At 42.3% G+C, this 40,857-nt stretch carries 32 protein-coding genes and 3 pseudogenes (1 of these 35 running past the window's edge); 28 read left to right on the forward strand and 7 right to left on the reverse strand.

Annotation, left to right across the window (positions count from 1 at the left end):
- A protein-coding gene (gene murT, locus BS63_RS0100830; RefSeq protein WP_021673752.1) for a lipid II isoglutaminyl synthase subunit MurT crosses the window boundary here: on the reverse strand, positions 1-737 show its 5' portion. The gene continues 607 nt to the left of window position 1, outside the view; 737 of the gene's 1,344 nt are visible here — the first part of the coding sequence; the start codon lies at positions 735-737; the stop codon falls past the left edge of the window.
- A 322-nt stretch (positions 738-1,059) separates the two neighbouring features.
- The gene (locus tag BS63_RS0100835) at positions 1,060-1,293 is read right to left on the reverse strand and encodes a GlsB/YeaQ/YmgE family stress response membrane protein (RefSeq protein ID WP_002960163.1); all 234 of its coding nucleotides are present in this window, start codon (positions 1,291-1,293) and stop codon (positions 1,060-1,062) included.
- 585 nt (positions 1,294-1,878) lie between these two features.
- Between BS63_RS0100835 and cdaA the strand changes: the two genes are divergently transcribed.
- The 7 genes and pseudogenes from cdaA to BS63_RS0100870 all read left to right on the forward strand — a co-directional run bounded on the left by cdaA (position 1,879) and on the right by BS63_RS0100870 (position 8,211).
- Complete coding sequence (gene cdaA / locus BS63_RS0100840; protein ID WP_002960164.1) at positions 1,879-2,736, forward strand: diadenylate cyclase CdaA; 858 nt, start codon at positions 1,879-1,881, stop codon at positions 2,734-2,736.
- Positions 2,726-3,715: a CdaR family protein gene (locus BS63_RS0100845; RefSeq protein ID WP_019770698.1), complete on the forward strand. Its 990-nt coding sequence runs from the start codon at positions 2,726-2,728 to the stop codon at positions 3,713-3,715. Before cdaA ends, BS63_RS0100845 begins: the two co-directional genes overlap by 11 nt.
- Before the next feature lie 52 nt (positions 3,716-3,767).
- Positions 3,768-5,120 (forward strand): phosphoglucosamine mutase, encoded by a 1,353-nt coding sequence (glmM, locus tag BS63_RS0100850; RefSeq protein WP_002960166.1) that lies wholly within the window; start codon positions 3,768-3,770, stop codon positions 5,118-5,120.
- Between the two features lie 92 nt (positions 5,121-5,212).
- Positions 5,213-5,943, forward strand: a pseudogene (locus BS63_RS1000000111230) (pseudouridine synthase).
- A gap of 51 nt (positions 5,944-5,994) precedes the next feature.
- Complete coding sequence (locus tag BS63_RS1000000111570; protein WP_019768965.1) at positions 5,995-6,120, forward strand: DUF4044 domain-containing protein; 126 nt, start codon at positions 5,995-5,997, stop codon at positions 6,118-6,120.
- 57 nt (positions 6,121-6,177) lie between these two features.
- Complete coding sequence (obgE, locus tag BS63_RS0100865) at positions 6,178-7,491, forward strand: GTPase ObgE (protein ID WP_028798380.1); 1,314 nt, start codon at positions 6,178-6,180, stop codon at positions 7,489-7,491.
- Between the two features lie 531 nt (positions 7,492-8,022).
- A complete protein-coding gene (locus tag BS63_RS0100870; RefSeq protein ID WP_002961509.1) occupies positions 8,023-8,211 on the forward strand; it encodes a hypothetical protein in 189 nt (62 codons plus the stop codon).
- A 130-nt stretch (positions 8,212-8,341) separates the two neighbouring features.
- On the opposite strand, the gene BS63_RS0100875 is transcribed toward BS63_RS0100870, so the two are convergent.
- The 3 genes from BS63_RS0100875 to BS63_RS0100885 all read right to left on the reverse strand — a co-directional run bounded on the left by BS63_RS0100875 (position 8,342) and on the right by BS63_RS0100885 (position 13,146).
- Positions 8,342-9,847, reverse strand: coding sequence for an ATP-binding cassette domain-containing protein (locus BS63_RS0100875; RefSeq protein WP_002961506.1), 1,506 nt, complete (start codon positions 9,845-9,847; stop codon positions 8,342-8,344).
- Between the two features lie 366 nt (positions 9,848-10,213).
- Positions 10,214-10,954 (reverse strand): amino acid ABC transporter ATP-binding protein, encoded by a 741-nt coding sequence (locus BS63_RS0100880; protein ID WP_002961504.1) that lies wholly within the window; start codon positions 10,952-10,954, stop codon positions 10,214-10,216.
- Positions 10,954-13,146, reverse strand: coding sequence for an ABC transporter substrate-binding protein/permease (locus BS63_RS0100885; protein ID WP_028798381.1), 2,193 nt, complete (start codon positions 13,144-13,146; stop codon positions 10,954-10,956). The genes BS63_RS0100880 and BS63_RS0100885 overlap by 1 nt, the downstream gene beginning before the upstream one ends.
- A gap of 369 nt (positions 13,147-13,515) precedes the next feature.
- Here BS63_RS0100885 and BS63_RS0100890 point away from each other — a divergent pair, with 369 nt between their 5' ends.
- The 6 genes and pseudogenes from BS63_RS0100890 to rpsU all read left to right on the forward strand — a co-directional run bounded on the left by BS63_RS0100890 (position 13,516) and on the right by rpsU (position 19,617).
- Entirely contained in the window at positions 13,516-14,262 is a 747-nt protein-coding gene (locus BS63_RS0100890; protein WP_002961501.1) for a CPBP family intramembrane glutamic endopeptidase, read from the forward strand.
- Positions 14,263-14,486: 224 nt separating this feature from the next.
- Positions 14,487-16,478, forward strand: a complete 1,992-nt coding sequence (gene uvrB, locus BS63_RS0100895; protein WP_002961499.1) for an excinuclease ABC subunit UvrB — start codon at positions 14,487-14,489, stop codon at positions 16,476-16,478.
- 631 nt (positions 16,479-17,109) lie between these two features.
- Positions 17,110-17,835, forward strand: coding sequence for a DUF554 domain-containing protein (locus BS63_RS0100900; RefSeq protein ID WP_002963304.1), 726 nt, complete (start codon positions 17,110-17,112; stop codon positions 17,833-17,835).
- Positions 17,836-17,845: 10 nt separating this feature from the next.
- Positions 17,846-18,306: pseudogene (locus tag BS63_RS1000000112025) on the forward strand (8-oxo-dGTP diphosphatase).
- Positions 18,307-18,491: 185 nt separating this feature from the next.
- On the forward strand, positions 18,492-19,313 hold the full coding sequence (locus tag BS63_RS0100910) for a transporter substrate-binding domain-containing protein (RefSeq protein WP_019786321.1): 822 nt from the start codon (positions 18,492-18,494) through the stop codon (positions 19,311-19,313).
- A 127-nt stretch (positions 19,314-19,440) separates the two neighbouring features.
- Positions 19,441-19,617 (forward strand): 30S ribosomal protein S21, encoded by a 177-nt coding sequence (gene rpsU, locus BS63_RS0100915; protein ID WP_002963309.1) that lies wholly within the window; start codon positions 19,441-19,443, stop codon positions 19,615-19,617.
- 525 nt (positions 19,618-20,142) lie between these two features.
- Here rpsU and mscL read toward each other — a convergent pair.
- Complete coding sequence (mscL, locus tag BS63_RS0100925) at positions 20,143-20,523, reverse strand: large conductance mechanosensitive channel protein MscL (protein ID WP_002960769.1); 381 nt, start codon at positions 20,521-20,523, stop codon at positions 20,143-20,145.
- 194 nt (positions 20,524-20,717) lie between these two features.
- On the opposite strand from mscL, the gene dnaG reads away from it, so the two are divergent.
- The 15 genes from dnaG (at position 20,718) to BS63_RS0101000 (ending at position 40,086) form a co-directional block, all read left to right on the forward strand.
- Positions 20,718-22,535, forward strand: coding sequence for a DNA primase (gene dnaG / locus BS63_RS0100930; protein WP_028798382.1), 1,818 nt, complete (start codon positions 20,718-20,720; stop codon positions 22,533-22,535).
- Positions 22,536-22,543: 8 nt separating this feature from the next.
- Entirely contained in the window at positions 22,544-23,653 is a 1,110-nt protein-coding gene (gene rpoD / locus BS63_RS0100935) for an RNA polymerase sigma factor RpoD (RefSeq protein WP_002960771.1), read from the forward strand.
- A gap of 394 nt (positions 23,654-24,047) precedes the next feature.
- Entirely contained in the window at positions 24,048-24,383 is a 336-nt protein-coding gene (locus BS63_RS0100940) for a metal-sulfur cluster assembly factor (RefSeq protein WP_002960772.1), read from the forward strand.
- A 13-nt stretch (positions 24,384-24,396) separates the two neighbouring features.
- Entirely contained in the window at positions 24,397-25,323 is a 927-nt protein-coding gene (locus tag BS63_RS0100945; protein WP_002960773.1) for a glycosyltransferase family 2 protein, read from the forward strand.
- A gap of 104 nt (positions 25,324-25,427) precedes the next feature.
- Positions 25,428-26,279, forward strand: a complete 852-nt coding sequence (gene rfbD / locus BS63_RS0100950; protein ID WP_002960775.1) for a dTDP-4-dehydrorhamnose reductase — start codon at positions 25,428-25,430, stop codon at positions 26,277-26,279.
- A gap of 349 nt (positions 26,280-26,628) precedes the next feature.
- Entirely contained in the window at positions 26,629-27,783 is a 1,155-nt protein-coding gene (gene cps2T / locus BS63_RS0100955) for a beta 1-4 rhamnosyltransferase Cps2T (protein ID WP_002960777.1), read from the forward strand.
- The gene (locus BS63_RS0100960) at positions 27,773-28,732 is read left to right on the forward strand and encodes a glycosyltransferase family 2 protein (protein WP_002960779.1); all 960 of its coding nucleotides are present in this window, start codon (positions 27,773-27,775) and stop codon (positions 28,730-28,732) included. The genes cps2T and BS63_RS0100960 overlap by 11 nt, the downstream gene beginning before the upstream one ends.
- A 9-nt stretch (positions 28,733-28,741) precedes the next feature.
- Positions 28,742-29,554, forward strand: coding sequence for an ABC transporter permease (locus BS63_RS0100965; RefSeq protein ID WP_002960780.1), 813 nt, complete (start codon positions 28,742-28,744; stop codon positions 29,552-29,554).
- On the forward strand, positions 29,554-30,774 hold the full coding sequence (locus BS63_RS0100970) for an ABC transporter ATP-binding protein (protein ID WP_019775420.1): 1,221 nt from the start codon (positions 29,554-29,556) through the stop codon (positions 30,772-30,774). The genes BS63_RS0100965 and BS63_RS0100970 overlap by 1 nt, the downstream gene beginning before the upstream one ends.
- A 26-nt stretch (positions 30,775-30,800) precedes the next feature.
- A complete protein-coding gene (locus BS63_RS0100975; protein WP_002960782.1) occupies positions 30,801-31,841 on the forward strand; it encodes a glycosyltransferase family 2 protein in 1,041 nt (346 codons plus the stop codon).
- 3 nt (positions 31,842-31,844) lie between these two features.
- A complete protein-coding gene (locus BS63_RS0100980; protein ID WP_028798383.1) occupies positions 31,845-33,590 on the forward strand; it encodes a rhamnan synthesis F family protein in 1,746 nt (581 codons plus the stop codon).
- Positions 33,591-33,592: 2 nt separating this feature from the next.
- Complete coding sequence (locus BS63_RS0100985) at positions 33,593-36,127, forward strand: LTA synthase family protein (protein ID WP_002960786.1); 2,535 nt, start codon at positions 33,593-33,595, stop codon at positions 36,125-36,127.
- A gap of 3 nt (positions 36,128-36,130) precedes the next feature.
- Positions 36,131-37,363: a DUF6056 family protein gene (locus BS63_RS0100990; protein ID WP_002960788.1), complete on the forward strand. Its 1,233-nt coding sequence runs from the start codon at positions 36,131-36,133 to the stop codon at positions 37,361-37,363.
- A 79-nt stretch (positions 37,364-37,442) separates the two neighbouring features.
- Entirely contained in the window at positions 37,443-39,005 is a 1,563-nt protein-coding gene (locus BS63_RS0100995; protein ID WP_002960789.1) for a glycosyltransferase family 39 protein, read from the forward strand.
- A gap of 115 nt (positions 39,006-39,120) precedes the next feature.
- Positions 39,121-40,086 (forward strand): glycosyltransferase family 2 protein, encoded by a 966-nt coding sequence (locus BS63_RS0101000; RefSeq protein WP_019777027.1) that lies wholly within the window; start codon positions 39,121-39,123, stop codon positions 40,084-40,086.
- An 86-nt stretch (positions 40,087-40,172) separates the two neighbouring features.
- Here BS63_RS0101000 and BS63_RS1000000111240 read toward each other — a convergent pair.
- Positions 40,173-40,857 (reverse strand): annotated as a pseudogene (locus tag BS63_RS1000000111240) (IS3 family transposase); the annotation flags it as partial.

Here is a 40,857-nt window from a genome sequence, read left to right on the forward strand (position 1 = left end):
TCAGTCAGCTCGCTCAAGGCATAATCCAACTTTGGCCGCTCAAAACCACAATTAGGACAGGTGTAGTCCCCTAGATTGGCATAGGTATTGAGGCGATACTCTAGGATATGCTGACACTTGGGACAAAGAATCCCTTCGGTATTGTAGTGGGCCTGCTTAGGTTGACTTTTTTTTGTATCGAAGCCGTAAAATTTTACAGGATTGACGACTTTCTTGGAATTAAAGAGGGGGCTGTCGCCATTGGCCAAAATAGTCGCCTGAGGGGCCTTGGCCGCCCCATCCAAAATCATCTGATAGGTGGTGTAGATTTCCCCATAACGGTCCATTTGGTCACGGAAAATATTGGTGAAAACAAAGAGGCTTGGCGTGATGTAATCTGTAATCTTAGGCAGACTGGCCTCATCAATTTCCAGCACCGCAATTTTCTTGCCGGACTTGGCCTTTTTGGCGGTCAGAAAGGTCGAAGTGATACCAGTAATCATATTGGCGCCGCTAGGATTGGTTACAACCTCGCCGAAAGCTTCCTTGAGAATGCCAACCGTCAGAGCTGTCGTCAGGGTTTTTCCATTGGTCCCCGTCACAACGACGATTTCGTAGTCCTTGGCAATGCTATCTAAAATGTCCTTGTCAAATTTTAGGGCTAATTTGCCAGGCAGAGTAGATCCCCGGCCCATCTTGCTGAGCACAAAATGAGCCGACTTCCCTGCTGTTATCCCTAGTAATGTTTGTAATTTCATAAGAACTATTATAGCAGAAAAAAATCATCCAGTGGATGATTTTTTCCAGCGACACGAGATTTGACTAGTCGATATTACTAGTCAAAGGGTGTTAGTAAGGGAGGCAGACAAGGTATATTAGTGCTTGTCGTGAGTCTCCCTTGAGCTAAGAAATAAGAGAGCGAGTTAGTTTCTAGTGGAGCTGGTATTTTTATAGTTGAGCAGACAGAGAACTATTGAAGATGGCCTCGCCTAAAAATAAGAAAGCGAGGCTAGCAAGAAGACTGAAACAGCTTAGAATCTTGGACGAGATTTGCTCAAACAAAAGAAAAGCTCAACAAACTTAGTCACCTATAAAAAATGAAATGACAGCAATGACAATAACAGCACCAGCTATGGATGGAATTAGGGCCATACCAGCCAGAGACGGACCCCAATAACCAAAAAGTGACTGGCCGACGAAGGAACCAAATAAGCCAGCAAAAATATTGGCCAAACACCCCATCGAATCGCTTCTCTTTGTAACACTGGCAGCTACCATTCCGATGATAGCTCCAACGATAATTGCTCCAAGCATATAGTTACCTCTTTAACGAATTATTCTTTTGTTATTGTATCGAATTTACTCTATTTTGACAAAGAGCAACCTCACTCTGACTTTACTTTTGTCGCTATAGAGTTCCTCATCTTGTCAATTAGCCCGTATGATTTTGATTGCCTTATTGACTAAGGAATTCTAGCCTGCTCTTTTTCTTTGGCTCTTTGTGGAAAACGAAAGATTGCACTGGAAGCCAGCTACTGAACCTAATTTTCTGAGTCCCCCCTTTACACTTGAGTTCAGACTAAAAATGTCCCCTAGTCTCTTTCAATATTTTGAAATGAAGAGCATGGCCTCATATTATATGCCAGACACACGAAAGATTTTTTGAGAAAAATAATGCTTTCTGTCATTCATCATTCTAATCTTTCAACAGAAAATTAAGACTTTTGATACTTTACTATAGAAAAATATCAAAATAGTTCAAAACATACCAGTATCAGAAATATCTGTTTCATGCGTACGGCGTGGTTTCATATTAGAATGATAAGGAAAAACCGATTAAAAAATGTTATAATAAAAGTCGCTGACTTTCACAGTAGAAAAATAAGAAGAGAGGAATTCATGAACGATTTAATCAATTTAGATCCTGACTTTTGGCGGTCCATTTTTGATTCACCTTGGTCTGTCATTATCAATATCTTAGATATCTTAATCGTTGCCTACCTCATCTATAAGTTTATCAATGCCTTAGCAGGAACCAAAATCATGTCGCTGGTACAAGGAGTTGTCCTCTTTGTTCTCTTGCGTATTCTGGCGCAAATTATTGGTTTAACAATGGTTAGTTACCTGATGAATCAGGTCATCACTTATGGAGTCATCGCAGCGGTTGTTATCTTTGCGCCCGAAATTCGGACAGGACTTGAAAAATTTGGTCGGACGCCTCAGGCCTTTATCCAGACCAATAATATGACAGAAGATGAGCTGCTGATTGATGCCCTAATGAAGGCGGTAGCCTATATGAGTCCGCGCAAGATAGGAGCTTTGATTGCCATTGAGGGTGCGCAGACCCTACAAGAGTATATTGCAACTGGAATTGTTCTTGATGCTGATGTAACTAGTCAGCTCTTGATTAATATTTTTATTCCTAATACGCCCCTGCATGATGGCGCTGTTATCATTCGAGGAAACAAGATTGCGACAGCCTGTTCCTACCTGCCTCTCTCAGAATCTGATAGGATTTCCAAGGAATTTGGGACTAGGCACCGGGCGGCAATTGGTCTTTCGGAAAACTCGGATTCCCTAACCTTGGTTGTTTCAGAAGAAACTGGGGGTCTTTCAGTGACCTATAAGGGGGAATTTTTACACGACTTGAGTCGGGAGGAACTAGAGAACTTCCTACGAGATAAATTGATCAAGGAAGAACCTAAGAAGACTAATCTCCTAAATCAGTTGAGGGGAGGCCGTAGGCGTGAAAAATAATAGACTAAGATGGTTTCAAAAGCGTCGCATGATTCGCCAGTTTGGTACAGCTATCTTTTCCTTACTTCTGGCTATCTTAATCTTTATGACGGTCATCAGCGGTGATGGAACCAACAAAGGAAATTCTAGCGGAATCAATTCATCTAGTTTTAGCGATACCGTTGAGAATGTGCCAATCAACTTTAAGTATGATAGCAACGAATATTATATTTCTGGCTATGCTTCGACTGTGACAGTTACCCTGAGTTCATCTAACCGAGTTAATTTGACCACGGAAACCAATAAGTCAACTCGAAATTTTCAGGTGACAGCGGACTTGACCAACCTTAAAGAGGGGACTTCTAAGGTTCAGCTGGATGTTCGTAATTTACCAGCTGGCATGACGGCTAAAATTTCGCCTAATACGGCAACAGTTACCATAGGGAAAAAGAAAACAAAAACCTTTCCAGTTAAGGCGGAAATTTCTGATGAACAGGTAGCTAAGGGATATAGAGTTAAATCAACAGATTTAGATATTGATGAAGCCAAGGTCACCAGTAATGAGGCAACCATCGGCCAGATAGACCATATCAGGGCGACTTTACCAGATAATGAATCGGCTCTAACCGATGATTTCGATGGCAAGGTTAATCTTCAGGCTGTTGATGCTAGTGGTAATGTTTTAGCGGCTACCATTAGCCCTGAAACAACAAATTTATCTGTGGAAGTTTCAACCATGACTAAAAAGGTTCCGATTAAGGTCGAATTCACCGGCGATATGGATAGTTCCCTATCTAATATCAACTATAGTTTGGATACTTCAACGGCAGTTATTCAAGGCGATCAGGCTAGCCTCAATAAGATTAGTGAACTGACGGCCAAGTTGAATATCTCCAATGTCACTAGTAATACGACAAAAACTGTTAAACTGGGTGTTCCAGAAGGGGTAGTCGTAGAACCATCAGAAGTTGATGTAAAATTGACAACAACAAAGAAGTAAAGTTCGTTAGGCAATGTATAGAATGGAGGAAAGTGCTAAGCACTAAAATCTTATGGGAAAATATTTTGGAACGGACGGGGTCCGTGGAGAAGCAAATATTGAATTGACACCGGAATTGGCCTTTAAATTGGGCCGTTTTGGTGGTTATGTGCTCAGTCAACACGAAACCGAACGTCCTCGTGTTTTCGTAGCCCGAGATACCCGTATCTCAGGAGAAATGCTAGAATCTGCTTTGATTGCTGGTTTGCTGTCAGTTGGAATTGAAGTTTATAAACTGGGTGTCCTTGCCACACCGGGTGTTTCTTACTTGGTTCGGACGGAAAAAGCTAGTGCTGGCGTTATGATTTCAGCCAGCCACAATCCTGCCCAGGACAATGGCATCAAGTTCTTTGGCGGTGATGGTTTTAAGTTGGATGATAATCGTGAAGCTGAAATTGAGGTACTCTTGGATGATTCAGAGGATAAACTTCCTCGGCCATCTGCTCAAGGTCTGGGAAACCTGGTTGACTATCCTGAAGGCCTGCGCAAGTATGAAAAGTTCTTAGTTGACTCTGGCAATGATTTAGAAGGCATGAAAATTGTCCTTGATACGGCCAATGGGGCTGCATCGGTTTCTGCGCGTGATGTCTTCCTAGATTTGAATGCTGATATTACGGTAATCGGAGAAAATCCAGACGGCCTCAATATCAATGATGGTGTTGGCTCAACTCACCCCGAACAACTACAAGAAGCCGTTAAAAAAGTGGGTGCTGAAATTGGTCTAGCTTTTGATGGCGATAGCGACCGCTTGATTGCTGTGGATGAAAATGGACAGATCGTCGATGGTGACCGGATTATGTTTATCATCGGGAAGTACTTGTCTGAACAAGGAAAACTGGCTCAGAATACCATTGTAACCACCGTTATGTCCAACCTTGGCTTCCACAAGGCCCTCGATGCACAAGGCATTAACAAGGTTGTCACAGCCGTCGGTGATCGCTATGTGGTAGAAGAAATGCGTAAGAATGGCTACAATCTGGGTGGTGAGCAATCTGGTCATGTCATCATCATGGACTACAATACAACTGGTGATGGTCAGTTGACGGCTATTCAGTTGACCAAGGTCCTCAAGGAAACTGGCAAGACTTTGTCGGAGCTGGCTAGTGAAGTCACTATCTATCCACAGAAATTAGTCAATATCCGAGTGGAAAACAGCATGAAGGATAAGGCCATGGAAGTTCCGGTTATCGCTCAAGTCATTCAGAAGATGGAAGCAGAAATGGCAGGGAATGGCCGTATCTTGGTTCGCCCTAGTGGAACAGAGCCGCTGCTGCGGGTCATGGCGGAGGCTCCGACAACCGAAGAAGTTGACTACTATGTTGATACTATTGCCAAGGTTGTCCAAGATGAAATTGGCCTAGATTAAACCTGATTAGAATGGATAAGAGGCTTGACCCTGTAGGGTCAAGCCTCTTATGATATAATGGGGGAAATTTTAAGAGATGGAGTTGTCAGGCCATACGTTTGGATAAATTTTTAGTGGACTGCGGTATTGGGAGTCGCAGTCAGGTCAAGACGTTTTTGAAGAAGAAACAGGTTCAAGTTAATGGGAAACTGGAAACTTCGCCCAAGCGACAAATTGATGAGGTCAAGGATGAGATCGCTTATGCTGGCCAGTTTCTTCAACACGAGACCTTTGTTTATTATTTGCTCTATAAACCTAAAGGTGTCGTTTCAGCGACTGAGGATGACCAGCATCGTACGGTTCTTGATTTGCTGGACGAGACTGCTCGACACAAGCAGGTCTTTCCCCTTGGTCGTCTGGACATTGATACGACAGGTCTCTTGCTCTTGACCAATAACGGTCCCCTGGCCCACGCGCTATGCTGTCACCTAAAAAGCATGTTTCCAAGGTTTATCAGGCTAAGGTGGCAGGTCTGATGACGACTGAGGACGTGACAGCCTTTGCCCAGGGGATTGAGCTAAAGGATTTTGTCTGCCAGCCAACGACCTTGCGGATTTTGGAAAGCGACCAAACTGAGCAAACTTGCCAGGTAGAAATTGAGATTGCCGAAGGTAAGTTTCATCAGGTTAAACGGATGGTGGCCAGCCGTGGGAAAAAGGTTCTAGAACTCAAGCGACTGAGCATGGGACCTTTGACCCTTCCAGATGATTTAGAGGAGGGGCAGTATCGTCGTTTGACTGAACGAGAGTTGGCTGATTTATCAGGGTTTCAAGTTGATTTGTAGGGCCAATCATGGTAAGATAGGTTAAAATAATGTAGTAAAGAGGTAGATATAATGGCTTTTGGAGAAAATGGTCCACGTAAGAAAACATTTTTTGAACACTTGACGATGTGGGTTGTTATGTTAATGGTTATCATTACTGTAGGAGCAATCGTTCTCGGTGCACTTGCTGCCTTCTAATGAGGTTTGAAACGCTCCTAAGAGCGTTTTTTTAGAGGAAAAAGGAAGAAAACAAGTATGAGTATGTTTTTAGATACCGCCAAGATTAACGTTAAGGCAGGTCGTGGCGGCGATGGCATGGTGGCCTTTCGTCGTGAAAAATACGTCCCTAACGGTGGCCCTTGGGGCGGTGACGGCGGTAAGGGTGGCTCGGTCATCTTTAAGGTCGATGAAGGACTTCGCACCCTCATGGATTTCCGCTATAATCGTAAATTTAAGGCCAAAAATGGCGAAAAGGGGATGACCAAGGGCATGCACGGGCGTGGTGCCGAGGATCTCATTGTCGCTATCCCACCTGGGACAACGGTTAGAGATGCCCAAACGGGGAAGGTTTTGACTGACTTAGTTGAGAATGGGCAAGAATTTGTTGCTGCCAAGGGTGGCCGTGGTGGTCGGGGGAATATTCGTTTCGCTACCCCTCGCAACCCTGCTCCGGAAATTTCCGAAAATGGTGAACCTGGTGAAGAGCGAGACCTGCAACTGGAACTGAAAATTTTGGCCGATGTTGGCTTGGTCGGTTTTCCTTCTGTCGGGAAATCAACCCTGCTTAGCGTGGTTTCAGCAGCCAAACCCAAAATCGGAGCCTACCATTTTACCACCATTGTCCCTAATATCGGCATGGTTCGGACCAAGTCTGGTGAAAGCTTTGCCATGGCTGACCTGCCCGGTCTGATTGAAGGAGCTAGTCAGGGTATTGGTCTGGGAACCCAGTTCTTGCGACATATTGAGCGGACTCGGGTTATCCTCCATGTCATCGATATGTCAGCAGCCGAAGGACGTGACCCTTATGAGGATTACCAGTCCATCAACAAGGAGTTGGAAACCTACAATCTTCGCCTGATGGAGCGGCCTCAGATTATTGTGGCCAACAAGATGGATATGTCGGAAGCCGAAGAGAATTTGCAAGAATTCAAGAAAAAATTGGTAGCGGACTACGATGAATTTGAGGATCTGCCAATGATTTTTCCTATTTCCAGCCTGGCCCATCAAGGTTTGGAAAACTTATTGGAAGCGACAGCGGAACTCTTGGATAAGACGGACGAATTCTTGCTCTACAGCGAAGATGAGTTGGCCCAAGAAGAAGTCTACTATGGCTTTGATGAAGAGCAAAAACCATTTGAAATCAGCCGGGATGATGATGCCACTTGGGTACTATCCGGTGAGAAGTTGGAAAAACTCTTTGTCATGACCAACCTAGAACGAGACGAAGCCATCATGAAATTTGCCCGCCAATTGCGGGGAATGGGAGTTGACGAAGCCCTGCGAGAACGTGGTGCCAAGGATGGTGACCTGGTTCGTATCGGCAAGTTTGAGTTTGAGTTCGTTGATTAGTAAGAATTGTCAGCGACTAAAGTCGCAGCAATTCTACGTCAACCGCTATGGCGGATTGACTAACTATTAAACTAGCTTTAAAATCAAACTAAAATCGACTTTGATTTTCAAGCGTCGTTGACTAATATTGAAAACTTATCTAAACGCTGAAGCGATTGATAAGTTACGTCTGTCGCTATGGCGAACAGCCTATCAACCTTACTAACTCCGAAAAAATAGTAGTGTCGACTATTTTTTCTTCCTGTCGTAATCTCGTGAGCCCTACTTTGTTAAAACACTTGATAGGCTACAGCAGTTGCCCAATAGCAACTGCTTAACTCCCTTACTAACTGCACACATCCAACAGTATCGGTCGGATGTGTGCAGTGTCGTACTAAAATTGTCAGCGACTAAAGTCGCAGCAATTCTAGGTCAATCGATATGGCGGATTGATAGACTACAGATAGTGAGTGGGCCATAGCTCGCGCTAAAGCGAACGGTTTATCAACTACATACAAATATAGAAATTTTAAGCCTGAAAGAGGTGATTTTATGGGAGACAAGCCCATATCCTTCCGTGATAAGGATGGCAACTTTGTGTCGGCTGCCGATGTTTGGAATGCGGACAAGTTGGAGGAGCTTTTTAATAAGCTCAATCCCAATCGTAAGTTGCGTTTAGAGCGGGAAAAGGAGGAAGCAGCACAGGCTGCCAAGCAAAAAGAAGAAGGTCAGTCCAAATAAGGGCTGGCCTCTTTTTATATCCTTTGAAAATCAAAATTCTCCGTTGTTAACTCACTTTGCCTTACTTGCTGAGGCTGGGACAAAAACTCCTAACCTCGTTACTTTTCCTACTTTTGATTTCCATTAAGCATTAGTCTAGTCTGATGAGTTCTTCTTCGGTTAATTGATAGCTAATTTGAGTGACTTGCTCGATGAAAGTTCGATCATGTGAAATGGTAAAAATCGCACCAGGGTAATCTTGTAGTAATCGTCTAATTTCTGGTTGAGAGCTCGGAGAGAAGTGGCGAGTTGGTTCATCCAGAAGCAAAATATTATTGCGGTCAAAAACCATCTTGGCTAGAAAGAGTTTGGCTTTTTGGCCTCCAGATAGATGACTAATAGGGTGGAGGATTTCATTCCGTGTGAATTTGAGGCCGGCTAATAAGGTACGTGCCTCCTCTTCGCGACCGGACTGGCTGAGAAATTCGAGTGCTGTCAGATTTTGGTCAACGTTTTCTGAATATTCCTGTGGCATATAGCCGACAGAAACGCCTGGTTTGTCTTGCAAATCTTGGTAGATCTTTCTTATTAATGTCGTTTTTCCAATACCATTAGGACCGATAAGGGCAATTTTCTCCTGCCCTTTTAGAGTGAAGTCAATGATCTGTCCTGTTATCACTTTTTCAGCTTGGTAATTTAGTAAGATTTTCTGAGCTGGTAGAGTCTGGATAGCAGCAAAGAAGAGTCTAATGTTGTCAGGGTTATCAGGTAATTCTGTAAATCCTTTTTCTTCTCTTTCAAAGCGTTTTTCCTGTGACAGGATATTCTTCATTTTCTTGGCTAGCAGGCGTCCTTGAACATCATTTTTAGTTGCAGCTAGATTGTGCCGTACAGAGGACTTAGTACGATTGAGTTTTTCCAGCCGGCTTTGCTGTTTTTCTCGTTCTTTCTTGGCAATGCGTTCTTGCTTGATGCGTGAATCTTGCCGTTGGTTAATATAGGTTTTGTAGTCAAGGGCTTTACTTGTTGAGCGAGCCTGATTCCCTTTTTTGACTTGCTCTAGGTGGATAATGTGTGTGGCAGTCTTACTAAGTAGGGTTTCATCATGGGAAATGAAAATAATCGTTAAGGGACTTTCGGCAATGAATTTTTCTAACCAGTTCATTGTTTCCATATCCAAGTCGCTTGAAGGTTCATCCAAGAGGAGCAAGTCGGGTTGCTGAGCTAAGAGTTTCAGAAGTTGAAGTTTGATTTTTTCGCCTCCTGAAAGTTGAGCGACAGTTTGCTCAACATCTGCAAAACGCTGGCTGTCAAAGTGGAGAGTGGTCGCTAATTGGTAGAGCAGATTAAAATCAAAAAGATTGTAGTCAATATCCTTATAAAGATAGTCTGAAATGGACAGTTGGCTATCTTCTTTGGGGAGAATCTGAGGAAGATAGGCCATAGACTTGAAATGATTGACAATCTTACCGGTTACACTAGCATAGCTGACAATCATTTCGGGATGATAAATGTATTGCAGTAGGGTTGATTTACCCGTACCTTCCTCACCTATGATGGCTACCTTATCACCAATGTTTATGGTGACATTTAATTTTTCAATTAGGGTGTGTAAATCCTTATCTTGGACGATTGTTAAATCTTGCATTTGTAGCATAAAAGCCTCCTTGCGATTAAAAAAACAAGTCCTACCTTATCCAGTAGAACTTGTTTGACCGCACAAAAAAGACTAGTATCTAGCTTATAATTTATGATAATGTGCATGCAATCAATTTTCTTCTAGATAAAGTCTCACAACTTTGGCGATTTTCTTCAAAACGAGACAAGGTAACTGAATCCAGTCGGTCGAAGCCAACTCAATCAGTCTCGTCAAAAAGTCCAATCAAACAAGAAGAAAATTAATTTTTCAATGCACCCTACCTCCTGATTATTTGCTCTTATTGTACCATAAGATAGGGGAAAAGCAAGAAGCAGTTGAGACACAAAAAAAAACACCACGACAATGATCGTAGCGTTTCTGCATTTAAGCATTCAAGACCTTGTCCAGGAATTCCTTGAGACGAGGATGTTGAGGGTTATCGAAGATTTGTTCGGGTGTTCCGTCTTCGAGGAATTCACCGCCGTCAGTAAAGATAACGCGATTGGCGACCTTTCTGGCGAAGCCCATTTCGTGGGTGACAATCAGCATGGTCATGCCCTGTTCGGCTAGGTCTCGCATAACGTTGAGCACATCACCGACCATTTCAGGGTCCAGAGCTGATGTCGGCTCGTCAAAGAGCATGATGTCAGGATTCATAGCCAGGCTGCGAGCGATAGCCACCCGCTGCTTTTGTCCCCCTGAAAGACTTTCAGGACTGACACCACGCTTGTCGGAGAGTCCGACCTTTTCCAGCAGATCCATGCCAACTTTTTCAGCTTCCTCCTTGGAATATTTCCCCAGCTCAACAGGGGCAAAGGTAATATTGTCCAAGACCGACATGTGGGGGAAGAGGTTGAAGTGTTGGAAAACCATCCCAATATTTTCCCGCACCTTATCGACATCGGTTTTGGGGTCGGATAGCTCATAGCCATCAACGATGACTTTACCACTGGTGATAGATTCCAGCAGGTTAAGCGTCCGCAGGAAGGTTGACTTTCCTGAACCAGAAGGTCCGATGATACAAACGACATCACCTTCATTAAATTGGGCATCAATGCCCTTCAAGACTTCATTGTCTCCATAGGATTTATGGAGGTCTTGCACATCAATTTTCAAGTCTGCCATTATTTAAGCTTCCTTTCTAATCGTTTTGCCAAGCGGGTCAAGAGGGTGATGATGACCAGATAGATGATGGCTAAGATAGCGTACATCCGGAAGGATTGGTAGTTACGGGCAATGATAATTTTACCAGTTTGGAAGAGCTCGACTAGACCGATTGCGGAAACAATGGTTGTATCTTTCAGCGAGATAACGAACTGGTTGATGAAGTTCGGCAACATGACACGAACAGCTTGGGGCAGGATAACCTTACGCATGGTCTTGCCGTAAGGAATACCCAGGCTTCGGCTGGCTTCCATTTGTCCCTTAGGTACAGCCTCAATACCACCACGAACAATTTCAGCGATATAGGCAGCAGCGTTGAGGGAGAGAGCGATAGTGGCGGCAACAAAATCGTTGATTGGTGATTGGTGACCGGTGATGGATTCAATCAGGTTGGGAATACCCCAATAGATGAAGGCTGCGACAATCATCAAGGGAATACCCCGAACCACATCAACGAAGATTTTAGCGATTCCTTGGAGAATCTTATTTGGAGCAACAGCCATCATTCCAAAGATAATACCAATAACCATGGCAATGGCGAAGGAAAGGAGGGTCAGAGCAACGGTAATACCCAAACCTTGCAAGAGTTGCTTGTAGTTGTTTTGGATGAGACCAATGATAGTGGTTTCATCAGCTGACTTCTTCTTGCTTGTCTTATTATCAGCCAGGTATTTGTTGACAATCTTGTCATACTTACCGGATTTAACCAGAGAGGCAAGTCCATTGTTAAACATTTGAATCAGCTCAGGATCTGATCCCTTCTTAACAGCAAAGCCGACATCACCGGACTTTTCTCCCTTAATCGGAGTCTTGAACTTCCGGCCTTGCTTGATAGCATATTTGAGGACGGCTTCATCGTCCATCATGGCATCAATCGAACCGTTTTGTAGGCTGTCGTAGAGAGTTGAGCCATCGTCGTAAGCTCGTACTGTATAGCCGTATTGGCTGGCATGTTGGGTTAACCAGTCGTAAGAAGCGGTTCCCTTCTTGGCACCAACTGTCTTACCCTTAAGATCAGCGTACTTGCTGATTTTGGAATCAGACGGAACGGCAACAATAGTATTGGCTGAATAGTAGGCATCTGAGAAGTCAAAGGTGGCCTTGCGTTCGTCAGTAATAGTCATGCCGGCGATAACTCCGTCAGCCTGACTAGACTGAACAGCATTGAGGGCAGCATCGAAGCCAGGGTATTGCAATTTAATCTTGAAACCTTGTTGTTTTGCAATAGCCTTGATTAACTCAACATCAATACCAGTATAGCCGCCAGAACTGTTTTGGAACTCAAATGGGGCGAAGGATGAATCTAAAACAATGGTATAGCTATTTTTAACGGGAGTTGCTTTTTTGTTAGCATCCCCAGTCAGATGAAGGCTGGCAGAAGGTGTTGTTGAGTTTTCATTAACGGAATTCCCCAACCACTTCTTCATGATTTTATCGTAGGTACCGTCCTTCTTCATGGCTTTAAGAGCCTTGTTGAAATCTTTAATCAGGTATTCTTGCTTACTGCCTTTTTTGACACCAAAGGCGAAGCTGCCAACCGATTCACCGTCCATACTCATATCGTAGTGTTTGCCTTGTTTGATAGCGTATTGAACAACAGGTTTGTCATCCATAGCGGCATCGACTGCCCCTTGGTCTAGGCTGTTGTTCATCAGATCGCTGGTATCAAAAGTTTTGACAGTATAGCCATATTGATCGGCATGCTGGTCCAACCAGTCTTGGGCGGCTGTACCGTTTTTAACACCGACAGTTTTCCCCTTGAGTTGGTCATAACTAGAAATGCTTGTCGTTCCTGATTTGGTATAGACAACGATTGAGGTATCATAGTAGGAGTCTGAGAAACTGAAGACCTTTTTACGGGCGTCGGTAACAGTAGTTCCAGCCATCAGGCCATCAGCCTGACCAGATTGGACAGCATTGACAGCGGCATCAAAACCTGGGTAGGTCTGCTTATAGTCCCAACCGGAGCGTTTGGCGACTTCTTTAATGATGTCGACATCAATCCCCTTATAGGTTTGGTCGCTGTCCTTAAATTCAAAGGGAGCATAGGCGGTGTCAGAAACGATAGAAATCTTTTCAGCAGCCTGGGCCTTCCCTGAGAAAAGAAGAGCTGACAAGACACTTAGCATAAGTGTCAGAAGTTTTTTCTTCATGGTTGTCTCCTTATTGTAAATTTCCTCCTTATTTTATCAGAAAATAAGGCCTTAAGCAAATTTTTATCGATTTTATGTCAGAAAACCTGACATGTGATGATTTGTAAAATTAGACCAGCTATGTTATATTTGGACTATTAATATAATACAAGCTTTCATGATGAGGAGAAATTGTATGGAAAAACGGCTATTGCAAGCACCGACGAAGTTATATGATAAGATACCCAGATGGCTTTTTCTGATTTTGGCCTGTTTGATGGTGGAAGCCTTCTTCTGGATTGGTAGTTTTCTGGGCAGTATTCTATTGATTATTCCAGGTATGCTATTTTATTTCATGAGAATAGGTAATTTTGGAAACTTTTTTCTTCCATGTATTTTCAATTGCTTCTCTTTCTCTTTGTCGCAATTCTCTTGATGATTTGGGTCAAGTGGGTCGAGAGGCGGTCAATTACCAGCTTGGGTTTCTTTCAAAAGAGGAAGGCTTTCAAGGAAATCGCTAAGAGTTGGGGATTTGGAAGCCTAATCATTTCTCTTTCTTTTGCTCTGACCTATCTATTTGGTGGGGTCTATTTTACAGACATGGATTTCTCGCTCTTGATCATTCTCTATGTTTTGTCCTTAATTCCCTTTTGGTTCATCCAGAGTGGAACAGAAGAACTATTGACAAGAGGGTGGTTGCTACCTCTACTGAATAGACGCTTTAATTTGGCCCTAGCCGTTGGTGTCTCAAGTGGTTTATTCGGTTTGATGCATCTTCTCAATGCACATGTTATCTTCTATTCAATCTTGTGTATCATTTTATCTGGTATCGTCATGACCCTTTATGCCCTGAAAAGGGATAATATCTGGGGAGTTTCTGGCCTCCACGTCGCCTGGAATTTTATGCAAGGAAACATCTTTGGTATTGCCGTTAGTGGTCAAGAGCCTGGTGCTTCCCTATTTCATTTCTCTCATAAATCAGGAGTAGCAGAATGGATTTCTGGAGGAGCTTTCGGAACGGAAGGGAGTCTCTTAACTTCCTTCGTTCTATTACTGACCATCATTTTTCTCCTCTGGCAGTTAAGACTAGAAAAACGTTCGCAAGGGGAGAAGGAAGAGCCTTGGCAGGGCTCCTGATAATAGTTTTCAAAGAATTGCTGCCAATCTGGAATTAAAGGTAAAACTGCGTAAAGGGTAACATTTAATTTTTGAGTTTCATTAAGTATGACTTGTGATAAGTGATTTGACAGCTAAAGTTTGAGGGGAATAAGGTTGATGACTGCAATCAATCTTGTTCCCCCTCTCTTTTATTTTTTCTATGTTACAATAAAATCAACTATTGAAAGAAAAGAAGTGATATGATGATAGATCGCACAGACAACAACCGATTTCACCTGGTTTCTAAATACCAACCAGCGGGGGACCAACCGCAGGCGATTGAAGCTTTGGTTGATAATATTGAAGGAGGCGAAAAGGCCCAGATTCTCCTGGGGGCGACCGGTACGGGTAAGACCTACACCATGAGTCAGGTCATTAGCAAGGTCAACAAGCCAACCCTAGTCATCGCCCACAATAAGACCCTAGCGGGTCAGCTCTATGGGGAGTTCAAGGAGTTCTTTCCCGATAATGCGGTCGAGTACTTCGTTTCCTATTATGATTATTACCAGCCTGAGGCCTATGTCCCTTCTTCGGATACTTATATTGAAAAGGATAGTTCGGTCAATGACGAAATTGATAAGCTTCGTCACTCGGCTACCTCAAGTCTTTTGGAACGTAATGATGTTATCGTAGTGGCCTCAGTTTCCTGCATCTATGGTCTGGGTTCGCCTAAGGAATACGCCGACAGCGTGGTCAGCCTACGTCCTGGTCAAGAAATTTCTCGTGACCAGCTCCTTAACGATTTGGTTGATATTCAATTCGAGCGCAACGACATTGATTTCCAACGGGGACGTTTTCGGGTGCGGGGCGATGTGGTAGAAGTCTTTCCAGCCAGCCGCGACCAGCACGCCTTTCGGGTAGAGTTTTTCGGCGATGAAATTGACCGAATTCGAGAAATTGATGCCTTGACCGGCCACAATCTGGGCGAAGTGGACCACCTAGCGATTTTTCCAGCTACCCACTTTATGACCAATGATGAGCATATGGAAGTGGCCATTGCCAAAATTCAGGCTGAGCTCCAGCAGCAGCTCCAACTCTTTGAGTCTGAAGGCAAACTCTTGGAAGCCCAAAGGCTCAAGCAAAGGACCGATTACGACATCGAAATGTTGCGGGAGATGGGCTATACTAGCGGGGTCGAAAACTATTCTCGCCACATGGATGGTCGGAGTGAGGGCGAGCCTCCCTATACCCTGCTGGATTTCTTCCCAGAAGACTTCCTGATTATGATTGATGAAAGTCATATGACAATGGGGCAAATCAAGGGCATGTATAATGGTGACCGCTCCCGTAAGGAGATGCTGGTCAATTATGGTTTCCGCCTGCCATCTGCCCTGGACAACCGTCCCCTGCGCCGGGAAGAATTTGAAAGCCATGTCCATCAGATTGTCTACGTGTCTGCCACTCCAGGTGACTACGAGATGGAACAGACTGATACCGTTATCGAGCAAATTATTCGGCCAACAGGTCTGCTGGACCCCGAGGTTGAAGTTCGTCCAACCATGGGACAGATGGATGACCTGCTGGGCGAAATCAATGACCGTGTTGAAAAGGGAGAGCGGACCTTTATCACCACCCTGACCAAGAAGATGGCTGAAGACCTGACCGATTATCTCAAGGAGATGGGGGTCAAGGTCAAATACATGCACAGCGACATTAAGACCTTAGAGCGGACTGAAATTATTCGGGACCTGCGTCTGGGTGTCTTTGATGTCCTGATTGGGATTAACCTCCTGCGGGAAGGTATTGACGTTCCCGAAGTCAGCCTGATTGCCATTCTGGATGCGGACAAGGAAGGTTTTCTCCGCAATGAACGGGGCCTGATTCAGACCATCGGACGGGCTGCCCGCAATAGTCAAGGCCACGTTATCATGTACGCCGATACCGTAACCGAATCCATGCAGAAGGCCATGGATGAAACGGCCCGCCGGCGGGAAATCCAAATGGCCTACAATAAGGAACATGGTATCGTACCACAAACCATTAAGAAGGAAATTCGTGACCTAATTGCCATCACCAAGACCAATGAAGACAGCCAGGTAGCTGAAGAGATGGATGTTTCCACCATGTCCAAGAAGGAACGGCAGGAAACCATCAAGAAGCTGCAAAAGCAGATGCAAGAAGCAGCTGAGTTGCTTGACTTTGAATTGGCCGCCCAAATCCGCGACATGGTACTGGAGCTCAAAGCCTTGGATTAAAAAGCAGTCTGAACTTGAAGCAAAAGATTTGGTTGGTCCGGTTTTGCAGAAAAGTCATTAGGTCTGATTTCACTAGCGACTCAATCAGGCTTGTTTTGTCAAGCCCAACTGGGCTGAGCTCGCCAACCTGCTTTGGCCGCTGAGCTGGCCCTGTGGTTGACCTCGAATCGCTGGACGATATATTTGCTCTGTCGTTTAGTAAACTAACCAACCTTAACAAATCAAATACTTTTCTAGGTAGCTCTTGAGGCTACCTTTATTTTTGTAGGGGATAGTGCTAGAATAAAAGCTATCAAATAATACTCTTTGATATTCAAAACTTACAATCCTATCAAGGTTATTTTCTGCTAGAGATTTAACTTTTTATCAGATGATAAAGGATAGGGTGATACTTTCTCCAAAGTGGTATTATTAGCAGCAAAGTCAGTTGTTGCTAATAACGGAAATTTTTGAGACCTAGGCTCAAAAATTAGCAATGAAACTCCGCTAGGAGTTTGCTTGCGTCCGCACTTTTTAAGAAAGTATCAAAATAAAATGTTAATTTTGATTTTAAATGAGTATAGGGTGAAAAGAAAAGGCTGGCAGTTGGTCGCCTTTTTCCAACTGTCTTACTAAAAAAGGAAGTGTTTTAATGCCAGTTGGTGTGCTTGTTAACAGTTTTTCCATCATTTTTGGTGGTCTCTTGGGTGGTTTCTTCGGTCATCATCTCAATGATACCTTTAAGGATAAGATGAATATGATTTTTGGCGTCTGTTCGATGGGAATGGGGATTGCCTCAATTATCAAGATGTCCTATATGCCAGCCGTTATTTTCGCTGTCGTTCTGGGAACGATTGTTGGACTTTTGCTTGATTTTGACCGCAAACTTTTTAAAGGGGGCTTTATCATGCAACGCTACATGTCGAAAATTTTCCCCTCCAAGCCTGACATGCCTAGGAAACAATTTCTCAATGACCTAGTGACAGTCATCGTCCTTTTCTGTGCTAGCGGAACTGGTATTTATGGGAGCCTGGTCAATGGGATGACTGGTGATGCTTCCATCCTGATTTCAAAATCAATTTTGGATTTCTTCACGGCAGCCATCTTTGCCTGCAATCTGGGCTTTGTTGTTTCGGCCATCGCCCTGCCTCAATTTGTCGTCTTTTCCATCCTCTTTTACCTAGCTGGAGTCATTGTTCCTCTGACAACGCCAGCTATTATCAGTGATTTCACAGCCTGCGGAGGCTTTCTTATGGTTGCGACTGGTTTTCGGATTATTCAGGTTAAGATGTTTCCAACTGCTGATATGATTCCAGCCATGGTTTTGGTCATGCCCATTAGCTGGTTTTGGATAAGCTTTATCGTGCCATTATTGTAAGGAGTTTCTTATGTCCCGTGCATCGCAAGTGATTTTAACCAATATGTGTCTGATTGAGGATGGCAAGGGCAATATTGTCATGCAGATTCGCGACCCAGAGCGTTATTCTTGGTCGGGGGCTGCCCTGCCTGGCGGCCACGTAGAGGACAAGGAGTCCTTTCATGATTCGGGTGTGCATGAAATTTTTGAAGAGGCTTGACTATTGAGTATCCTCTATTGGTTGGCCTCAAAGATTGGCATACGGATGAAGGTATTCGCTATGTGGTCTTTCTCTATAAGGCGGGTGCTTATACTGGCCAATTAAGGTCTTCCGATGAAGGACAGGTCCTTTGGGTCAATCGTCAAGACTTGTCTCAGATGGATTTGGCTTACGATATGCTAGCCCTGCTGAGAGTCTTTGACGAGGCTGCCCTGTCTGAATATTTTTATCATGATAAAGTTGATGGAAGATGGCAGAAGAAATTCTACTGAATCTGCGATTTTATGCAGGTTTTCGAGTTTCAGTCACCTTATCCACCTTGACAAATGTATTTTTATAAGCTAAAATAGTATAAAAATTAGGAAGGCTGGCAAGGACTCTGCCTAGTTGTGAAATTAGGCAAGCAACCTGGTTTTCAGCGTCTTCCTTGCTCAGTCCCTTCAAGATGGAGAAATCTATGTCAATCAAAAAATTAATTACGGTGGCCTTGCTGGTGCTCATGTCGGTCACTCTGGTGGCCTGCTCCAATTCTGGCAAATCGGTCAAGAAAGATACCTCTTTATCAGAGGTGCAAAAGCGGGGAACTCTGGTTGTAGCGACCAGCCCAGACTTTGCCCCTTTCGAATTTAAGCGCTTGGTTAATGGTAAGGATACCGTTGCAGGTGTTGATGTTGAGCTATCTAAAGAGATTGCCAAGGAACTCAATGTCAAGATACACTTCCTGACAGTTTCTTTTACTAATGTTCTGGGGAGTGTTGCTATTGGTAAGGCAGACTATGGTATTTCTGGTATATCGGTGACGGAGGATCGGAAGAATTCCTTTGAATTTACAGAGCCTTATTTCGAATCTAAAAATGTTGTGGTCATCCGTAAGTCCGATTTGGCAAAATATACTTCTGTTGACAGCTTTGCTGGAAAATCTGTCTCAGCCCAAAAGGGAACCATTCAGGAAGGTGTTCTAGCTGACCAGATTTCCAAAGCATCGGCGGTTTCACTCACTCAAAATAGTGAAGGAATCAATGAGCTAAAGAGTGGTAAAATTCAAGGAATTGTCATGGAAAGTGCCATTGCTCAAGGTTATGTCTCCAGCAATAAAGATTTGACCGTCGCTAATATCACTCTCAAGAAAGTTGATGGTTCTTCCTATGCTATTGCTCTGCCTAAGGGCTCAATTGCCCTGAGAAACCGCATCAATAAAATCATTACGAAGTTGAAAAAAGAAGGTAAGATTGATGATTATGTTAAAAAGGCTAATCAGGAATCAGAAGCCGGAAAATAATTAAGGAGCTGGCAAAAGTCCGGCTTTTTTTCGTTAAATTAGTAGTAAACCTTGACATTCCTGACAAAATTCGATAATCTAGTAAAGAACGAAAAAACGTTACATTATTCTTGAGGAGGTGAAATCCATGGCAAAAACAGTGGTACGTAAAAATGAATCACTTGATGACGCTCTTCGTCGTTTCAAGCGTTCAGTCACAAAAGCGGGAACTCTTCAAGAAGCTCGTAAACGTGAACACTATGAAAAACCTTCTGTAAAACGCAAACGTAAATCAGAGGCAGCTCGCAAACGTAAAAAATTCTAAGTGAGTTGAACATGCAGAAAAGTCCTTGGTCTTTTGGCCAAGGACTTTTGCGTTTGGGTAAGGTTAATGAATTTAGTGTAAGAAACATTAAAGAGCGGGAGCCCAAAGAAGGGCTGGTTTTTTAACCCGAACTTCGGAAAAAGGAGAGAAATCCTAGTTCAAGTGGGGGACTGTGGTAACTTAACACTTCCTGTTGTCGCTAAATATTTCACATTGCAAGCCTGCTCTGCTAGAAGAGGAAGGTTCCTAGGTGACATAATCATATTTTGATAAAAATGGAGAGTTTATTGGCCGATTATGAAAGGGAATATGATACTTTCGCCAAAGTGGTATTATTAGAGATAAGTTTACTTATCGCTAATAACGGGAATCTTGAGACCTAGGCTCAAGATTTAGCAATGAAACTCCGTTAGGAGTTTGCTTGCATCCGCACTTTTTAAGAAAGTATCAAAATTGTAAAGTTCTTATTTTAACTCAGTTTAAGGGCAACAAAAAAGACCTCAGAACGAGATCTCGCTAGCTTGCTTATTTTTCCTTAGCCAAGAGGTCACGGATTTCAGCAAGTAATTCTTCTTGAGTTGGAGCAGCAGGAGTATCGTCTTCCTCCTCTTTTTTACCACGTTTCATGGCTGTGTTAGCAGCCTTGACAACGAAGAAGAGGGTTGTCCCAACGATAAGGAAGTTGAGGACAGCTGCCAAGAAGTTACCATAAGCGATACCGTTCCATGACAGGCTGGCAATGTTTTTAACACCAAGAGCACTAACGAGTGGGTTAAGGATTACTGGTGTGATAACGTCAGATACCAAAGAGGTAACGATGGCGTTGAATGCAGCCCCAATAACAACGGCAACAGCTAGGTCAAGGACATCGCCCTTAAACAAAAATTCTTTAAGTTCTTTAATCATTAAAAATGAATTTCCTTTCAAAATACTTCCTGACCAGTATAACGGATAAGAAGCAGTCAAGTCAAGGGATTTGACCAGAAACTTTGATTGTTATAAGTATTTAATCCTCTTGTTATACTTAGAAAGAGAGATTATCTCAATATTTTACAATCTCTGGCCAAACATGCTATAATAAGAGGTAAAACTAAAATGGTATGCTTTGCTTGGGAGGTGATGGTTTGGCCCTTGATAAATCAGTCATTGCTGAGATTAAGAATAATGTCAATATTGTTGATGTCATTGGCGAAGTGGTCAAGCTGACCAAGTCGGGTCGAAATTATCTAGGCCTCTGTCCCTTTCACCAGGAAAAGACGCCGTCTTTTAATGTTATTGAGGATAAACAGTTCTTCCATTGCTTTGGCTGTGGTAAATCCGGTGATGTTTTCAAATTTCTTGAAGAGTACCGGAATATCACCTTCATGGAGAGCGTCAAGATTCTTTCTGAGAGGATTGGGATGGATTTGGCCATTGAAACACCGAGCCAGCCCCAGACTCGTCAGAATCCGCATCAGAAACTTTTTGATATCAATCAGGACGCTAGTAAGTTCTATCAGGCTGTTTTGAAGACCACCAAGGTAGGGGAGCAGGCTCGCCAGTATCTCTATCAGCGGGGCTTGGATGACCAGATGATTGATTATTTCAAGATTGGTCTAGCGCCTGATGAGAGCAACTACCTTTATCAAAGCCTGTCGCCTCGCTATGATGAAGATACTATTCTCAATTCTGGCCTCTTTAACCTATCCGAAGCGGGTTCGATTTTCGACAGTTTTCGCAATCGGATTATTTTTCCCTTGACGGATGAAAATGGCCATGTGATTGGCTTTTCGGGTCGAATTTGGACCCAGGCTGACCAGGAACGTAAGGAAGCTAAGTATAAAAATACTCGGGCAACCACCATTTTTAATAAGTCCTACGAGCTCTATCATCTCGACAAGGCCAAGCCGGTCATGACTAAGAGCCATGAAGTCTATCTGATGGAAGGCTTTATGGATGTTATTGCGGCTTATCGGGCGGGCATCGAAAATGCAGTTGCCTCCATGGGGACGGCCTTGACAGCAGAGCATGTCAAGCATCTGAAAAAATTTACCAAGAAGGTTATTTTGACCTATGATGGTGACAATGCTGGTCAGAATGCCATCGCCAAGTCGCTGGATATTTTGCAGGATTTGACCGTCGAGATTGTTCGGATTCCCAATCAGATGGATCCTGATGAGTTTATCAAGGCCAATTCGGCAGAAGAATTAGTCAAACTTCTGACCCAATCACGGATTTCTAGCACCGAGTTTTGGATTCAGTATCTGAAACCGGAAAATGTTGATAATCTGCAAACCGAGATTGCCTATGTTGAGCGAATTTCTAGGATTATTGCTGGGGTGACTTCTATTACCGCTCAAAACACCTATATCAATATGGTGGCTGAGAGTCTACCGGACTTTGATTATTTGCAGGTGGAACAGTCGGTCAATAATGAGCGCCTAAAGTTACGAGCAAGTGCTGGAAATCAACAGGTTGATGAGCTTAGACAGAGTTCAGCCCCGCTTTTAACAGAACTTCCTGCCAGCAAGACCTTGACAGCTATTCAAAGGGCTGAAAATCAACTTTTTTACCGCCTGCTCCAGTATGATTATCTGCTCAACGAGTTCCGCAATCGGGACGATTTTGCCTTTGAAAGTCCGCAACTGGAGAGCCTCTATCAGATTTTATGCCAGAAGGGTGAAATCGCTGACTTGGATTTGGCGCAGATGGCAGATGATTTGCGACAAGCTTATTACAGTGTTCAAGAGGAAGTCTTGCCTAAGGAGTTAGCTGAAGGTGAGATTGCTGGACTAGAAAGCCGGATAGAAAAGCATCGGCAGGAACAGGTGTTACGCAAACGCAGTAAGATTATTCGTGACAGTAGCAATCACGGAGATGACAATCGAGCCATGATGGAATTGCAAGCCCTTATTGCTCAAAAAAGAAATATGGAATAGAGGAAACTATGGCAAGTAAAAAAACAAATACAACCTTTAACGTACAAGTTGCTGACTTTATCCGCAATCATAAGAAAGAAGGAACGGCCGTTGATGACGAAGTAACTGAAAAATTGGTCATCCCTTTCGTCCTGGATGCTGACCAAATTGATGATTTATTGGAACGCTTGACCGATGGTGGTATTTCGATTACTGACAAGGAGGGAAATCCCTCCAGCAAGTATGTGGTTGAAGCTCCTAAGCCAGAAGAATTGACAGATGAGGAATTGCTGGGTAGCAATTCTGCCAAAGTTAATGACCCTGTCCGGATGTATCTCAAGGAAATTGGTGTGGTGCCCCTCTTGACCAACGAGGAAGAAAAAGAGCTGGCTATTGCCGCTGCAGAAGGTGACCTTATGGCCAAGCAGCGCCTAGCTGAGGCCAATTTACGTCTGGTGGTTTCCATTGCCAAGCGTTATGTTGGTCGTGGTATGCAGTTCCTTGACTTGATTCAAGAAGGGAATATGGGACTGATGAAGGCCGTTGATAAATTTGACTACTCCAAAGGTTTCAAGTTTTCGACTTATGCCACTTGGTGGATTCGCCAAGCCATCACTCGGGCCATTGCCGACCAAGCTCGGACTATTCGGATTCCAGTCCACATGGTTGAAACCATCAATAAATTGGTGCGTGAGCAACGCAATCTTCTGCAAGAATTGGGTCAAGACCCAACACCAGAACAGATTGCCGAGCGGATGGATATGACCCCAGACAAGGTTCGTGAAATCCTCAAGATTGCTCAAGAGCCTGTTTCTCTGGAAACTCCTATTGGGGAAGAAGATGACAGTCATCTGGGTGATTTCATTGAAGATGAAGTCATTGAAAATCCGGTAGACTATACCACTCGGATTGTCCTGCGGGAGCAGCTCAATGAAGTCTTGGATACTTTGACTGACCGGGAAGAAAATGTTCTCCGTCTGCGTTTCGGACTCGATGATGGCAAGATGCGGACCCTAGAAGATGTCGGAAAGGTCTTCAACGTTACCCGTGAACGGATTCGCCAAATCGAAGCTAAGGCCCTCCGCAAACTTCGCCACCCAAGCCGCAGCAAACAACTCAAAGACTTTATGGAGGACTGATACTGTCTGGGGGACAGTATCAGGGAGACTCTCAGGAAATAAGAAAAGAGTCTCTCAATTTGGAGGTTTTTAACCGTCGCCCAGAAACCAGAGAGCGACGTTATGGAATAGACTATCTCAGAGCACCCTCAAAAAATAAAAGAAGGGTGCTAGTCCCGCGGAGATTGCTTATCTTTTAATACTTGCGGATACTTTCCAAACCTACAAGTTTTTGTTTATTAAATAGATGGAGTAGATGACTCATATGCCTTTAAGCGACAGCCAGAGAAGAGAGCCGATAATGCTCGAATATCTGGCTTAGTGAGAAGTTTAGGCAAATCACCCTAGTGGTTGCCGTAGGAAATAAAGACATTTTAATGGTCTATTTCCTTAACTTATTGAAAAGGAGAAGAAGATGTCAGAGAAAAAATATACAGATGAAGAAGTTGAAAAAATCAAGGACCATATTCTGGAAGTTCTAGAAATGGTGATTGACCCTGAGTTGGGGATTGATATTGTCAACCTCGGCTTGATTTACGAGATTCGTTTTGAGGATAGTGGTCATACCGAAATTGATATGACCTTGACGACCATGGGGTGCCCCTTAGCTGACCTCTTAACCGACCAGATTCATGATGTTATTCGGGAAGTGAAAGAGGTGACCAAGGTTGAAGTCAAACTGGTTTGGACGCCAGCTTGGACAGTTGACCGCATGAGTCGCTATGCCCGCATCGCTCTGGGAATTCGTTAGGTAGGATTGTACTATGAAAAAATTGAGTATCGTTGTCCCTTGTTACAATGAAGAGGCGACCGTCCACCCTTTTTTAGCTGAGACACAAAAGGTTGAGCGGACTATGGCTGGTCAGCTGGTCTTTGACTATCTATTTGTCAATGATGGCTCTAAAGATCAGACCTTGCAGGTTTTGCGAGAGGTCAGTCAGCAGTTTGCCAATGTGCATTATCTATCCTTTTCCCGCAACTTTGGCAAGGAAGCGGCCCTTTTGGCCGGTCTGGAGGCTGCAGATGGCGATTTAATAACCGTCATGGATGCCGATCTGCAAGATCCCCCCGAACTTTTGCAGGAGATGTATGCCAAAATTGAGGAAGGTTTTGATGTCGTTGGTACCCGTCGGGCCGACCGCAAGGGTGAGCCGGTTTTGCGGTCTTTCTTCGCTCGAACCTTCTATTGGCTGGTCAATAAGATTTCCGATACCGAGATGGTTGATGGAGCAAGAGATTTTCGTCTCATGACCCGTCAGGTGGTTGATAGTATTTTGGAGTTGGGTGAGGTTAATCGTTTTTCTAAGGGGCTCTTTTCATGGGTCGGTTACGATGTGACCTACCTACCCTATGAAAATCGTGAACGGGTAGCTGGAGATACCTCTTGGAATTTCTGGTCTCTCCTACGCTATTCCATAGATGGTTTCATCAATTTTTCGGAGGCCCCCCTAAATCTGGCGACTTGGGCAGGTCTAGCAAGCTTTATTTTGTCATTCTTTGCTATTATTTTTGTGGTTCTTCGTCGGTTGCTTTTTGGCGATCCTGTCAGTGGGTGGGCTTCAACCATCTCGATTATTATGTTTTTGGGAGGTTTGCAACTCTTGGCTTTGGGAATTATTGGCAAGTATATCGCTAAAATTTTCTTAGAAACCAAGAAACGACCGGTTTACATTGTTAAAGAAAAAGGGTGAAATTACCCCTTTTTTTTGGTAAAATGGTAAAAGAATAGAGTTTGGCAGGGCCAGTTCTTGGCAGATTTTTGTCGATTGCCCCTGTTTCAACAAAGGAGACATCAATGATTTTAATTACTGGAAGCAATGGCCAATTGGGAACCGAATTGCGTTATTTGCTGGATGAAAGAAATGAAGAATACGTGGCTGTCGATGTAGCAGAAATGGATATCACGGATGCTGCTAAGGTGGACCAGGTCTTTGCTCAAGTGAAGCCGAGCTTAGTCTATCACTGCGCAGCCTATACCGCCGTTGATGCTGCTGAGGATGAAGGCAAGGAGTTGGATTACGCCATCAATGTGACTGGTACTGAAAACATCGCCAAGGCTGCAGCCAAATATGGGGCTAGCTTGGTTTATATTTCGACTGACTATGTTTTTGATGGGCAAAAGCCTGTCGGTCAGGAATGGTTGGAAACTGATAAGCCAGACCCTCAGACCGAATACGGTCGCACCAAACGCCTAGGTGAAAAAGCAGTTGAAAAATATTTGGACCATTACTACATCATTCGGACAGCCTGGGTTTTCGGTAATTACGGGAAAAATTTTGTCTTCACCATGCAAAATCTGGCCAAGACTCACCCTAAATTGACCGTCGTCAATGACCAACATGGTCGCCCAACATGGACACGTACCTTGGCTGAATTTATGACCTATGTCACCGAAAATCAAAAGGACTATGGATATTATCATCTGTCCAATGATGCTAAAGAAGATACTACTTGGTATGATTTTGCCAAGGAAATTCTCAAGGATACCGATGTTGAAGTGACCCCAGTTGATTCCAGCCAATTTCCAGCCAAGGCTAAGCGACCTTTGAATTCAACTATGAGTTTGGCTAAAACCAAAGCGACTGGTTTTGTTATTCCAACTTGGCAGGAAGCTCTGCAGGAATTTTATAAACAAGAAAAGAAATAGTCAGATGAAGCTTGATTCTCTCCAAGAGGGTCAGGCTTTTTTGGGCTCATCGGACCGATACAGAATTCGTTTGACGGTCTTGGTTTGACGGTCTTGGTTAGTCGTACTAATTAGGTTTGGACTGTCTCTGGACTTTTATCTAATAGCATAGAAAGCAAGAGCGAAAGTTATTCTCAGGCTTGATGACTTGGAAAAGGCTTCAAAGAAGGAAAAGTCCTTAAAATCTCAAGGAAGTTTAAGGCTTCAAACTGTCTCAATAGCTTGAGAACAAATTCGCTTTATCTCTGAAATGATGGCTGGGTTTATGGTATAATAGAGTGATTGTATTGCTAGAATGGAGACCTTGTGTATGCAACACGTTTTTATCATTGGCAGTCGAGGCTTGCCGGCCAAGTACGGAGGCTTTGAGACCTTCGTCCAAGAGTTGGTTAAGCATCGTCAATCTGATGACCTGACTTATCATGTTGCCTGCCTCTCAGATGAGAAGACAGGTCAACACTCTAGCCACATGGGGGCTGATTGCTTTACAGTCAATCCTCCCAAACTGGGTCCTGCCCGAGTGATTGCCTACGACATTCAGGCCATCAACTACGCTCTGAAATTGATTAAGGAGCAGGCGATTGAAAGTCCCATCTTTTATATCCTCGGCAATACCATCGGAGCCTTTATTGCTCCCTTTGCCCGTAAGATTCACAAGCTGGGTGGTCAGCTCTTTGTCAATCCCGATGGTCTCGAGTGGAAGCGATCCAAGTGGTCAAGACCTGTTCAAGCCTACCTCAAGTATGCTGAGAAGGTCATGACCAAGAAGGCTGACCTGATTATTTCTGATAATCAAGGCATTGAAAGCTACATCCAGTCCAGTTACCCTTGGTCTAAGACCACTTTTATCGCCTATGGGACGGACTTGACCGCTTCTAGTCTGACGGCTCAGTCGCCAAAGGTCCAGGACTTTTTCACTAAGTGGCAGACCCAAGAGAAGGGTTACTATCTGATTGTGGGTCGCTTCGTCCCAGAGAATAACTATGAGACCGCTATTCGAGAATTTATGGCCTCTAAGACCAAGCGAGACTTGATCATCATCTGCAATCAGGCTGGTAATCCCTATTTTGAGGAATTGCGGCAAAAGACTGGTTTTGACCAGGAGCCCCGTGTTAAATTTGTCGGGACCGTCTACAATCGTGACCTCTTGACTTATCTACGTCAGGCTGCCTTTGCCTATATCCATGGGCATGAGGTTGGTGGGACCAATCCCGGTCTGCTAGAAGCACTAGCCCATACCGATTTGAATCTGGTGCTGGGTGTTGACTTCAATAAAAAAGTAGCGAAGCAGACAGCCCGCTATTGGGACAAGGGACATGGTAACCTAGCAAGCCTGATTAATGAAGTGGACGGTCAAGTTGATTTTGTCCAATTGGGACGGGAAGCCCACCAGCTCATGGCTGAAAATTATACTTGGCCAAAAATTGTAGGCGAGTACGAGGAGTTGTTTTTGCATGAAAGTTAATATTCTCATGTCCACCTACAATGGGGAGCGTTTTCTTGCTCAACAGCTGGACAGCATTTTAGAGCAGACCTACAAGGATTGGACTCTCTTGATTCGCGATGACGGCTCTAGTGATAGGACCCCTGAAATCATTGCGGATTATGCTCAGAAAGACCCAAGGATTGTCTTTATCAATCCTGACCAAAGGGAAAATCTTGGCGTTATCAAGAACTTCTATACCCTGCTCAAATACCAAGAGGCCGACTTTTATTTCTTCTGCGACCAAGATGATGTTTGGTTGCCGGAGAAGTTGGAGCTCTGCATCCAGGAAGGTCGGAAGTATCCTGCCGATAAGCCCCTCTTGGTCTATACCGACCTCAAGGTGGTCAATCAAGATCTTGAGGTGCAACATCCCAGCATGATTCGCACCCAGTCAGGCCATGCCAACACCACGCTTTTGCAGGAATTGACGGAAAATACCGTTACTGGTGGCGTTGCCATGATTAATGGGGCAACGGCCCAAAATTGGCAGGCTCAAAATTTGAATCAGATTATCATGCATGATTGGTTTTTGGCGCTAGTAGCAGCAGCCAAGGGAAATCTGGTCTACATTGACCAGCCAACTGAGCTCTACCGCCAGCATGACAATAATGTCTTGGGAGCCAGAACCTGGTCCAAACGGATTAAGCATTGGATCAGGCCTCACAAGCTTTTGGCCAAATACTGGTGGCTGATTGATGCCAGCCAGAAACAGGCCGGTCTCTTGCTGGATTTGGACCTAGCTCAAGAACAAAAAGAGCTGGTTGAGGCCTATGTAGGTCTCTTGAACCAGCCTTGGTCACAAAGACGGCAGACCTTGAAACAATATGGTTTTGCTAAAAATCAAGTCTTCCATACCTTGGTCTTTAAAACTTTAATTCTAACGAAAATCGGCTATGGTCATTACCAAAAACACGGCTATCAAGCATAGGAGAATCTCATGGATTTACTTAGTAAGAAGAATCGTATTCTACTAAAAGAACTCATAAAAACCGACTTTAAACTGCGCTATCAGGGCAGTGTGATTGGCTATCTTTGGTCAATACTAAAGCCCCTCATGCTCTTTATGATTATGTATCTGGTCTTCATTCGCTTCCTGCGTCTGGGCGGCGATGTGCCCCACTTTGCGGTAGCTCTGCTCTTGGCCAATGTTATCTGGTCTTTCTTTACGGAAGCAACCAGCATGGGGATGGTTTCTATTGTGACCAGAGGCGATTTGCTGCGTAAGCTTAATTTTTCAAAATCAATCATCGTCCTCTCCTCTGTTTGCGGAGCCTTGATTAACTTTGGTATTAACCTAATTGTTGTTCTCATCTTTGCTCTGATCAATGGCGTGCATATAGGTTGGGATGCCGTCTTTGCTATTCCGCTCTTCTTCGAACTTTTTATCATGGCTTGGGGGGTGGCTCTGCTTTTGGCAACTCTCTATGTCAAGTTCCGTGATATCGGTCAGATCTGGGAGGTCTTTCTACAAGCTGGGATGTATGCCACTCCCATTATTTATCCCTTGACCTTCATTACCAATCAGGGGGCCAAGGGTGTTCTGGCTGGTAAAATTATCATGCTCAATCCTCTAGCACAGATGATTCAAGACTTGCGTTATCTTTTGATTGATAAGGCCAATCTGACCATCTGGAATTTGATTAATCACTGGTGGTATTACTCAATTCCTTATGTCCTGCCATTTGTCATTTTTGCTATTGGCTTGACGGTATTTAATCGAAGTTCTAAGAGATTTGCGGAGATTCTATAATGACGACAGAAAATAATATTGCAGTAAAAGTTGATCATGTCAGCAAATATTTCAAATTACCTGTTGAAGCATCCAATAGTCTAAGGACCACAGTGGTCAATCGCTTCAAGGGTATCAAGGGGTACAAGGAACAACACGTTCTGCGAGACATTAACTTTGAAGTGGAAAAAGGCGATTTCTTCGGTATCGTCGGCCGTAATGGTTCTGGGAAATCAACGCTTTTGAAAATTATTTCTCAGATTTATGTCCCAGAAAAAGGAGCGGTGACCATTGATGGGAAACTGGTCTCCTTCATCGAGCTGGGGGTTGGCTTTAATCCCGAGTTGACTGGGCGTGAGAATGTCTATATGAACGGTGCCATGCTGGGCTTTTCGACGGATGAAGTTGATGCCATGTACGATGACATCGTCGAGTTTGCTGAGCTCAAGGAGTTCATGAACCAAAAGCTTAAGAACTATTCCAGCGGGATGCAGGTCCGTCTGGCCTTCTCAGTTGCCATCAAAGCACAGGGCGATATCCTGATTCTGGATGAAGTCTTGGCCGTCGGTGACGAAGCCTTCCAACGCAAGTGTAACGACTACTTCATGGAGCGCAAGGAAAGTGGTAAGACTACCATTCTAGTTACTCATGATATGGCGGCGGTTAAGAAATACTGTAATAAGGCTGTCCTTATTGATGATGGCCTCATTAAGGCCTATGGGGATCCAGATGATGTAGCCAATCAATATAGTTTGGACAATGCGGTGCAACCTGAAGCTGAGAGCGACGATAATGACAATAAGGCGGAAGAAGTCAAACACGTTGATAATCTAGAAGTTAAATTACTATCTAATCAGCAAATGACTCAGAATGAGAAGATTGAATTTGAGATTTCCTACGATGTCTTAGATGATACGGAGACCCATATCGTCTTTTCGTTAACAGATATTGACCGCAATATTTGGATTTATAATGATAATGCCCTGGACTATCCAACCCAAGGTAGTGGCCATAAGAGTTATCGTTATTCTTGTAGCATTGCTAGCTTGAATGATATTAAGCTCAAGTTGCAGGTTACTATTCTCGGAAAATCAAAAGAAATGCTGGCCTTTGCCAACAACAATAATGCACCAATCATTGTGCTCAACCGTGATGATATTAATCTTGATGATTTATCAGCTATGGATTCAGCATCCGGAATTGTAAAAAGAAATGGGAATTGGGAAATTTTATCTGACTGATTTTTGAGTAGATAGGAGGCTAGCTTATGTCTAATCTGATGGTATCAATCATCTGTACGAGTTACAACTATGCCGAATTTATTGAAAGAGCGATTGACAGCTTTCTTGCCCAAGAAGTAGATTTTCCTTATGAGATTATCTTGGTTGATGATTGTTCAACTGATAATTCTAGAGCAATTATTCAGTCCTATGCCCAAAAGCATCCGGATCTCATTCGAGTTTTCCTCAATGAGGAAAATAAAGGGATTACTAGAACCTGGATTGATATCTGTAAGGAGGTTAGAGGCAAGTACATTGCTCGTTGTGATGCTGACGATTACTGGATCGATCCCAAAAAGTTGCAGAAGCAAGTAGATTTGCTTGAAGCCAATCCCGATTCTAAATGGTGTAACACCAGTTTTAATATCGTTGATGAAAATGACCAAGTCACAGCAGAAGATGTTTTTAAAAATGGTCCTATTGCCTATGCCAATACCTATGAAAAAATGTTGGCCACTAAGGGCATGACCCTGGCATCATCTTGGTTAGTTGAAACCAAGATGATGCAGGAAGTCAATGAAATCATTGATCCAACCTCTGTTGATGATGGATTCCCGATGCAACTGGAGTTTTTTAGACGTACAACTATATCTTTTGTGCCTGAACCTACAGTCGCTTATCGGATGACTAGTGATTCCGATTCACGACCCCAGTCAGAAGAAAAGATGCTCCATCGGATTGATGGTCTCTTAAAAACTCAACTAGAATACTTAGACAAATATCCTGACCAAGATATGGCAGAGATGACTGATATTCTTGTCCGTCATGATGCTAAACAGGAAAAGCGTATCTATTATTTGAGTCGGGAATTTCACCAGCAAAAGGAAAAGATTGATGAGTTGCTTGGTGAGGTCCAAAATACGCATAACTTGCTCAAACAAGAAGTCAATTCTAGCCTCGAGGCTCATAAGCTTTTAGACCAAGAGAGAGCTGAGAAAGCTCATTGGCAGTCAGAGTATCAGAAGGTTATCACTTCAAAACGTTGGACCATCCCAACCAAAATCATCAATTTCTTTAGGAGAAAATAAAAGATGAAGCGTTTGCTTTTATATGTGCATTTTAATAAATTTAATCGCCTGAGTCCGCACGTTGGCTATCAATTGGAGAAAATGCGTTCCCTCTTTAGTCGGGTAGTCTTTATTTCCAATAGCGACTTTAAGGCGGAGGACCAGGCTATGCTCAAGGAGCAGGGGCTGATTGATGATTTTATCCAACGCCAGAATAGCGGTTTTGATTTTGCAGCTTGGCGGGATGGCATGGCTCAGGTCGGTTGGAATGAGCTGACAGACTATGACTCCATAACCACTATGAATGACACTTGTTTTGGTCCTCTCTGGGATTTAGAGCCAATCTATCAGAAGTTTGAAGCTGACGCTAATGTTGATTTTTGGGGCTTGACCAACCATCGCAAGACTAAGAGTTTTCCTGAACATATTCAAAGCTACTTTATCAGCTTTAGCCAGAAGGTAGTGGCCTCATCTGCCTTTCAAGAATTTTGGCAAGGGATTGAAGATTTTAGTGATGTCCAGGAGGTTATCGGTCAGTATGAAACTCGGGTGACCACCGCTTTGACGGATGGAGGTTTCACGTATGATGCGGTATTTAATACCCTAGAAGCCCCAACTGAGGGAATGCTTCATCCTGACTTTAGCTACTATAATCCGACAGCCATTCTTAACCACAGGGTGCCCTTCATCAAGGTTAAGACCATTGATGCTAATCAGTCTATCACGCCCTATATTCTTAACCAGATTGAGGCAAGTTCGGACTATCCGGTTGATTTAATCGTCAGCCATATGACTAATATCGGTCAGCCTGATTTACCTTATCTTCTAGCTCGTAAGTACTTGGAGCAGGCAGAAGCGGAAGAGCTTCCTGCAGAAAGCAAGGTTGCGGTTCATCTCCATGTTTTTTATGTGGATCTCTTGCAGGAATTTCTGGAGGCCTTCAAGGCTTTCCATTTTGCTTATGACCTCTTTATCACTACAGATAAGGAGGAAAAGCAATCTGAAATTCAGGCTATCTTGGACCAGAATCAGGTAGTAGCCCAAATCTTTGTGACGGGAAATATTGGTCGTGATGTCCTACCAATGTTGAAATTGAAGGACCAGCTCAAGAGTTATGACTATATCGGTCATTTCCACACCAAGAAATCCAAGGAAGCAGACTATTGGGCTGGCCAATCTTGGCGGCAGGAATTGATTGCCATGCTGGTTGAACCAGCCAATCAAATTCTGGCTCAAATGGCTAGCAATGACAGACTTGGACTTGTCATTGCGGATATGCCGACCTTCTTTAGGTTCAACAAAATTGTCGTGGCTTGGAATGAAAATCTTATTGCTCCAAAAATGGAAGAGCTTTGGGAAAAGATGGAACTAAAGAAGTCCATTGATTTCAAAGCTATGGATACCTTTGTCATGAGCTATGGCACCTATGCTTGGTTTAAGTACGATGCCCTAAGTCCGCTCTTTGACTTGAATTTGACGGATCAGGATGTTCCGGCAGAACCCCTGCCTCAGAACTCCATTCTTCATGCTATCGAGCGACTTCTCATTTATATTGCTTGGGATAAGCATTACGATTATCGCATCTCCCCAAGCCCAATCACTATGACGCCATTTATTGAGAATAAGCAGCTCAATACTAGGGCCAATAGTAGCCCCAACACCTACGTAGACTTTACCTATATGGGAGGAATTAAAGGAGCCCTCAAATATATCATCGTCGGCCCAGCTAGGGCGATTAAGTATATTGTGAAGAGGCTTTTGAAAAAATAGCTATGAAAAAATTTCTCAGAGATATAAATTGGTACAGGGTCTTGCATATAACGCTTATCTGTCTATTTGCATTTTGTATCAACTTTTTCTTAGTCAACCAGCAAATTTTAGAAGCTAAAAGCGCCAGTAAATTGCATAAGGCCTTTCAGGGTTTTGAGCTCCTAACCAACAGCCTATATGGAATTTCCATCGTAGGATTGGCTGTCTATGTCAGTAAGAGCCTTAAAAAGTCTCTCTGGATTCAATATGCCATTGGCTATGTGATTTATCTTCTAGTCTCTTACTTCTTAGTGGTGACTAGAAATCTGAATAATGGTGGCTTTAAATTCTGGAGTCTAGTAAAAAATCAATTTTTTCAGGGGGGGACGCTTCCTACTGTTTTGATGATTCTGCTTCTTGCTCTTGTTATTCGTTATATCTCTAAAAATATTAAAAATCGCGCTGAAAGTAAGAAAACTAGACATTCAAGAGACTCTGCAGCTTTGTTTAGTCTGGATAACTTGTTAAAACATTATAATGTCTACCAACTGCCAATTTTTTTATTTTTGGGGACGGCAATTGTAAATGATCATCTCACACTAACAGCCTTAAAGGGGTCCTTAGATAATATTGTTAAGATGGCAAATCTCAACTCATATTTTTGGACTTTAGGAACGGAAGTAGCGATTAGTTTAGCCTTCTTTGCTGCTATTTGTTACCTTGCTTGGAAGGGAATAAAAGATGTTGTCGCTAGACGAGCTTCAGTTTCTTTGGCTATTACGACGAGCTTTTTCTTAGCAGTAGTGTTCAACTATATAATACAGGCTACTATTAGTACGGATGGAAAAATTTTGGGAAGATATATTTTTCCCGGAGCTACCTTATACCAAATTTTGGTACTTGCCTTAATAAATGTGGTTTTTTACCTAATTGTTAATCGCTATTTAATAGCAACGACAATTCTAATTACTGTTGGAACCTTTTTATCAGTTGCTAACAGTATTAAATATAGTATGCGAAATGAGCCAGTTCTTTTTAGTGATTTGAGTTGGATTAAAGATATTAAGATGCTGATGACCTACATAGATGCTTCAACCGTTATCTTTGCACTTGTAAGTATCGTGGTTCTTGCAGCGGTCACTTACTTCCTCTGGAAACTTTTATCATTTAAAGATATTGTTAGTGCTGACTGGCGAGTAAGAGTAGCAGTCACTCTTCCCATTGTACTTCTTTTTACTATTGTTGTTTCGATCTTCAGTCGACAAGAAAATGGTAAAATCGCTAGTAATATTCCCATCCTGTCAGGACTAAATAATACTGAAAAATTGGAATGGATGGGTCAATCTGTTGTAGCTCGTGAACGTTCCTTAATGTTTGTTTGGACGAAACAGTTGACCTCTTCAAAAATGGAAAAACCGAATGACTATAGTAAGGAAACGATGGATAAAATTGTTAAAAAATATACAAGTGACGCCAATCGCATTAATAAATCCAGAAAAGGGAATCTTTCTGATCAAACGGTTATCTTTGTTTTGAGTGAAAGCTTCGCTGACCCAAGTCGACTATCTGATGTTAGCTTGAATCGTGATCCTATTCCTTACATCAAGTCTGTTAAACAGAATTATACAAGTGGATTGATGAGAGCTGATTCCTATGGTGGGGGTACTGCAAATATGGAATTTCAGGCTCTAACAGGTTTACCAATGTATAATCTTTCATCATCAATTTCAACTATCTATACAGAAGTTGCACCAGGTATGAGTCGTATGCCATCTATTAGTGATTCATACTCTTCTAAAAATAAAATAGCCATTCACTTGGGTGATGCTAATATGTATTCACGCGAGTCAATTTATCGTCGGTTGAATTTTAGTCGATTTATTGCTGCTACAGGTGGAACTGAAAAAGGAAAGTACTTGGGAACTCTAGGTGTCTATCCAAGCGATGCCAATACTTATCAAACCGTTACCGAGAATATTGACCCTTCTCAAAATCAATTTTTCTCTGTTATCACTTATCAAAACCATTCTCCATGGGATTATACTGATGATAGTCCTTATGGAGGCTCTGGTGATGGCTTTGATCCAGCGGAAAATAGTTACACTAACAACTACGCTAAGGAGTTAAAGAGAACAGATGATGCTACTAAAGATTGGTTGAGTAAATTGTCCAAGATAGATAAAAAAATAACGGTAGTATTTTATGGAGATCACCTTCCAGGGTTCTATCCAGAAAAGGCATTTAAAGATAATCCAAAGAGTCAGTATCAAACCGATTATTTCATTTGGAGTAACTATCCAACACCTAAACAAAATCATCCTTATGTCAATTCTAGTGATTTTAATGCAGAGTTGCATTTAACAACAGCGACAAGAGTTTCACCATATGAAGCACTTTTAACTGAAGTCATGGATAATGCAAGTATCGATAAGAAGCATAAGACAAAGGAACAACAAAAGATTGCTAATGATTTGAAGCTTGTTGAATATGACTTAGTATCTGGTAAGGGGTACCTTGCAAATAATGAGAAATTCTTTAAAGTTAGTAAGGAAAAATAGCCTATGAAAAAGTATTATTTGCCAATCTATTATGCACTAATAAGTTTTCTCTTTACTCTCCAATCCATTGTTTATATCAATGATGTTGGTGATCAATTAAGCTTTGCTAAAATGGCGCAACATTATGGTTTCTTTGAGTTCGCACTTTATCGCTATCAAACATGGTCAAGTCGATTATTGATTGAATCTCTTACCATGTTTATGTCTGCTCACTACCTTGTTTTTGATATTACGATGTTCATTGCAGTAGTTTGTTTCTTCTACTGTTTTAATGGTATTTTCCTAAAGAATGATAAGTATTGGGGCCTCAGGTTTATCACGCCTGCTCTCTTTCTTTTAATTTTCCCAAGCATTTTCTTTACTAGTGCAGGCTTAATCGCAACGGCAACTAATTATCTCTTTCCATTGGTTGCCTTTGTTATCGGTTGGTATTGCTTGGAAAAAAAAGGTCTGGCTTGGTTAGTCTTGTCTTTTCCTTTCCTTATTTTAGCTTGTATGCAGGAGCAATTCACTATATTTGCCTTGATTACTTTTTCCTTCTATCTGTTAAAGGATTGGTTCAAAAAGAAAAAAGTAAATTACAACTACTTAGTTGGAACAGTCTTGGCATTTATTGGAACAGTTTCTGCAATGGTAGCGCCTGGTTCTGCTCATCGAAACCTTGTTGAGACGAAGACTTGGTATCCTGGTTTCGATAAATTAAGCTTAGTAGTTAAGGTCGCAAAGGGCTACATGGAAACTAACAGAGTTTTATTTGTTACCTCGGAGTTAACAATCATCTACTTATTGTTAATTACTATCCTTGTTTTATCACTATTGAAACGACATTACTTAGCTTCATTTTTATCAGGAAGTGTTTTGTATACAGTCTTGTCAAATCGGTTAGGAAGTACCAGTATACTAACAGCTGTTCAACGTGTCATTGATTTTCAAAATCAGCAACCGATAACTAAGTTTAGCTTTAAGGCAAACCTCTATCCCATTACGATTTATGCTGTTCTATTGCTAGTCATAACAATTGCTATATTTATCTTATTTGAAGATAAATGGCAAGCAACTTCAGCCATTGTGATTTTAGCTGTTGGCTATGCTGCTAGGATGTCAGTTTCCTTATCACCAACAATTTATGCTTCTGGCTTAAGGACGTTTACTCCCCTGATATTTTCTGGACTAATTGTAGTTATTATGATTTACCGTGAATTTATTGATAAAATTGGTAATAGGCTCTTTCAATAAGTCAGAAAAGTACGAATAAAAAAGTCGAAAAGAAGTGCTCGAGAATTGCTTCGGACTTCTTTTCTTTTAGGTGAATGATATGAAATTTCTATCGACTCTAGGACAAAAGTTGATTCTAGTCTGGTCTTTCCTTATATTTATACTTTTTAGTATTTCCAGTTTGTTAGTCAGAACATTACTGCCAATGGATGGTTCAGAAATGTCCCATTTTCAGCATACCAATGTTCTTTTCTACCTAATGTTGCTGTTATTGCTGGTGTGTCTGGCGCTGCTGATTTATCTTTCTCGCTTTTTGAAGCCTTATCAATTATTCGTAATAGGAAGCCTATTATACTTATTATTGGGCTTTTACCTAATAATGCACCAGAACGATGTTATTCGACATGATTCTCTATCTGTGCTTGAAGGTGCCAAAGCGATGAATAAAGGGGATTTTTCACAATTAACAAACTGGTCTGGCTACCTGCATAGGTTCCCTCATCAATTAGGATTGCTATCCTTTGAGCGACTTATTCTCTACATCTTTGGGCTTCAAAATGTTAAAGTATTCTTCTGGATAAATCTAATTATGGCAATTGCCAATAACTTTTTCTTATGGAAGATTACAGAGAATATCTTTAAAAATGACAGGGTATCTAAAGTCGAAATTATCTTATCTTTTATCTTTTTGCCAAGTATATTCTTTATTCTGTTTGTATATGGTCTAACCTATGGGCTGTTCTTTGCAATAGTTGGCTTATACTACCTACAAGTTTTTCTTGATAAACGAAGTTGGTCGAGTCTGATTTTATCAGTTGTATTTCTCGGATTATCTGATTTAATTCGAAGTAACTACAGTATTTTAATTTTGACCGTCCTGATTGTTTTGCTTCTAGACTTCTTGAAATCTAAGTCGAAGAGAAGCATCATTTTTGCTGTCTCTCTAGTATTGACCATCCTAGTGATGAATAAGGGTGTTAGCTGGTATTATAAAGAAGTTTCCAAGGCAACTAAGATAGAAGGAGAGCCTAAGATTGCTTGGGTCGCTATGGGATTAGATGATCAGTCTAAGGCCTATAATCGTGTTGCAGGATGGTATGATGGTTATCTTGAGAATGTCTATGTCCAGTACAAGAGCGATTCCAATAAAATTGAAGATGATAGCCATCAACTGATTGTAAAACGGTTAAAAGTCATGCAAAATAATCCAGGCTACACCTTTAACTTTTTTAAAAATAAATTTATTTCGACATGGACAGATAGTCTGTTTCAATCTATTTGGTCTGGTCCCGTAACTAAAATGCCTGTTGAGAACCAGAAAATTTCAGGTCGCTTAATGTCAAGCATTTATGAAAGTGGCTTAGTTTACCATATCGTCTATTATTTTTCTGCCTTACTTTTAGTCTTGATATATGTGTCAGTCTTACCTTTCCTAGCCAATCAGTGGAAATCCTTTAAAGAAGGGAATGGCAACTTGTTCTTACTTATCCCACTTATTTATTTATCTGGTGGTCTTATCTTTCACCTGATATGGGAGACTAAAAGTCAGTATGTCTATCCCTATGTTTATCTTTTGCTTCCTTTATCGGCCTTTGGCCTCTTCTTAATTTATAAGCAAGTAGGAAAATATATTGGAGCTTTACTGACTAGAAAGAATAACTAACTTTGCTAACAGTCCTAGTAGTATGATATACTAGGACTGTTTAAAATTTGAGACTAAAATAATAAAGAAATAATTGAAAGATATTCTTGTTAAGAGCCTAGAAAGAGGAGTAGAAATGATTAAGAAGCCAAGGCTATGTATAGTTATTCCTTGCTATAATGAGGAAAAGGTTCTTCCAGTTACTGAGCCGATTTTCCTTGCAAAGATAACTGAGCTAATTGAGTTAGGGAAAATTTCGGATGATAGCCGTATATTATTTGTTAATGATGGCAGTAAAGATGCAACTTGGTCATTAATTGAAAAATATGCTGATGAAACCCCATATGTGACAGGAATCTCGCAGAGTAGAAATCGAGGGCATCAGAATGCAGTCTATGCCGGTCTAATGGAAGCCAAGGATAGTTTTGACATTACGATTTCTATTGATTGTGATGGTCAGGATGATGTAAATGCAATGAACCAGATGGTAGATGAATATTCAAATGGTTCTGAAATTGTCTATGGTGTCCGTGATAATCGAGATACTGATACCTTCTTTAAACGGGCTTCAGCACAAGGGTTTTATAAGATCTTGAATCTTATGGGTGTTGAATCAGTGTACAATCATGCTGATTATCGTTTGGTATCCTGTAGGGTCTTAAAGGAATTCGCAAACTTTAAAGAAGTCAACCTCTTTTTAAGAGGAATATTCCCATTGGTTGGTTTTAAGAGTACCAGCGTTTATTATAAGCGTCATGAACGGCTTGCTGGTGAGTCTAAATATCCCTTAAGTAAAATGATAAATCTGGCGATTGATGGTATTACTAGTTTAAGTGTTAAGCCCATCAGAATTATAGCTTCGTTAGGTTTGATTGTTGCTGGCTTTAGTTTTTTAGCTATTATTTGGATTTTAGTCCAGTATTTTCTCGGACATACTGTTAGCGGTTGGGCAAGTAACCTTGCTTTAGTTATGATGGTATCTGGAATTCAGTTAATTAGTCTGGGTGTCATTGGCGAATATATCGGGAAGATTTATCTGGAAGTAAAAGAACGTCCCAAATATATTATTGAGAAGCGAACTGAGGATTTTAAGGATAGGTAGGATTTAAATTTATTTATCTATCTCTCCCACTTTGTATTTTTAGTCACTAATTTTTGTAGTGACCCCAAAAAGTTGGACATAATAGTTTAAGTGAAGGATTGCGTTCTGTATTGCACAGGACTCAGTCCTTTTAGTTTTAATTTAATCCGTTTGTTGTTGTCATAATCAATGTAGTCTGAAATGGCAAGCATTAACTCCTGGATAGATGTAAAGTCCCCTTCAAAACCATAAAACATTTCAGATTTTAAGGTTCCAAAGAAAGACTCCATCATTCCATTATCTAAACTGTTACCCTTACGAGACATGGATGGTATCATCTTACGATCTTTTAGAAAATGGTGATAAGAAGCGTACTGATACTGCCAACCTTGGTCGCCATGTAAGATAGTTCCCTGATAGGTTTTGTCAGGAAAAGCCTCCTCAAGCATGGCTTTCAGCTGTTGTAAATTAGGAGAAGTAGATAAATTATAGGCAATAATTCACTGTTATAACCGTCGAGGACCGGTGACAAATAGAGCTTCTGATTACTCGCGGGAATGGCAAATTCTGTGACATCTGTGTAGCACTTCTTCAGAGGTTGGGAAGCCTCAAACCAACACCTAATCAGATTCTTAGCTTTCTTACCGACGTCTCCCTTGTAAGAATTATAGCGACGTTTAGCTCGGATTCTAGCCTTCAATCCAAGCTCCTTCATCAAGCGTTGAACTTTCTTGTGATTGAGGATATAGCCACGATTCAATAACTCTTGATGGATTCTACGATAGCCATATC

This window comes from Streptococcus sobrinus DSM 20742 = ATCC 33478 (assembly GCF_000686605.1).
Lineage (GTDB): Bacteria > Bacillota > Bacilli > Lactobacillales > Streptococcaceae > Streptococcus > Streptococcus sobrinus.

Excerpts from the sequence above, each read along its gene's own strand:
- BS63_RS0100835 (WP_002960163.1), bottom strand. The coding sequence starts at position 1,293 with ATGCTTGGAGCAATTATCGTTGGAGCTATCATCGGAATGGTAGCTGCC.
- cdaA (WP_002960164.1), top strand. The coding sequence starts at position 1,879 with ATGAACGATTTAATCAATTTAGATCCTGACTTTTGGCGGTCCATTTTT.
- glmM (WP_002960166.1), top strand. The coding sequence starts at position 3,768 with ATGGGAAAATATTTTGGAACGGACGGGGTCCGTGGAGAAGCAAATATT.
- BS63_RS1000000111570 (WP_019768965.1), top strand. The coding sequence starts at position 5,995 with ATGGCTTTTGGAGAAAATGGTCCACGTAAGAAAACATTTTTTGAACAC.
- obgE (WP_028798380.1), top strand. The coding sequence starts at position 6,178 with ATGAGTATGTTTTTAGATACCGCCAAGATTAACGTTAAGGCAGGTCGT.
- BS63_RS0100870 (WP_002961509.1), top strand. The coding sequence starts at position 8,023 with ATGGGAGACAAGCCCATATCCTTCCGTGATAAGGATGGCAACTTTGTG.
- BS63_RS0100875 (WP_002961506.1), bottom strand. The coding sequence starts at position 9,847 with ATGCTACAAATGCAAGATTTAACAATCGTCCAAGATAAGGATTTACAC.
- BS63_RS0100880 (WP_002961504.1), bottom strand. The coding sequence starts at position 10,954 with ATGGCAGACTTGAAAATTGATGTGCAAGACCTCCATAAATCCTATGGA.
- BS63_RS0100885 (WP_028798381.1), bottom strand. The coding sequence starts at position 13,146 with ATGAAGAAAAAACTTCTGACACTTATGCTAAGTGTCTTGTCAGCTCTT.
- BS63_RS0100890 (WP_002961501.1), top strand. The coding sequence starts at position 13,516 with ATGTATTTTCAATTGCTTCTCTTTCTCTTTGTCGCAATTCTCTTGATG.
- uvrB (WP_002961499.1), top strand. The coding sequence starts at position 14,487 with ATGATAGATCGCACAGACAACAACCGATTTCACCTGGTTTCTAAATAC.
- BS63_RS0100900 (WP_002963304.1), top strand. The coding sequence starts at position 17,110 with ATGCCAGTTGGTGTGCTTGTTAACAGTTTTTCCATCATTTTTGGTGGT.
- BS63_RS0100910 (WP_019786321.1), top strand. The coding sequence starts at position 18,492 with ATGTCAATCAAAAAATTAATTACGGTGGCCTTGCTGGTGCTCATGTCG.
- rpsU (WP_002963309.1), top strand. The coding sequence starts at position 19,441 with ATGGCAAAAACAGTGGTACGTAAAAATGAATCACTTGATGACGCTCTT.
- mscL (WP_002960769.1), bottom strand. The coding sequence starts at position 20,523 with ATGATTAAAGAACTTAAAGAATTTTTGTTTAAGGGCGATGTCCTTGAC.
- dnaG (WP_028798382.1), top strand. The coding sequence starts at position 20,718 with ATGCTTTGCTTGGGAGGTGATGGTTTGGCCCTTGATAAATCAGTCATT.
- rpoD (WP_002960771.1), top strand. The coding sequence starts at position 22,544 with ATGGCAAGTAAAAAAACAAATACAACCTTTAACGTACAAGTTGCTGAC.
- BS63_RS0100940 (WP_002960772.1), top strand. The coding sequence starts at position 24,048 with ATGTCAGAGAAAAAATATACAGATGAAGAAGTTGAAAAAATCAAGGAC.
- BS63_RS0100945 (WP_002960773.1), top strand. The coding sequence starts at position 24,397 with ATGAAAAAATTGAGTATCGTTGTCCCTTGTTACAATGAAGAGGCGACC.
- rfbD (WP_002960775.1), top strand. The coding sequence starts at position 25,428 with ATGATTTTAATTACTGGAAGCAATGGCCAATTGGGAACCGAATTGCGT.
- cps2T (WP_002960777.1), top strand. The coding sequence starts at position 26,629 with ATGCAACACGTTTTTATCATTGGCAGTCGAGGCTTGCCGGCCAAGTAC.
- BS63_RS0100960 (WP_002960779.1), top strand. The coding sequence starts at position 27,773 with ATGAAAGTTAATATTCTCATGTCCACCTACAATGGGGAGCGTTTTCTT.
- BS63_RS0100965 (WP_002960780.1), top strand. The coding sequence starts at position 28,742 with ATGGATTTACTTAGTAAGAAGAATCGTATTCTACTAAAAGAACTCATA.
- BS63_RS0100970 (WP_019775420.1), top strand. The coding sequence starts at position 29,554 with ATGACGACAGAAAATAATATTGCAGTAAAAGTTGATCATGTCAGCAAA.
- BS63_RS0100975 (WP_002960782.1), top strand. The coding sequence starts at position 30,801 with ATGTCTAATCTGATGGTATCAATCATCTGTACGAGTTACAACTATGCC.
- BS63_RS0100980 (WP_028798383.1), top strand. The coding sequence starts at position 31,845 with ATGAAGCGTTTGCTTTTATATGTGCATTTTAATAAATTTAATCGCCTG.
- BS63_RS0100985 (WP_002960786.1), top strand. The coding sequence starts at position 33,593 with ATGAAAAAATTTCTCAGAGATATAAATTGGTACAGGGTCTTGCATATA.
- BS63_RS0100990 (WP_002960788.1), top strand. The coding sequence starts at position 36,131 with ATGAAAAAGTATTATTTGCCAATCTATTATGCACTAATAAGTTTTCTC.
- BS63_RS0100995 (WP_002960789.1), top strand. The coding sequence starts at position 37,443 with ATGAAATTTCTATCGACTCTAGGACAAAAGTTGATTCTAGTCTGGTCT.
- BS63_RS0101000 (WP_019777027.1), top strand. The coding sequence starts at position 39,121 with ATGATTAAGAAGCCAAGGCTATGTATAGTTATTCCTTGCTATAATGAG.